This window comes from [Clostridium] fimetarium (genome assembly GCF_900111235.1).
GTDB lineage: Bacteria > Bacillota > Clostridia > Lachnospirales > Lachnospiraceae > Clostridium_N > Clostridium_N fimetarium.
In genome coordinates this window covers 1-57,671 of sequence record NZ_FOJI01000014.1, presented here as the reverse complement: position 1 = coordinate 57,671, position 57,671 = coordinate 1, and the positions used below count along the sequence as shown (strand labels likewise).

At 32.1% G+C, this 57,671-nt stretch carries 50 protein-coding genes and 1 pseudogene (1 of these 51 running past the window's edge); 45 read left to right on the top strand and 6 right to left on the bottom strand.

Going from position 1 to position 57,671, the window contains the following annotated elements; translation table 11 throughout:
• The 4 genes from BMY18_RS16040 to BMY18_RS16025 all read left to right on the top strand — a co-directional run.
• On the top strand, window positions 1–400 hold the 3' portion of the coding sequence (locus BMY18_RS16040) for a hypothetical protein (protein WP_092455903.1). 161 nt of this gene lie to the left of the window's left edge; 400 of the gene's 561 nt are visible here — the last part of the coding sequence; its start codon lies off the left edge, out of view; the stop codon is at window positions 398–400.
• Window positions 401–5,032, top strand: coding sequence for a G protein-coupled receptor family protein (locus BMY18_RS16035; RefSeq protein ID WP_092455901.1), 4,632 nt, complete (start codon window positions 401–403; stop codon window positions 5,030–5,032).
• 375 nt (window positions 5,033–5,407) lie between these two features.
• Entirely contained in the window at window positions 5,408–6,154 is a 747-nt protein-coding gene (locus tag BMY18_RS16030; protein WP_092455899.1) for a hypothetical protein, read from the top strand.
• Between the two features lie 439 nt (window positions 6,155–6,593).
• Window positions 6,594–7,055 (top strand): hypothetical protein, encoded by a 462-nt coding sequence (locus BMY18_RS16025; protein WP_092455897.1) that lies wholly within the window; start codon window positions 6,594–6,596, stop codon window positions 7,053–7,055.
• 86 nt (window positions 7,056–7,141) lie between these two features.
• Here the strand turns inward: BMY18_RS16025 and BMY18_RS16020 are convergent, their stop codons facing one another.
• Complete coding sequence (locus BMY18_RS16020; protein ID WP_092455895.1) at window positions 7,142–7,408, bottom strand: helix-turn-helix domain-containing protein; 267 nt, start codon at window positions 7,406–7,408, stop codon at window positions 7,142–7,144.
• Between the two features lie 244 nt (window positions 7,409–7,652).
• Between BMY18_RS16020 and BMY18_RS16015 the strand changes: the two genes are divergently transcribed.
• The 15 genes from BMY18_RS16015 to BMY18_RS15950 all read left to right on the top strand — a co-directional run bounded on the left by BMY18_RS16015 (window position 7,653) and on the right by BMY18_RS15950 (window position 23,911).
• Window positions 7,653–8,009, top strand: coding sequence for a hypothetical protein (locus BMY18_RS16015; protein ID WP_092455893.1), 357 nt, complete (start codon window positions 7,653–7,655; stop codon window positions 8,007–8,009).
• A gap of 193 nt (window positions 8,010–8,202) precedes the next feature.
• The gene (locus BMY18_RS16010) at window positions 8,203–8,721 is read left to right on the top strand and encodes a MerR family transcriptional regulator (RefSeq protein WP_092455891.1); all 519 of its coding nucleotides are present in this window, start codon (window positions 8,203–8,205) and stop codon (window positions 8,719–8,721) included.
• On the top strand, window positions 8,711–9,985 hold the full coding sequence (locus BMY18_RS16005) for a hypothetical protein (protein ID WP_092455889.1): 1,275 nt from the start codon (window positions 8,711–8,713) through the stop codon (window positions 9,983–9,985). The genes BMY18_RS16010 and BMY18_RS16005 overlap by 11 nt, the downstream gene beginning before the upstream one ends.
• The gene (locus BMY18_RS16000) at window positions 9,972–10,709 is read left to right on the top strand and encodes an SH3 domain-containing protein (RefSeq protein ID WP_092455887.1); all 738 of its coding nucleotides are present in this window, start codon (window positions 9,972–9,974) and stop codon (window positions 10,707–10,709) included. The genes BMY18_RS16005 and BMY18_RS16000 overlap by 14 nt, the downstream gene beginning before the upstream one ends.
• 552 nt (window positions 10,710–11,261) lie before the next feature.
• Complete coding sequence (locus BMY18_RS15995; RefSeq protein ID WP_092455885.1) at window positions 11,262–15,242, top strand: autotransporter outer membrane beta-barrel domain-containing protein; 3,981 nt, start codon at window positions 11,262–11,264, stop codon at window positions 15,240–15,242.
• Window positions 15,243–15,460: 218 nt separating this feature from the next.
• Window positions 15,461–15,976 carry a hypothetical protein gene (locus BMY18_RS15990; protein WP_092455883.1) on the top strand — a complete coding sequence of 172 codons (516 nt, stop codon included), beginning with the start codon at window positions 15,461–15,463 and terminating at the stop codon, window positions 15,974–15,976.
• A gap of 337 nt (window positions 15,977–16,313) precedes the next feature.
• Entirely contained in the window at window positions 16,314–17,468 is a 1,155-nt protein-coding gene (locus BMY18_RS15985; protein ID WP_092455881.1) for a hypothetical protein, read from the top strand.
• Window positions 17,469–17,635: 167 nt separating this feature from the next.
• Window positions 17,636–18,856: a helix-turn-helix domain-containing protein gene (locus tag BMY18_RS15980; protein WP_092455879.1), complete on the top strand. Its 1,221-nt coding sequence runs from the start codon at window positions 17,636–17,638 to the stop codon at window positions 18,854–18,856.
• Window positions 18,857–20,073: 1,217 nt separating this feature from the next.
• Complete coding sequence (locus BMY18_RS15975) at window positions 20,074–20,886, top strand: hypothetical protein (RefSeq protein ID WP_092455876.1); 813 nt, start codon at window positions 20,074–20,076, stop codon at window positions 20,884–20,886.
• A 19-nt stretch (window positions 20,887–20,905) separates the two neighbouring features.
• Window positions 20,906–21,268 (top strand): hypothetical protein, encoded by a 363-nt coding sequence (locus BMY18_RS15970; protein WP_092455874.1) that lies wholly within the window; start codon window positions 20,906–20,908, stop codon window positions 21,266–21,268.
• A 317-nt stretch (window positions 21,269–21,585) separates the two neighbouring features.
• Window positions 21,586–21,738, top strand: coding sequence for a hypothetical protein (locus BMY18_RS21155; protein WP_170841442.1), 153 nt, complete (start codon window positions 21,586–21,588; stop codon window positions 21,736–21,738).
• Window positions 21,739–21,822: 84 nt separating this feature from the next.
• Window positions 21,823–22,440 (top strand): recombinase family protein, encoded by a 618-nt coding sequence (locus BMY18_RS15965; RefSeq protein ID WP_092455872.1) that lies wholly within the window; start codon window positions 21,823–21,825, stop codon window positions 22,438–22,440.
• A gap of 25 nt (window positions 22,441–22,465) precedes the next feature.
• Window positions 22,466–22,702, top strand: coding sequence for a hypothetical protein (locus BMY18_RS15960; protein WP_092455870.1), 237 nt, complete (start codon window positions 22,466–22,468; stop codon window positions 22,700–22,702).
• Between the two features lie 36 nt (window positions 22,703–22,738).
• Window positions 22,739–23,074, top strand: coding sequence for a hypothetical protein (locus BMY18_RS15955; RefSeq protein WP_092455868.1), 336 nt, complete (start codon window positions 22,739–22,741; stop codon window positions 23,072–23,074).
• 51 nt (window positions 23,075–23,125) lie between these two features.
• On the top strand, window positions 23,126–23,911 hold the full coding sequence (locus BMY18_RS15950) for a metallophosphoesterase family protein (RefSeq protein WP_092455866.1): 786 nt from the start codon (window positions 23,126–23,128) through the stop codon (window positions 23,909–23,911).
• A gap of 86 nt (window positions 23,912–23,997) precedes the next feature.
• Here the strand turns inward: BMY18_RS15950 and BMY18_RS15945 are convergent, their stop codons facing one another.
• Together BMY18_RS15945 and BMY18_RS15940 are read right to left on the bottom strand one after the other, a co-directional pair.
• Complete coding sequence (locus BMY18_RS15945; protein WP_092455864.1) at window positions 23,998–24,231, bottom strand: hypothetical protein; 234 nt, start codon at window positions 24,229–24,231, stop codon at window positions 23,998–24,000.
• Between the two features lie 24 nt (window positions 24,232–24,255).
• Window positions 24,256–25,230, bottom strand: coding sequence for an SH3 domain-containing protein (locus tag BMY18_RS15940; RefSeq protein WP_092455862.1), 975 nt, complete (start codon window positions 25,228–25,230; stop codon window positions 24,256–24,258).
• 118 nt (window positions 25,231–25,348) lie between these two features.
• On the opposite strand from BMY18_RS15940, the gene BMY18_RS15935 reads away from it, so the two are divergent.
• The 3 genes from BMY18_RS15935 to BMY18_RS21150 all read left to right on the top strand — a co-directional run bounded on the left by BMY18_RS15935 (window position 25,349) and on the right by BMY18_RS21150 (window position 28,831).
• Window positions 25,349–26,356: a radical SAM/SPASM domain-containing protein gene (locus tag BMY18_RS15935; RefSeq protein ID WP_092455860.1), complete on the top strand. Its 1,008-nt coding sequence runs from the start codon at window positions 25,349–25,351 to the stop codon at window positions 26,354–26,356.
• Between the two features lie 903 nt (window positions 26,357–27,259).
• Window positions 27,260–28,447: a DNA/RNA non-specific endonuclease gene (locus BMY18_RS15930; protein WP_242941061.1), complete on the top strand. Its 1,188-nt coding sequence runs from the start codon at window positions 27,260–27,262 to the stop codon at window positions 28,445–28,447.
• Between the two features lie 216 nt (window positions 28,448–28,663).
• A complete protein-coding gene (locus tag BMY18_RS21150; RefSeq protein WP_170841441.1) occupies window positions 28,664–28,831 on the top strand; it encodes a hypothetical protein in 168 nt (55 codons plus the stop codon).
• Between the two features lie 129 nt (window positions 28,832–28,960).
• Here BMY18_RS21150 and BMY18_RS15925 read toward each other — a convergent pair whose 3' ends face one another.
• Entirely contained in the window at window positions 28,961–29,488 is a 528-nt protein-coding gene (locus BMY18_RS15925; protein ID WP_092455858.1) for a hypothetical protein, read from the bottom strand.
• A 498-nt stretch (window positions 29,489–29,986) separates the two neighbouring features.
• Here BMY18_RS15925 and BMY18_RS15920 point away from each other — a divergent pair, with 498 nt between their 5' ends.
• From BMY18_RS15920 to BMY18_RS15865, 13 genes and pseudogenes are all read left to right on the top strand, one after another.
• Window positions 29,987–30,382, top strand: a complete 396-nt coding sequence (locus BMY18_RS15920; RefSeq protein WP_092455856.1) for a hypothetical protein — start codon at window positions 29,987–29,989, stop codon at window positions 30,380–30,382.
• 440 nt (window positions 30,383–30,822) lie between these two features.
• Complete coding sequence (locus BMY18_RS21145) at window positions 30,823–30,978, top strand: hypothetical protein (RefSeq protein ID WP_170841440.1); 156 nt, start codon at window positions 30,823–30,825, stop codon at window positions 30,976–30,978.
• On the top strand, window positions 30,962–32,845 hold the full coding sequence (locus BMY18_RS15915; RefSeq protein WP_092455854.1) for a recombinase family protein: 1,884 nt from the start codon (window positions 30,962–30,964) through the stop codon (window positions 32,843–32,845). Before BMY18_RS21145 ends, BMY18_RS15915 begins: the two co-directional genes overlap by 17 nt.
• A gap of 63 nt (window positions 32,846–32,908) precedes the next feature.
• Window positions 32,909–33,292, top strand: a pseudogene (locus BMY18_RS15910) (ATPase, T2SS/T4P/T4SS family); the annotation flags it as partial.
• The gene (locus BMY18_RS15905; RefSeq protein WP_242941060.1) at window positions 33,289–34,101 is read left to right on the top strand and encodes a type II secretion system F family protein; all 813 of its coding nucleotides are present in this window, start codon (window positions 33,289–33,291) and stop codon (window positions 34,099–34,101) included. The pseudogene BMY18_RS15910 and the gene BMY18_RS15905, both read left to right, overlap by 4 nt.
• Window positions 34,102–34,103: 2 nt before the next feature.
• Window positions 34,104–35,603, top strand: coding sequence for an immunoglobulin-like domain-containing protein (locus BMY18_RS15900; protein WP_092455849.1), 1,500 nt, complete (start codon window positions 34,104–34,106; stop codon window positions 35,601–35,603).
• An 85-nt stretch (window positions 35,604–35,688) separates the two neighbouring features.
• Window positions 35,689–35,856: a Flp1 family type IVb pilin gene (locus tag BMY18_RS15895; protein WP_092455847.1), complete on the top strand. Its 168-nt coding sequence runs from the start codon at window positions 35,689–35,691 to the stop codon at window positions 35,854–35,856.
• A 278-nt stretch (window positions 35,857–36,134) separates the two neighbouring features.
• Window positions 36,135–38,291, top strand: coding sequence for a DUF5702 domain-containing protein (locus BMY18_RS15890; protein WP_092455845.1), 2,157 nt, complete (start codon window positions 36,135–36,137; stop codon window positions 38,289–38,291).
• Window positions 38,292–38,419: 128 nt separating this feature from the next.
• Window positions 38,420–39,376, top strand: coding sequence for a hypothetical protein (locus tag BMY18_RS15885; protein ID WP_092455843.1), 957 nt, complete (start codon window positions 38,420–38,422; stop codon window positions 39,374–39,376).
• 2 nt (window positions 39,377–39,378) lie between these two features.
• Window positions 39,379–39,798 (top strand): prepilin peptidase, encoded by a 420-nt coding sequence (locus tag BMY18_RS15880; RefSeq protein WP_092455841.1) that lies wholly within the window; start codon window positions 39,379–39,381, stop codon window positions 39,796–39,798.
• A gap of 62 nt (window positions 39,799–39,860) precedes the next feature.
• The gene (locus tag BMY18_RS15875) at window positions 39,861–40,283 is read left to right on the top strand and encodes a hypothetical protein (RefSeq protein ID WP_092455838.1); all 423 of its coding nucleotides are present in this window, start codon (window positions 39,861–39,863) and stop codon (window positions 40,281–40,283) included.
• A gap of 8 nt (window positions 40,284–40,291) precedes the next feature.
• Complete coding sequence (locus BMY18_RS15870) at window positions 40,292–41,791, top strand: DUF6382 domain-containing protein (RefSeq protein WP_092455836.1); 1,500 nt, start codon at window positions 40,292–40,294, stop codon at window positions 41,789–41,791.
• Between the two features lie 90 nt (window positions 41,792–41,881).
• The gene (locus BMY18_RS15865; RefSeq protein WP_092455833.1) at window positions 41,882–42,868 is read left to right on the top strand and encodes an SCP2 sterol-binding domain-containing protein; all 987 of its coding nucleotides are present in this window, start codon (window positions 41,882–41,884) and stop codon (window positions 42,866–42,868) included.
• A 15-nt stretch (window positions 42,869–42,883) separates the two neighbouring features.
• Here the strand turns inward: BMY18_RS15865 and BMY18_RS15860 are convergent, their stop codons facing one another.
• Entirely contained in the window at window positions 42,884–43,615 is a 732-nt protein-coding gene (locus BMY18_RS15860; protein ID WP_092455831.1) for a sensor histidine kinase, read from the bottom strand.
• Window positions 43,616–43,894: 279 nt separating this feature from the next.
• Between BMY18_RS15860 and BMY18_RS15855 the strand changes: the two genes are divergently transcribed.
• The 3 genes from BMY18_RS15855 (at window position 43,895) to BMY18_RS15845 (ending at window position 47,872) form a co-directional block, all read left to right on the top strand.
• Window positions 43,895–44,314 (top strand): HIT family protein, encoded by a 420-nt coding sequence (locus BMY18_RS15855; RefSeq protein WP_092455830.1) that lies wholly within the window; start codon window positions 43,895–43,897, stop codon window positions 44,312–44,314.
• 140 nt (window positions 44,315–44,454) lie between these two features.
• A complete protein-coding gene (locus BMY18_RS15850) occupies window positions 44,455–46,749 on the top strand; it encodes a hydratase (protein WP_092455828.1) in 2,295 nt (764 codons plus the stop codon).
• Between the two features lie 28 nt (window positions 46,750–46,777).
• A complete protein-coding gene (locus tag BMY18_RS15845) occupies window positions 46,778–47,872 on the top strand; it encodes a hypothetical protein (protein WP_092455826.1) in 1,095 nt (364 codons plus the stop codon).
• 71 nt (window positions 47,873–47,943) lie between these two features.
• Here the strand turns inward: BMY18_RS15845 and yyaC are convergent, their stop codons facing one another.
• The gene (gene yyaC / locus BMY18_RS15840; RefSeq protein WP_092455824.1) at window positions 47,944–48,474 is read right to left on the bottom strand and encodes a spore protease YyaC; all 531 of its coding nucleotides are present in this window, start codon (window positions 48,472–48,474) and stop codon (window positions 47,944–47,946) included.
• 295 nt (window positions 48,475–48,769) lie between these two features.
• Here yyaC and BMY18_RS15835 point away from each other — a divergent pair, with 295 nt between their 5' ends.
• The 7 genes from BMY18_RS15835 to nspC all read left to right on the top strand — a co-directional run bounded on the left by BMY18_RS15835 (window position 48,770) and on the right by nspC (window position 57,133).
• Window positions 48,770–49,912, top strand: coding sequence for a LysM peptidoglycan-binding domain-containing protein (locus tag BMY18_RS15835; protein ID WP_092455822.1), 1,143 nt, complete (start codon window positions 48,770–48,772; stop codon window positions 49,910–49,912).
• A 55-nt stretch (window positions 49,913–49,967) separates the two neighbouring features.
• The gene (locus BMY18_RS15830) at window positions 49,968–51,278 is read left to right on the top strand and encodes a DUF5711 family protein (protein ID WP_092455820.1); all 1,311 of its coding nucleotides are present in this window, start codon (window positions 49,968–49,970) and stop codon (window positions 51,276–51,278) included.
• A gap of 22 nt (window positions 51,279–51,300) precedes the next feature.
• Window positions 51,301–52,068, top strand: a complete 768-nt coding sequence (locus BMY18_RS15825) for a CvpA family protein (protein WP_092455819.1) — start codon at window positions 51,301–51,303, stop codon at window positions 52,066–52,068.
• Window positions 52,069–52,123: 55 nt separating this feature from the next.
• Window positions 52,124–53,584, top strand: a complete 1,461-nt coding sequence (locus BMY18_RS15820) for an aminotransferase class I/II-fold pyridoxal phosphate-dependent enzyme (protein ID WP_242941059.1) — start codon at window positions 52,124–52,126, stop codon at window positions 53,582–53,584.
• A gap of 25 nt (window positions 53,585–53,609) precedes the next feature.
• Complete coding sequence (gene speE, locus BMY18_RS15815; protein WP_092455816.1) at window positions 53,610–54,461, top strand: polyamine aminopropyltransferase; 852 nt, start codon at window positions 53,610–53,612, stop codon at window positions 54,459–54,461.
• A gap of 116 nt (window positions 54,462–54,577) precedes the next feature.
• Window positions 54,578–55,777 (top strand): saccharopine dehydrogenase family protein, encoded by a 1,200-nt coding sequence (locus BMY18_RS15810; RefSeq protein ID WP_092455814.1) that lies wholly within the window; start codon window positions 54,578–54,580, stop codon window positions 55,775–55,777.
• Window positions 55,778–55,972: 195 nt separating this feature from the next.
• Window positions 55,973–57,133: a carboxynorspermidine decarboxylase gene (gene nspC / locus BMY18_RS15805; protein ID WP_092455812.1), complete on the top strand. Its 1,161-nt coding sequence runs from the start codon at window positions 55,973–55,975 to the stop codon at window positions 57,131–57,133.
• Window positions 57,134–57,671: the final 538 nt, after the last annotated feature.

Below are 57,671 nucleotides of genomic sequence, written 5' to 3'. Positions count from 1 at the left end.
TAGTTCCAAGAAGATAGTAAATTTTACAGAGGAAGATATTAAACAGATTATACAATGGAAAGACAGTTCTGTTAGTCAGTCAAGATCAGTTGCTGATATATTTCTAACATTAGGTATTGTTATAGTAGGTTGGATTGCTTTTTTTCTAGTATATGCCATTGGTATTTGTATATCATCATATATCAAAGACAGAATAGAGCTAAATGGGGTATCTGATAGACTGGAGCTTTTCACTTTAGGAAGACTTTCATTTGATGAAAATGGAGCGTTGAAGGTATATAGAGATTCAGATGGTACTATAAAAAAGAGATTAATTTATAGTGATTTAATTGTCTTAGTACTCCTAGTTATTTTCCTTATAATGCTGATAGCAGTAGGCATCTTTTGTGAGGTGATATAAATGTCAAAGGCAAATTTTAGAAAGCGAATATTTATAGGTATCTTAAGTATGATGCTGTTATTTTCTACAATTATTAGCAGTTTCAGCATAAAAGTATATGCAGATTCAAAAGATAGACTATCTGATTACATTGGAATGGCAGCAGATAAGCAAACTTCTGATTTCACTGAGGATACTTTATCAGCTGACCAGTTAAGGATAATTGGAGTATTTCTTTCAAATTCTTATATTCCTTGGAATACACAGATTAATACTACTGATAATGATGATGAAACAAAGAAGAGTATGGTATCATTCTTAACTGATTCACTTAATTTTGATGAAACAATAGCGAAAAACTTAGTAGAAACAGTTCAGGGAATATCTCAGTCATCAGCAACAGAGTTAAAATTAGGTTTAGGAAAAGCTGATGGTACTTGGTATGATATTGGTAATTGTAGTTATTTTAGTTTCATAAGTGTACATAAAAATGAAGATCTTGTAAAAGCAGGCTATACAAAATTTAGGTTATATTGGACAAATTCAAATGAAAAAACAAGTACTGTATATGAAGGAAATGTTAATGGAGATTATACAGCAAGTACAACAGTAATGAATATGATATTTGAGTCATTAAAACTAGAAACGGGGTATGGTTCAAATATATTAGGTCTAAGTGCGGAGGAGGATTGTGTTTCTCCAACATCTGATACATTCAGTGAGTTATTAAATAAATACACGACAGATGAATTATATAAGGCATCTTGCTTATCTTGGCAATTATATGTTGATGCTTTTGGAAATATTATTGTAGATTGTGGCACAAGACAGTATATTTTAATGCCTGCTTGTATGAACTCATTTGCATGGACTAAAGATGGTATGAATGCAGGTGATTCAGTAAACTTAGTAAATCTATATTCGTTAACTCTTTCGGAAGAGGGCAGATTGGTTACAAGTGATGCATCAAGCTACAAAGATAAGACTACTGTTAGTATAAAATATAAATCCTCGCCAGATAGTTTGTGGAGATTAGTTAGAGGGGATAAAACAACAGGCTGGAGTGATATAAAGAGTTTTCTATTTGTTGAATGGGCAGAGCAGACAGATGGTACTAAGTTGTTCGATAGCCTGCTTGAAAAATATAATAGTGGCGGTAATTGTGTTTCAGAATTTGATATCTCGACTTATTGGAATACCACAACAGGATTGGATTGGAGTACAATTAAAGGAGCCGATACATCGAATGTAAATGTTATAGATGATTTTATTTTCTTTGACACTGTTCAGGCTTTCTCAGCTGCAAATACGAAGACGATGGCGACATCAAAATATGGAATATTTTCAGATGATAAGGGTAGTTCTTTAACAAGTCATTTAAGTACAACTGGTAATAAATTCAGTAATGTGTTAGCAGCAGGTGATTGTGGCTTAAATATAATTACTGGCGATTCTGCTAAGAAGTATTTAGCAGGTATCTACACAAGTTATTGTTTTGCATATTTTGAAGAAAAAGATGCAGTTGGTGGACATGTTAACTACAGATTCAATAAGGATAGTTTACCAAGTCCAGGCACTGGAACATTAAAGATATCAGAATTAGCAATGTCAGCGGAAAGTATGGATAGAGAGCTTAAGTCTATGGCTTATTACTTCTTACATCCAACAGAAGGTGTCGCCTATGTATCTACGTGGTTTAAAAATAAGGTTTCAGGTATTTTGGTTGGTTGGCATCAAGATATGGTTGGTAATACTTCGGCAAATAGTACAACAGGTATTACAAAGTATCTTGGATTTTCAGGTTATGTAACAGTTCCCAATTTACATGATATGGAGTGGACTAATTATCTTTTAAACGAGTATGATAGTTTCTATGTATATATAATCATTATAATTACTTTAATAATGATGGGTTATGTACTCATAGGAAGCTTAACATTCCAAAAGGCATTTTTAGGTATTTTAGTTTTTTCAATATGTGCTTTCCTACCACCTATTATGATAAATGCTACAATAAATATATCAAACAGCGCATGTGATAATATCTATAGTAGTAAATTTACTTACTGGGCATTAGTGCAACATGAGCAGTACATTACAGATATTCAAAGTGCAATAAAAAATGGAGAGTATTCAGATTATCTGCTCACTTTATTTAATAGTCAAACAGAAAATAATGCTTCAGATTCTTCTATTGTTACCCTTAAATGGATGTGTCCAAAGAAAGATAATTATTTAGCCAATATCGAAGAAGAACTAAATGTTTCTACAAAGAGTAATCAAATGACTTCCCTAATAGGTGGGGTATTGAGCCAAAACCTTAGCGGAGAAGATTACACAGGTAGTGCAAAACAGCTATATCTTTACAGAAGCTACACTGATATTGGTAGTTATGCAACATATAGCTATAAAGCTTTATCCTCTAGCAAATTTAAAAATAAGATGGGAACACCCTACATTGATTATATTACATCAACTAGTGGAAATAATTTGTATAATGTATATAAGACATATACATCGACAAGTAATAATAACTCATTACAGAGTTCAGTGAATTTGGGATTCAGTTACAATACGCTTTCAGGTACAAATGCTTGGGATTTAACTTGTAATAGAAGATTTACTGCGGCACTTACAAGCAATACAGTTTCAGGAGCAATAAAAAATGGTTTGGATAATGCTTCATTGACTGGTTTTCAAGTGGCAGGTATTGAACAGACCAACTTTGACACAACAATAGCAGATTTCAGTAATGCTGATGTAAGTTTATCAGAAAAAGAAATCGCTACATTTGCATATGGCATTTATACAGAATCTCCATTCTATTATTTCAGTTGGAATTTGCAAGACCAGTTAGGCTCTGCAAGTAGTGAGGAAGCAGGTATTGTAGATTCGAATTTCCCATATAAGAATTTATTCTTACTGGGTGATGGTGATTATTTTTATAATAATGTAAAAGAGACTGAAGGTGCTTCGGGATACGGAGAAATGCGTGATTACATGGATATGAAGTCACTCTTTACATTTGTTATTCCTTATTTGAAAGCAGCGAATGATGTAGTAGTTGATTGGGATAATGCGAATGGATTATGGCTATATCCAGATGTTGACTTACAATATGATGGTAGTACATTATTAGTACCTGATGATGTAAAATCGGCAGGAACAGATTCCGAACTTTATTACAAGTATTGGCACAATGCAAATGTAGCTCAATTATTCAATATGTACACTCCTTGGGTAGATACTATGTATGATTGTGACTATGCAAAAGGTCAGAACATTGAAGTCCTAGGAAGCAAGTTTTATGTAGAAGATCCACTTAATCCATCATCTTATTATAAGGCTGATACTTCAGGTGAAATAACTGAGGGAAGATATATGGTTTTCTCTAGAAGTGAAATGGAGTACTGGGGATTAACAGAAGCTGATTTAACAACAGTTGAGCAAAAGATAATAAATGTTAGCAAAGATTCTTATACAGACTTGCTTCAGCTGATGGATTATTATAACTTTTCAGATGATGTATTAAATACATCTGCAGCTATGATGGAAACATTTAATTTTAATAAAGAGTTTAGTCAAACATCGTTTCTTAGTGAGGGTTATAATTTATACCCACAATGTTATGAGTTAAAGAACTTCAGTTATGATGCTTACTTAAGACTGATTCTTTCTGAGGCATCAGGTGAGGATTTGCAGTCAAGCACTGGAGAAAGTATTTATACAAGGATTGTAAATAATTCAAGTATCTTTACAGGTATAATAATGATTGTACTTGATGTATTTGCAGTTTATGCTATACCAGCACTAAAGTTATTTTTCATACTTGCGATATTTTTTATGAGTATACTGGTGATTTTATCGGCATCATTACAGATTGAAATAAATCTTATAAAAGTGCTTAGTAATAGTTTAGTGTACCCATTACTAAAGTTCTTGTGTGTCAGTGTGGGGTTCGCATGGCTTATTTCACTATTTATGTCAAATGGTAATACATCGGTCACAAACAGAGGTGGATATTTAATATCGCTTGGTGACCCAACGATGACACTGCTTGTAATGATTGTAGTAAATGCTGTGATAGTAGTCCTTTACTGGAGAATTGTAAGGAAAGCAGCAAAAGAATGTGTTAAGTATGCAAAGGTGGTAGGTACATCACTTGCAGGTATGGGTGGTGGAGTATTAGCCACAATTACTGGAGGAACTATTGGTAAGGTTGCATCTACCATTAGAGGGAAAAACGATGTTCAAGGCATAAATGGGGTATCTAATCCAACCAATATTAATACCAATCCTAAGTTAAGAAGTGAATCAAATAGACCAGATACTGCTCATAGGCAAAATAAATATGAAAAGAAATACTTACAAGCAGAAAAGAAGACTAATAAATTTGAAAGCAAACAGGCTTCATATGATGAAAAGATTATGAAGGGTAAAGCTAAAATTGAAAAGGGTAATAACAAATACAATAAATTAAAAGAAAATGGGACAGAAAGACAGATTGCTAGAGCTGAAAATCATTCAAGTAAGTCTAACGTCAAATTAACTAGGATGAACAAGAAAAGTACAGGTAATGCTATAAAGCTTAATAAAGCCAGAAGTATATCTAGAGTTAAAAGTATGAGAGCAGGAGGTAAAAAAGGTTGTTAATAGACTGATAAGTGGTAGGGACTAATAAAAAAGTTCCTACCATTTATTTTTCCTTTTTACAATCAGTAAAATTGAGCAGGAAAATTTATGTTTGTTAAGTTCCTTAGTTTTCTGTAATTATACTCCCAGTTTTCAAGAACTTAATAGCGAGTATCTCAAATGGGGTATGTCAATATGTGTTTTTGTTACTTTATCTTCCGAGTTGAAAACCCTATCTTATAATAGGCCAGTTTAATCGGCTATATTACTTTTAATACACTGAGGTTACACTCTTAGCGGTTATATAACGTTTTTCTTCAGTTGTTTGCATGAGATGAAATATGGTTGTTAGTGCTGATTACTAGGCATAAAAAATATTTCAGGAGGCAGTTAAAGATGGAGCTATATAAAGAGCTTGTAAATAACAGTAGAAAAGTCATTTGTGATATGGTTACAAGTAAAGACAGTAATATATTAGAAAACAGATTATCATTTTACGAAGATGGTTATTTAATAATGCAGTTGTTTCCTACAAAAGATTGTATATATTACGATGATGATAGATTTAAAAAGCGAAGGTATACAAATCTAGTTGATATATTTCTCTCTAATGGTATAGACGAATTGGAGCTTGAAGAAATAGTAAGATTAGTAAACCTCAAATCATATTCACATAATACATTGACATGTGATTTTGTATTTTACTTTGGTGATTTATTTGAAGTTACATATTTAAATGATTATAACAATGATAATTTTGTTGTTTGGATGATGGCAAATGAAAAAAGAGTAGTTTTAAGTGGTTATAGTGGTAAAATGAAATATAGATCTTTAACTGAAAAAACAAAAGAGGTTATGTTCGGTGAATTTTACAAATGTAGAATTGATAATGTAGAAGAATATTATGATTCGATTGAATGTGAAAATATGGTTATATTAACAGATTATGGCTGTAAGTTTAAAATGTATGCAGATATTTATCGAAGAATGTGCAAAACAAAGTATCTAAATAGTATAAATTTCTTAGAAACTGGTCATTTCTTCAAACTTCAACCAGAGGATTTAAAAAGAGCTGCAAAGAAGAAGTTGCTTGGTATAGAACTTGAAATTAAGTATATAGATAATGGCAATATAGTGCTTTGATTAGAAACAATTAAAACTATATTAGAAGATAGATATAGGCTCAGGTAAAAAATACTTGAGTCTTTTTCTGTGATATATTCTATGAGAAGTGATTATCTGGTTAGAGTTGTATTAGATAATTACTAAAGAAGTGATAAGGTTTGGCAGGTAAATTTATATTTGTTAAGTCTTGTAGCTTTCTGTAATTATACTCCTAGTTTTCAAGAGCTAAATAGTTAGTTCTTCAAATGGGGTAGCTTAATATGTATTTTTGCTGCATTTTCTGTTATGAAATTTATCTGCAAAGATGCCGTTTTTAGCTAGTATATTCTACTTAATACACGTAGGGTATATTTATAGTGGTTATATAGTGTTTTTCTTCAGTTGTTTGCGTGAGATGTACTATGGTTGTTAGTTCCTTTTAAAAGGAAACTAAATTTGGAAAGTAGAGGATATGCACATGAGCTATAGCATGGAGTGCAGAGACATAAAGTTTCTGATAAAAAGTAAAAACATCGGAAGAGTTACGGATATTTGTAATGAAATTAGAAGAGAGAAAAGCGAATCATCTTTTTATGATGAATATTTTGAATCTGAGGATTCTGAATCCGAAGATTGTGATTCAGAATCCGAAGATTATTTAGATTCTAAAGAGTATTTAGAGTTTAAGGAGTTGGATTTTGAAAAGGCAATTGATGATTGTGGTTGGCGAGCTACGTTGAATAAAAATGGAGATTGCATTAGTATAAGTACTTTTTTTGAATATTCTACTGAATATGTCGATACACTCTCAGAAATCGCACCATATGTAGAAAGTGGTTCCTTTATTGAGATGCAAGGCGAAAACGGTACCATATGGAGATGGATATTTGATGGTGGTAAGCTTAGCCTAAAATATGCAGAAACAAAGGCTATTTGGTAGACTAGATTCAATATTATAAATATCTAGCAGGAGCAATTCAGAGGCTCCTGCTTTTCTTATATTAAAAGTATATCATAGTAAAGTGATTATCTTAATGATTTTAGCATTTCTTTGATTTGATCTAGATTCTCATCTGTAATAACTGGATGTGGAATATCTACTCTCCCTAGTAGGTATTCAGTACTTACGTCAAGGATATCTGCCACAGTACATAATTCTGTTATTGTAAGTTCTCTACTATCTTCAAAAGTTCTGTAGACTTTTATTTCAATATCAAGCGCGATTGCCATATCCTCTTCTGAAATCCCTTTGTATTGTCTTAATTCTTTTATGCGTTCATTAACTATTTTCATTTATAATCATCCTCGTAATTTTAGTTTTATATTGTTATAGCATAGCAGTTGCTTTTGTGGACTAGTTTTATTTAATATTATCTCTTGCCAGTTAGATATTGTAAAGAGTTTTTGATAGTCCTCGTAAAATGGGGCATATATGCATCTGTCTCTTAGTTATTACAAACTATGATATAAATTCTAATATGATTTATGATAATTGAACTTATAAACGAATTATAGGGATTTGAAAGGAGATGTTATTATGTATTTTAGAATTTCACATATTAGTTGTATTGGTCATAACGTTTTTGTTACTGGTTATCTAAGTGCCGAAGGAAATAAACCAGAGCAAAAGGAAGACTTAGAAACAATTGTTAAATGTGTACAGGAAATAAATGTAGGTATTAGTAAGATTGATTCTGTTGAGGTTGAAAATAACAGAGTTATCTATAAGCATGTAGAAGCGAGTAACTTATTTTCATTATTAAGGTTCTTAGATATAACATTAGATTTAGACATTAAATACAGGCTTAGTAAAAATATTAAGTTGACTGGCAAGGATGCACTAGAAGAATTAGATAAAATAGCAAAAAATAAGAAGATTAAAGTGATTAGATAGTAGCAGGTAGGAGTGAAAGATCTCCTACCTTTTTCTTGTGTTTATGATTGAAATACTGATTTGTAGTTCTTTAATTCAAATGGGGTATTTAAAAAGGCTCATCTATCTCTTTCTATCATAATTTTTTCAAAGTAGAGATAATTCCTAAGACAGTTTATAGATAGTAAATAACAAGTATGGAAGGAGATTTACAATGAAATATGTATACGTAGATGATGCAGTTAAGATGTTAAATACCTCAAAGGGTACACTTGATTTTAAGAGATATAAGAAAAGATTTGTTCCTAGTGCAAGAATTGGAAAGAGGGTTTTATATTCAGTAGATCAGATAAATCAGTTTCTTGAGGATGAAGTTTACGACACTTCAAATAATAAAATTATTATGTTTATAGGTGAGGGTTCTCCACTCGCAGAGTTTCCTTATCAAATCAACAAGAGTACTGATGATTGTGAAATAATATTTTTCGACACTAGTTTGCACATTTGTTGTGCCTTAGAAGATGAGATATTCAAGTCTTTAGTAGATGGGATTGTAAGTAGAAGAGTTTATACATTGATTTTGCTCGAAGAAGATTTTGAAGGAAATGAGTTTCTTCTAGAGTTTTTAGAAAATCTTTGTAAGTCAGCAAGAGTTCTTTGCAGTGTTACAGATAGAGTTGAAACTATTGAAATTATTAATTCAGATGGAGAGGTATTACAATATGAAGAGTAAGAGGTTAAAGGCAGTAGTAAGCTGTGCGTTAATGGTATCTACTTTGTTATTGAGCAGTGTTCCTGCTTTTGCAAAGGAAGCAAGTATTACAGTTAATTATGATGCACAAAAGTCATTAGCAAGTATTAAAACAACAGAGACAGGTGGGACATTAGTGTATTCTTATAAAGTCGGCTCAACAGCAGAAAATGTTGCATTCCCAGTATATAAGCAGGATTTAGTTTATACATTTGATGTAAATGGAGCATATGTAAGCACGGCAGCAGGAAATTTAAATCAATCAGTATTTTCAGATGATAAAAGTAATTGGTTAGATTTCTCAAAGACTACTCCAACGGTCACACCAACCTCTGATTATTACGAATATGCAAGAAAGTCTAATGGGGTATGTATCTTACCTAATAGCGTGGAGAACAATGATGGTTCTGTTTACATACCAGTTGAAGATGATAAAAAGTACATTACTATTTTAACTTCCTATAAGTATGCAGATAACACTTATAGCGATACCATAACAAGTAACGTTATTTATACTGGAGTAGTAAAATCTAGTGATTTCTCGATTAATGTATCTTCAGTATCAAAAGATTCAACCACTGAAACAATCAAGGTCAATGCTAGCAGTTCCAAAGGTCTTGATTATGCCACTTGTTCTTCTGATAATAAGATTGTAAGATTAGATGGAGTGTCTACTTCAACAGCTTATGAACTTTCAAAGAATGGTACATATACTATTTTAGTTTATGAAAAAGGTAATTTAATACCAAAGATAACTACTTATGAAGTAAAAGGCTTAAGTGGTACAGTAGATACAAATATCGAAGTAGAAAATACAGATACAGAAGCACCAGTCATTACAGTTGCTAATATTCCTACAGACAGGCAATCTGAGGCATTTGAAATAACAATTCAGACAAATGAAAAATGTAATATTAACTTTAACGGAAATGTATTTAATGGAGTATCAGAATCAAAAGTTAATGTTTCAGCCGATGGTGTTTATAAGGTAACTGCTACTGATGAAGCAGGAAATATTTCAGGGCAGGATGTAACAGTTTCTTGCTTCGGTACAGAAAATTCAGAAGGTTGGAATTTAGATAAGGATAACTACTGGAATGAATCAAAAACATATGGTATACTTCCAGTAACTGGAGATGTAGCGTGGTATGTATTGATAGGTCTTAGTGTTACATGTCTTGTAAGTGGGGTTATTCTATTCATGTCACTCAAAAAGAGGGGAGCGAAAGTAAATGAGAAAAGATAAAGATTATATAGTACTTGTTATAGGTATATCACTGATTATGCTAATGTCTGGATGTGATAATAAAGCTCAGACAGTAGTCCCAACAAATGGGGTAGAAGTAGTTATGCAAACTGAAATATCCACTGAAGGAAATTCAGCTGTTAAGTTAGCTGAGGAAAAAGCAAAAGCTGAACAGGTTGCAAAGGAACTGGATGAGAAAGTTCAGGCTGAGGTAGCTGAGCAGGCTCGTTTGACAGCAGAAGCTGAAGCAAATAAGAGTGCGGCTGAAAAAGCAGGTATTGTTGATTCTAGTAGCACAAAGTATGTATGTGCAACAGTTAATGTCAGAACAGATGCAGCAGTCGATAGTGATAAGCTTGGTTCATTAAGTTTAAATGAAGTAGTAAATGTCACTGGAGAGGTATCAAATGGATGGACACGTATCGATTATAATAATTCAACAGCATATGTAGCATCAGAGTATTTAAGTAATGAAAAAACTGTTGTAAGTCAAAGTGCTAGTCCATCAAATGGTAGTACACCAAGTGTTGCTACTGCTACACCGAGTGCTGATACCTCAACACCGAGTGCCGATACTTCTACTGCTAAGAAGTGGAGTTTCCCAGTAGATACGACAACAAGAGAAGAGAGTCTGGCAAAGCTAACTGCAGAAATGATAGCAATGGGATATAGTGGTATTGAGGATAATGAGTCTGGAACGACTGTATTATCAATGACACAATAGTACATAAGCCTATGGGGTATTTACTTCATAGGCTTTTTCATACCCATTTTTAGTTTTAAATCACTGATATAATTAAAGTAGTTATTATGATAGCAGAAATAGACTCACTTACAACAGATATGTTAGCCGATAGCATACTCAAGTGGTCAGTGAAATCTAAGAATTAAATATAGGTTATAAAAGAGCAGATATTCTATGTTATATAGAGTGTCTGCTTTTTATTGGGGTAGATTCAGTATTAGATAAGGATTCATATAAAGACAGGATAAATTGTTCTATTTATCCCACCAATATTAAGTTAACAGTGCACTTATTCTATTCATATAGCTTGATTTTTCAAAGGTAATTTATTATTGATTAAGTCTTATAGATAACTCTAATATAAAAGGTAAATTTCAAAGTGTATTTAGAGGGTTAAGAAAATCAACTATAAGATATCGTTAATCACCAGTTTATTTGTAAGATGATTTATAAACATTGAATATCAATATAGGAGGAATTTGGTTCTAGTATTTAATGTAACTTTGCAAAAAGGATAATGGAGGAGAAATTATGAAGAGTAAACATTTAAAGAGGGCATTATCAAGTGCCTTAGCTGGAGTATTGATTGCATCCAGTATATTTACTGGAAGCATGACAGTAAAAGCAGTTGATACATCTGTTACAGATGGCTCAATATCAGTAGCAGGAATAGGTTCTACAGAAGCTGCACTAGGTTCATGGGTGACATTGATTGAGAGTCCTACAGTGTATAGGATTTACCCATGCGTAGTTCCAGATCCAGACTCATTAACTGATAATAATACTTTGGGGTATGACAATTTTTATCGCTTTAGAGATATCGCAGTTTATGAGGTTTCAGGTAGTAAAACAGATGCAGCAGAGAGTGCTTATTTCTTTACATCTTCGACATCACAAAGTGCTCAGACACTTGGTGAAACAGGTTTAATACTTGGAGAAAATGAAGGAAATAATTTTGAAGAGTTAGGTTTATCGTTAAATCTACCAACACAAGGTTTTTCGTTAAACAATCCATCATATACAGCATTTAGTGATAATCTTTCATCTCAAATTACTACAGATGAAAATGGAAATGTTCAGGATATTTTAGCAAATTATATTGCTACAGTAGATGCTCGTCAAGGCTCCTTATCTGACGAAGCAAAAGATGATTTGACTGATTTAAAGTCGATATCGGGATATGGCACAGATAACTATTCTCAGCGTGCGAAGAATGTTGGTCTTTGCATTGAGGTATGTTCAGTCGGTCTACAAGTAGATGGTGGACAGGGTTATTTATTTAGTTATGGAGATTTATTAGCAACAGATGTTCGTGGTGATGCATACGGGGTATATGATCCTTTAAATTCGGCAGAAAAACAAGGGAAATTACTTTCGTGGTCAGCAAGCTATAATTTAACTTCTGGTGCAAGCTACAGTGTTAATAGTGAATATAATGGTATGGCTGTTTTTCTGAGTTACAATTTAAAGTCACCAAAAGATATTTATAGCCAATCTGTGAATGGAACATTGATGTATACAGATGATGTGAAAGCAAATGTATCTACAAGTACTGAAAATAGCTTAGGTATTACGACATCTGCTTATGCTTCACAATCAAATAGCTTATCAGATTTAGGAAGTGATTCATATAAGGCAGTAGTCAATAATGCTTTAGCTTCAAATGAAGTGTCCTATGCAGAAAAGGCATTGTACAGTGCAGGAAACACCTATAATAATTCTTTAGTAGGTAGTGCAGGTAGTACAAAATCTAATAATGCATTAGGTATTAGTTCAAGTAGTGATATGAACTATGGATTAAATGGTTTTGGTAATTTAAATGACAGTGCGATTTCAAAGATTAATAATGGTCTTTATCTAATGGGGTATTCAACTGTAGCATTAAATATCGGTGAGGATGCTTTATCATTAGGAGATTTATATAGTGCAAAGGGCAGTCTACAAAAGGTATTATCAAATGCAAAAGCAAAGACTGTAGCAAGTACTGTTGATGGTGCTAATGCTTTCGGAAGTAGTTATCAGATTAAATTTTATGCTGATGATTCAAAGAACAGTGTTGTAAATGCTTATACTGATGCAATTACAAGTAATAGTTCTGGTTTGAGTTATACAAATGCATCTTTACAAGCAAGTCAAAAAGCGAGCTATTCTAATGGAAATGTAGATTCACAGGTTAATTCGAGTGACAGTGCAAATTTATTAGCAAATCTCCAAGCATCTACTTTATTGTCTGGTAGTGTAGAAGGTAATAAGGCTAATGATGTGTATACAGATGCAACTGGAACTATTTATGCGACACTCTCATACATGGTTAAGAAAACTTATGTAAGTAGTAACTTGACTCAGGTGACTATTGATCAGTCAATAAATGATAATGGCGACTTAAATGTCAATGTTAATGATGTCAAAGCTACACAAACTGCAGATTACTTAGTAGAAGCAAATAAAGAGTGGAATGTATCAGATAGTAATCAGGCATATGCAATCATATATAGAACAAGTGATTATAATATGAAAGATGCAAATTCTTTAGTAAGTCAGATGGTAAGTGGTTTGTCTGATAGTATTTTCGATGAAGAAGGAGCAAGTGTCTTAGCTTCAAGATTCCAAAAAGAAACTGGGGCAAATGTTCAAGGTTTCAAATACCTTGGAACTGGTGTCAATACTTCAGTAACTGTAGGAAGTACAACAAAAGAAGGTAGTGATGATTTAACAGGATTAAGTGTATTAGTCGTTTGTGCGAACAGGACAATCATAAATACAGCAGATAGCACAGATAGCCTTGCTAGTAATGAAATCAATTATGTGTATCCAAACTTACTTGGAGAAAAGTCAAATAAAAGTGGTATTACATCATTTACTAATTTGATCAGTGGAATTCAGTATCCAGAAACCGTTAAAGATAATAATAAAGGAGACTTAACCGATTATAAAGGAACTAATGCATTACATTATAGTCCATCTCAAGGATTATTTGGGGTATCGGCTCAGAGTCCAAAAGATTTCGATTCTGCTAGTTTTCCATCATACGCTTATAGTATCAGCAGAGGTTTATGGAATGACAATTTAGTCTTAAGTAACTATCGTGGAGTTACAGCAACTGATAATGGGGTTCAAGAATATGTGAAAAATACTCTTGGTATGAAGATTGGTATCAAAGGTATTCAGACGGGAGTATCAGCAGGAGAAAATGTCGATGCTACGTTATTGGCAAAGAAATTTGATCGTTATATTTTCTCAGGTAGTATGCTTAGAAAAATTACTGATAATAGTACTGAGTCAGTTTCAGTATACGACACATATAAGGTTACTCATTCATGTAATAAATATGATTCTTTAGATTTAGATACAGCAAGTAACAGTAATGATAAATCTGTAGCATTTAGTGTTACAACCTGCAAGTGGACAGACAATGTACTTTCATTTGTAACCCAAAGTGATAAGACACTTGCAATGTATGGCGAAGTCCCATACAAAATGTATTACCCAACATTTAGTTCAACTGGGATACTTGCTTCAGTAGCACCAACAGTGGTTTATGCAATGTCAGAAAAAGTAAGGAGCATGACACCATCAAGTATTCGAGGTTATTCTTTAAACTGTGATAGTGTAGCAGCAACAGGAAAAGCTGATTCAGAGACAACAGCAACAGGAACAGCTGCTAAAAAATTAAGTGATAAATTTGGTGGATTACAGATTGTATATGCAGGTGGTAGTATTCATGCTTCAGCAAAGGATAATATTGAAATTTCATTGATTTCTTATAGCCTAGATTTATCAAGTACAGAGGTAAATGGAAAGTCTCTGAAAGAGTCATTTGCAGCTGAAAATATAAATTATAAACCACAAGAAGAGCATGAAGCTTACGTGGATGCTTTTAAAAGTCAGTTGATTACTTCACCTTCAATGAAGGTCTATGAAAGTGATAATGTTACTGTTAGAAATAATAATCTGTACTATGTACTTACGTATGCTAACGAAACAAAGGTTATTAAAGATACAGTGTCTTCGTCAATTGCGTTAGAGTTTAAAAATGGGGTATTAACAGATGCTTCAAAGAATAACGCTGTTACAGATATTGCAAGTGCCTATGGAATATCTGAAGCTGAAGCTACTCAGATGTTTAACAATTCTGGTATTGAGCAACAAGTCAAAGATACATTTGAAGATTCCTTAGATAGTAATAATTCTTCAAAGAATAAATGGTACACTGAAGACAGTATTACTATAGTCCTTAATAAGTATGTGACAGTAGTACAAGGTGGAGATTTATTGGTAGATGATAAGATAGATATTACAGCAGGACCAAGTCAGAATATATATTCAGCAACGCATAATTTTGAAAATGGTTTTAAATCAGAGTGGTTTATATCATTATCATTACCAGAAGAATTTGTCATTGGTGATAAAAAGTATAACTTAGAAGGTAACAATATCATTATTAAAGATCAGCTTATCGTGGGCAGTGCATTTGTTATCAGCGATGCTACAACAGCAGATATGAAAAAGTAATTAATATAGTTAAAGAAAAAGGGTAAGTTAAATACTTACCTTTTTTTCTTGCCTTGGGTTATTGTGGTCTTTGCGCCCTTGCTTTAAAGCCTTGTACGGCTTGTTTCCTTATATATGGGACAAATACATGGACTGCTTAAAATACTTTTAAATAAATCTTGCATAGTTTTTGGACTAGAGTTATATTACGAACACAAACAAAAAGGAGGTACAATTATATGAAAGTATTGGACTTGTTAGAGGAAAAGGCACTATTGGGAAAACGTTATAACAGTATCTGTATGAACATAGAAATTATAGGTCGTGCACCAATTATCACTGACGAAAAGGCTAGAAAAAACTTTAAGCAGATGCAAGAGGATGTTAAACGATACACAGAAATTTGCGATAAGCTTGCTGAAGTAAATGCGAGGACTTTTATTGAGACAGATGGTAGAAGAATGTCAGTAGCGACAGCATTGGATTCTATTAGACTATCTGCTAATGATGGTATAATGACATATATGCCTGGTATACAGAACAGAGATGAAAAGGATTTGTATTTTGAAGTAAATAGTAGGATTAGTTACAACATTGATACTGCTAAGTGGAATGAAGATGACTTCAATGATGGAAAGCTTGTTGATCCTAATAATCTGATTCAAAAGGAAGATTGGTATAAGGACTTCGCCAAAGTATACACTACCAAGTTAACCTATGCAGTTCAGCGTTCAAATGCAATAACAGAAGTCTAAAACATTAGCTTGGATAAAGAACCCTGCAAGTCAGATATAAAAATCTGATTTGCAGGGTTCTTTTATTTTGCAAGTTAATATTAATAAGCTCAAGAACATTAGGTATACATAAGAATTAAGTCATTTCATATCACTAGATTTAAGAAGGAAATATTAAGTGATGAAAAATACATATCATATTTAATTTCGTTTTGTCAGTTCAATTGTGAAATGTAAATATCAAACTAAAAGTAAAAGTCAGACAGGTATTTATACCTTGATATATGCAGTTGTATATAGTCAGTGCTTTTAAATCAGATATTTTATTTGATATCTATAGAAAACGGAGGAGTTAATTATGGAATTTGTGCCTAGTATATCATTATTAGAAAATAAAGAGGATGTTATGAAGACCTTAAGATTATTCGCAGAGTATATGAAAGTAATTGATATTATGCAGATTAGTGAAAAGTATGTTAATAAAGATGGTAGAGAGTGCTTTGCGTATAATAACAAAGAATTTGTATGTGAGTTAATTAGTAAGGATGCTATGAAGCTGGCATCTTTTTATAATACTCATTTTAGTCAAAAGTATTTTCCAGAGTTGGTAATACAAAATAAGATGTTTTATTTAGGCTCATTTAATGATGACTATTATGAGAGTGAATATAAGTCAAAAGATTTTCATACCAATATGGGGTATTTCCAGAGTGAGCTGTTCACCATAAAAGATGGTAAACAGACAATTGAAGTATGTGAAAATGGTTTAATTTGTAGGGATTTAGAGTTTAATATTAATAAATATTTTAGCCTAGCAGAATTAGATGGTTTATTAAAAAGGGGATATTTCATTACTGGTATAAGTAAGAATGCCAGACAAGATATAACAGAGTGGATAGATGGTTTTAATGATAATATGGTATATGAAAATTTAAGAGTAGCATCTACAAGACAGAAGTTATTAAATAAATATTGCCGAGGTTATAGCTCACATTTAAGTGTAGATCATAAACATGATGTTTTTACAGTGGCGATGTGCTACAAAGAGCGCCTTTACAAAGGAAAGAGATGCGAAACAGAGATAGAAGCAGCATGCGAACGCTTTAGGTTAGAAACTGAATCAGTTCATGAAGACGATTGGAAGTATCTATTTAATATTAAAAATAGCCATTTAAATCAGAGATGGGAACTTGAAAAGTATATCAGGGGCGAAATAACTCAGCTAGGTTTACTAAGAAAGACTTTGGAAATGGTAGCACGTAATCCTTATTTAGTAATTAGATTTAACCTTAGTGATTTATGCAGAAGTATGTGTATAAATATTCAAAGCTTTATGGTTGATGAAAGAGGTTATATTGTAAATCATTATGGGGTTTCATATTCTGCTTTAGCTGATTTTTATGCCAGTGGGTTATTAACCGGAGAAGAGCTTTTCAATCAGTATGCAGTAAGAAGTTTGGAGGACTTGACCAATTACAAAGTCTATGTTGAACAAGATGCTTCAGATGAATAAAATAATGAGTTTAATATTGAGATAGATTATAGATGGTAGTTCCAAATACGTTTTGGGACTACCAAAATTTATGTTTGTTTGTATCAAATTGGTTTTGATAAATGCAAAATGGATTTTTGGAAGATTCCAATTGTATTAGTAAAACGAGTTGAAAGGTGGAGAGCTATATGAAGAATGAAGTTTTAAGATTATCAACAGCACAATTCGCAAAGGAGATTGGAGTGTCAGTTCAGTCTGTTTGTAATTTTGTAGAGCAGGGGAGATTAATCCCTTATGAGCAGACAGTTATTGGTGCTAAGTTATCTTCAAGTGGACAGGAAGTAAATAAAATGAGATATACATTTACTAAAGACCAAGTAGAGGATGCACGTTTCATTTCCAGAAAAGGTAAGGGAAATAATCATGTACTAGCTTTATGTATAGCAGATTCTGATGAAGAACTTGTAAAAGTACAGGATGAAGCAAAAGAGTTATTAGCAGGCAAAAATAGTTTGACTGAGGTTAGTAGCATCGGAGAGTTCTATCAAAATTCACTGGTAGAACATGTTGATAATTGGTTAAACAGTAAGGAGTATTTAAAGGGATTAGAAAAGTATATTGAAGGTGTTAGGGTTAAAGCAGAAAATGCTTTATCTATATCGTTAGAGTCTGAGTACTTAAGAGAAAAATCAATATACGATATAATAAAAAGAATTTGTTTTAATAGTCTGACGGCTAGTATGATATTAAGTAGTAGGGTAGATGGTAAAAATGCTGACCTGACTGATGAAGAAATCTCCCTAAATTATAAGATTTCAGATTTCTTAGAATGGTATGAAAATTCACTCTTACCTATTTATATGAAAAAGAATATTGTAAAAAATAGTGATATTATTGGTCTACCCAATAATAAGGTTTACGAGGATCAGATAGGTCTTCTTAAGTTGGCTATCAATAAATTAGACATACAGTATAATATTACTAAAAAGAAGACAGCTCGTGAGATGCGTAAGTTTTATGAAGATTATGCATATCCTGAAAAGTTAGGTGAATATAAGGTAGAGATAGGTCAGCTTGTTGTTGATACAGATGGTGGTAGAAGTATTAAAAGAGTAATCGGAAAAGAATATCTTAAGTTAAAGGCTAGCTATGAAAGGAATTACATTAATAGAAAGCAGAAGAGTGTTATTTCAGCAAAGACTGATGATAATAAAAAGATTGCTAAAATTTTTACTATCGAAAGTATATTGACAGATGATTTGGAAGGCTTTAAGAAAGTAATGATTCGTGTAGCTTGTCAGGAATTTGGTCAGACTTATATCTTTGGTGCAGATAAGTTAAATGCTCAGGCTAAGGTTGTACTTGATGCAGTATCTACTGCAGGCTTTCTCAAAGTTGAGTATCAATAATAGGGTTTAATTAAAAAAATATCAATTTGAATGAGGTGTTGTGATTAGATATCATAGCACCTTATTTTTGTGAGTTAAATTATAGTAAGTCAAGTCTTGTAGTCTTTGTTAAGTTTAAAGTGAGTCTTAACGGTGGTATTTTAAGCTATAGTTTAGAACACAGATTCAAAATGGGGTACTTGGTCAGGGCAGGTTTCATAGTTGTAATTGCTATAAATAACCGACTGACTTTCTTTAAGAATGACATGTTATATACAAAATAGACTTTTGGATTTATCAAATAGCGATTAAATGATTTAAAACACATTTTGAGATTGAGTAAGTAGTAATTGATATCCATCTACTGGATATGGTTATGTGCAAAGTTGCTTTAGGTAAGCAGTAAACGGATATTTGTTTGTATCAAATAGTGATTTGAGTTAATAAAGTGTGTTTTGTAATCTTTAAACTAGATATTGGTATATTGTAAATGTGTTTTGTAATCTTGTAAGTATCCTTTGGGTTTAATCAAATTATATTCGGAAAGTATCAAGCTGGTTTTGTATCCCATCAAATTGCTATTGGATGCTTGATGGCATTTCTGTAAAGAGATAGAAGGCAGCCAGTATTTAGAAGCAGATTGTAGCCATATTTTTCGATAATAATGCTTAAGCATTATTAAATACTTGTTGTAATATATAAAATAGCACTTTGCTTGTAAATGACATATAATCCTTGACTTCCTATTTACTTGCAGTAGGTATTTATCTATTAAGTAGATATAGGATCATGAGATAATTTATGAAGTAGCATATCGTTTCAAGCCTAAGAGGTGCTTAAATAATTCTGTAGTTCTAGTTTAGATAAGAGTATAAAATAAGTTCTTATCCAAATGGGGTATATAAGTTTACTGATTTTAAATTCATCCCAAAGGACTTTCTTCCAGAGTATCCATTGAGTTTGTACTTTATATGTGATATAAAAAGTAACTGGTCTTGCATACAGTCAAATAAATTGTAAAGATAATTTACGGATATATAAATAAATAGTTAGAAGTGTTTAATTGGATTTGCAGGTCTTATATGGGTGTGCAAAGATTTGTTTAATTAAGTATAACGAAAAATAAACAAAAAGTTTTCTTCTGTTTTATTTTTTCGTTTTTGCCCATGAAATGGCTCTAAATCGTGTTTCCTAAAAAATAGAGCTAAAAAAAAGTGTTTAAGAAAGGAGGTTGTTGTATGGCAAGTAATAGCGTGAGTTTCTTCTATAAGCTTAGTCAGGTTGAGTATGGTTTGCAAAGCGAGTATGACTTAGATGGGAAACCAATTAAGTACTTGCAATTACGAAGAGATGTCTTTAAATCAATTAAGGAGTTTGTAACTAGATGTAGTTGGACTAATAGTGTAAATACAAAGTTTATAGTAGGCAATAGAGATATTAGAAGTTCAAAGGCATTGGTGGAGGCATATGAAAGAAAATTTCCCAATAGTAAAGCTAAGTCAGCTGCTACATTTAGAGTTCAGAGAGCAAGCATTTCAAAGTTACTTTTTAATATGTTTGGTGAAAACTTTGATTATATTATCTTATTTGAAAGTCAGGAAAAGTTATTAGAAATGCAAACCAGAGTGGATATTGTTAAGAGTAGTAATAGAAATCATGACTTTCTAATCGATGGAGTCGGCTCAAAAATTAATTTATTATCTTGTAGTGAATCTGAGGATTTAATAGGTCTTGATGATTGTAAGAATGAATTAGATTTTCTTAGCAGTTATTCAAAAGATTATTTTGAGAGAGCTACTCAAAGCTTAGATATCAATAAATTGAAGTATCTATGCAGTGTATTAGAGATGGATTCAATTCTATATAATGATGGGGAACAGATTGTTAATCAACAAAAAATTGAGATACTTACAGCATTCCACAGCGCAACTAAGAGCAGCGTTGATTCTATGGTAAAAGTTTTTAGTAAGGATACAAAGATTCAGGAGATAGAACCAATCTTTGAAGATACAGAGATTAGCGAAGATGAACTATTTGATAATGCAAATTAAAGAAGGGTGGTAAAATATTATGACAGATTTGGAAGAGGTTGGTTTAAAGGAAAAACAGCGAGTACTAAGAGTTCCAAGCAAGGTAGTAGAATATGAAGACAATGAATTTAATAATCGTTTTCAGATGAAGACAAGTTTTTGGTTAATTAGCCAGTCTAAGACTAAAGATTACAATGCTATTGTTGATTTATATTCAAGGGTAACAGATAAATTTCTGTATGGGATCGACTATAATTTTGATGAAGAGACAACTTTGTTTATTGAGTCAGAAATGCCCTTTGCAGATGAAATAATTCTAGAATATGGTGAATTTGCTGAAAGCCTATTTAGTATTGTATTTAGAACTTCATGTATGATGTCTGGTCTGGATTATCAAGTTTAGTCTATAGTGTAAATGGAATATGTGTTATTGGGGATAGGTCAAAAGCCTATCCCTTTTACTATGGAAGAAACTCGTATAAAGTCTGGTTCTGTGTCCTGCACTGGTAATGGCTTGCAATTGGTTCTCAAAGTGCTTGAAATGAAACACATTGTATCAATAGTACTAACTAATTGCCTTGATGATTGGCTATAGTATCCGTTGAAGTAGCCCTTTTACTATGGTAATCTAACACACAAGTTCGTAAAGGTTTAAAAAAGTTCGTTTGCTCGATATTTGCCCACACAGGCTAATAAGGCTCTGGAGGGTAAATCCTTTGAGTGTGTATAGAAAAATCGAACACAAGCGGACATGCGCATCTGTATTTTCTGGTTATTGAAGAAACGGTAATTTCGTCTGAAGATATTGGTTCAGAAAAGCGTGAATTTACGGACATTGTAAATTGGTTGAAATTATGGTTCGTAAAAGTTTGATTTTGACATTACGGAAGTTTGCGAAGTTTCAATACGTTTACGGACTTTATAATTCAAAGATTTAACGAAAGGAGGAGATCTTCTATGGAATGTAAAGAGTTTGGTTATGCAAGAGTTTCTTCCAAAGGTCAACATGAAGATAGGCAATTAGAAGCTCTAAAGGAGTATGGTATCAATGGTCGAGATATTATAGTTGATAAAGAAAGTGGTAAGGACATCAATCGTTTGGGGTATCTCAGTTTGAAAAATAATATGTTACGAAGTGGTGATACCTTAGTTGTAAAAGAACTGGACAGATTATCAAGAAGTAAGGCTGACATTAAAAATGAACTTGAGTATTTTAAACAGAAAAGTATTAGAGTCAAAATTCTTGATATACCGACTACAATGGCTGATTATCCAAAAGGTCAAGAGTGGGTGCTTGAAATGGTCAATAATATATTGATTGAAGTTTTAGGTTCTATTGCTGAAGAAGAAAGAATTAAAATCATACGCAGACAGCGAGAAGGAATTGAAGCTGCCCATAAAAAAGGTATTGAATTTGGTAGACCTAATATTAAGAAACCTGAAAACTGGGATGAAGTTATGTGTAAAGTTCAATCAGGTGAGATGAAAATAGTTGATGCAATGAAAAAACTTGGGATTAAGAAAACAAGCTTTTACAAGTTAAAGAAAATGTATCTAGTGAAAGTAGCTGACTAGAAATAATTATACGAGGAGAAATCAAATGGAAATAAAACACATCGAAATTACAGAAGAAATGGTTCGTAGATATATGAAAAATGGAACGTTGACTGCTGAAGATTTTTGCGAGTATGCAGATGGTTTAGATAAAGGTATAGCAGAAGGAAAAATACTAGATGATACCGAAGGAGAAATATTAAGAGTAATCAGAGAGATACAAGCAGCAGGAGAATCTATTCCGTATGGTCTGCTATCTTATCAATGGTGGTTATGTGTTTGAAAATCAGTTAGTATAAATTAAACGAGGAGATTTATTATGGTGTATGATAAAAAATTGGTGCTACATATTCCACATTTTGCTTGGATAGATTTAAATTTGATTGAAGTTGATCATATCAGTTTCAAGGAAGATTTATACAAAGTATTTGAACAGATGGGAGTACTCTCTTGGTATAGTACAATGGTAAAAGGTGCTTACAAAGGCAGAGAGTATGAAGAAGAAAACTTAACAATTTATTGTGATAGTATTCTTGTAAATGATATTATTAGTGAGTTTATAGAAATAGTGCGTATGCATCATTATGAACTTAGGCAGGAGCTGTATGCATATGAGCTTGGTAATGAACTTGTAACTGTACAAATTGATTTATGAGAGGCTTAAGATGGAATGATATAATTAACTGCTTATTGAGGAGGTGTTAATATGATTTATATCACAGGAGATACACATGGTAGTTTTAAACGCTTTGCAAAAAGTAAGTTTGGTGGTCAGTTGACAGAAAAAGATACAGTAATCGTATGTGGTGATTTTGGATTGCTTTGGTCTGATGATAAAGAGTACCAATATTGGAGAGAGTTCTTTGGAACTAGAGATTACACAGTTCTTTGGGTAGCAGGCAATCATGAAAATTATAATATGCTTTATGAGTTTCCAGTTGAAGAATGGAATGGTGGAAAGGTAAGAAAGATAGTAGGCGATAAATGTATTCATCTTGAGCGTGGTCAAGTATTTAATATAGAAGGAAAGACTTTTTTTACTTTTGGAGGAGCACAAAGTCATGATATCCAAGGTGGAATACTTGAATTAGATGATCCATCATATGATATGTTACGTCATGAGGCAATGATGAAAAACTTACCATATCGTGTGTTAAATGAGAGTTGGTGGAAACAAGAGTTACCAACAGAAGAAGAAATGCAGGAAGGTTTGGATAACTTAGCAAAAGTGGGTTATAAGGTCGATTACGTTATCACTCACTGTACTTCAACAGAGACTCAGCATCGTCTTGAGGAATATTATGCTAAGACAAGTCTAACTTCTTATCTTTATAGTTATGACATTTTGACTGAGTACTTCAATAAGATCGAGATGCAGCTTGATTTTAAACACTGGTTTTTCGGACACTATCATGATAATATATCAGTAGATAATAGGCATCAATTGATATATGAATGCATGCTACCTTTGAGTTTCTTTGAAAATAAGTAATAGATAGTAGTAAATAAGTTGATATATTGTATTAAAACAAGCAGGTCTGATTTAGATAGACCTGCTTGTTTTAGTATAGGAAGAATTTATTTTATTAGCTCATTTGTTCGTTTCATTGTAAAAGAACTGATTGCATTAGGTAGTTTTTCAAATAACTCTTTCTTTGACTTGCATTCAATATAAAATAACTCTACCTCGTAATTATGAAAAGGTACTACTAACTGACTCGGAAACTCAGTTTTTGTTAGTCTACTCTTTACAATAGTTCTACATAAAGGTAAAGTTAAGTTTCGGTTTATTATAAAACTGTAAAATGCCATGTTTAGTCTCCTAGACAGAAGTTGTTAATAGTGTCCACCTGGATTACCTGTTGGACAATTCTGACTTAGTCCGTCTGGTAAATCTTGTACACAATCTGATGTGCAGTTGCTTGCACAGTTAGATGTGCAATTACTTGGAGTAACAGTGCAGTTAGATGTACAATTTGAAGTGCAATTTGAAGTACAATTGCTAGGTGTAACTGGAGTTGGTGTTGGTGTAGGAGTAGGTGCTTGTGGTACTACCTTTACTGCAGGTTGAGATTCACTAAAGTAATCGTTGATGCAATAACCTTCTGTTCCATCTGCTAGTCGTACCTTTACCCAGTTGGTATCCTTCACTGTTGCGATGACTATAACTGCGTCTCGATAATCATAACTTCCGATTTGATTTGCATTTAGATTATAATCATCACGTACTGGAAGCGTTGTTGAATTTACATACAATATCTTATCGCATAACATAAATATTGATATGACATTTATGCTGATTTTATTTTCAGAAGTATTATTATACTTATCGGTTGCAATAATTTTGACATTCTGTGTACCCTCTGTATCGAAAGTCGTTGATGTTGAACCATCTTCAAAGGTCAATGTTACATTGCTTGTATCTGATACACTTGTATCTATTGATTCGATCTTTAATGTTTCCCCTAAATTTAATGCTATTTCTGATATATTGACTGTAATAACTGGTGCAGTTGTGTCTACTACATTAACTGTAAATTCAAGTGTCTTATCTTTATATGTAACGATAGCTTCATAACTACCAACTGTTGTAGTGTCTACTTTTGACAAATCCAAGGTCGCATTTTTCAATATACTGTCAGATGCCTTTATGTAATCAGATATATTTGTGCTAAGATTATTACCTGATTCAACTTCTATAGTTTTACTAATGATTTCTATTTTCTGAGAATTGAAATAACCTGCAGTGCCTAATGTTCCTGCTAATAATACTACTGCTGTACCAGCTGCGATCTTCTTATTTCTATACATTTTTCTCCCCTTGATATATAAGCATTTCTGTTTTGATTATAAAGGTTGCACTGTTGTTTGTCAAAAAAATATGGTATTATTTGTAATATATAGCAACTTTATACTTGGAGGATAATACATGAATAAGTTCGGAATGAGTCCATGGATATTCACAACAAACAATTGTAATCTTCGATGTCCATATTGTTTCGAGAGGCATTACAATCAGAGTATGAGTCCAGAAGTTTGGGAAGCAACAAATAACCAGTTTCTAAGTTTATTTGAAAAAGGTAAAATAGACTGGCTTACATATCGTTTATCAGGTGGAGAACCATTCTTCAACTTTGATGAGTGGAAGGATTACCCACTGATAATGAAAGAAAAGCTCAAGGAAAAATTTAGATGCTCTATGATTACAAACTTAACGATATATAATGAAGAAATTCGTGATTGGATTCTAAGTAATAACATAGGCACTGCAGTATCGCTTGATGGAGTAATTAATTCAAAGATTGATATAAATGGGGTATCTACAGCAGGAAAAGTAATGGCTAGTATAGAAGATTTACGTAGACATAATCACCCAGTTAACATATTATCTGTAATGAGTGATACAAATTTACCGACTGGAGAGTTAGTTGATTTAGCACAATTTGCATCTAACTGGAACTTACCATGGAAAGTTGATTTTAATCATTTTGGTATCACTCAAGAGGACTCGGATATTATGTATGAAACAGTTGTGAAGATAGCAGAAAAACTTATCAGCAACAGTTACAACATGGGAATGTTTACATTCAATATGATGGACATTGGGGTAGCATGTTCAGGTGGTTGTGGTGCAGGCAAAACAGGAGTTGCAATTGACACAGACGGAAAAGTATATCCTTGTCAGACGGTAGCAGGTAAGGATGTCATTTGTAACATAACAGATGACATAGATTTATTAGATGTATTAAAGAGCCAGACTTCATACGATGTTGGTTTCAGGTACGAGTATCCAGAGGAGTGTAAGTCATGCAAAGCATTTTACCATTGTAGAGGCTCATGCCACTTAAATCACGATGTCAACCGAAACAAGGCTTCATGTGATTTACTCACTAAGGTCTATCAGTTATTTGTAGACAGACAATGTTTTCCAATGTAAAGATGATGTTAAAAAGCAGGTCTGAAATGACCTGTTTTTTGATTCAAAAATAAAAGAGTGAGAATCAATGAAAATTGTTAGGGTAGATTATGATTATGAGTATGATAACTTTATTACAAAAATCGCCCAAATAATTACAAATTTCGCCAAATCCAACAATTAATATTAAAGCTATTGTATATTTATATTAAAAAGGGTAGGTGTAAGATGAAATACTATTTATTTAAAGGGACAGACAAAAATACAGTTTTTATTATACCAACAATTGAGCTTTCAAGAGATCACTATTTTTTAACATTAAGTTTTATGATTTTTTATTTAGGAATAAGATGGGAAAAGTAAATTACAAATTAGTATTGAAATAATAGATTAATTAGGATAAAATAGAAAAGTTCTACTCCCCAGTAGGATTTTATACATGAGTCACTACTCCCCCCAAAAATTGTAGTGGCTCATTTTTGTGTTAATGAAAATAATTTAAAATTAATATGATAAATTATTACTAATATTTGTATTAATTTAACTTGATATAATCACTTAAAAGTAATAAACTTAGTTCATACAAGATGTTGGGGAATATATTGTAAGGGGGATGCTAAAATCAATTGATTTGAATATATACATTTTATTAGTTACAGATTCCCAAGTGGAGCTGTAGCTATTTTTATTTCAAAAGAACAGTGTGCAAAATTGAGTAATGATTTCTTTTGGTAGTTAGTAAAATATTTGTTTATTATAGTGGAGCCAATGATACAAATAATATCATGGTGTATCTAATACACGAGTAATGATAACTAATTAAAAATTAATGATACAACCAAAAACGATTTTGATTTTAAATTATTTATTATACTGATATAATATATTCAATTATATTATATAGTAAAACGAGAGGGAGAACGGATGAAGAAAATAATTTTATGGGTGTTGTCAGTATTTTTTGTTTTAATGTCAATTGGAGGATTTTTAAGTAATTTTATATCAGGTATTTTTATGCTATTAGTTGCAATAGGATGTAATCCTATATTTGTAAATAAGCTAGATAAATTAGGGATTAGACTTAAAAAGCGAATTTATATTCCAATTTTAATAGCCTTGTTTGTTTTTGGAGCAACGTTATCATCAAATAAAAATAGTTTAGAAAATAATAATGAAAATGCTCAAGCGTCTAATATAACAGAAAATGTTGAAAATATAGCATCTTCAGATGCAGAAGTAGAAAATAAAGTTGATGTTGCTGAATCACAGAATGATACACCAAAAGTAGTTCAGCCTAATATAGAAGCACAACAATCAATATTAACAAATAGTAATAATACAATTAATTACAATGGTAGCAATTATAAAATTATTGTTGTCGATGGTGGGAATCTTTCAGGAAATAGACAATCTAACGTTGCAGTAGACGTAGGATTTGGGGATAGAATTTATTGGGGATTAACAAACGAATATAGTCAACTTGTATATGTTATCGCTGATAAAGTCACCTTGCAAGATCCTAATACTGAAAAAGTGTTATCAAGTGGAAGATATTATGCTGATGAGGCAAAAGTTTCTGGAACAGAACGTTCCGATTTAGATGAAGGTCATGTGATAGCAGATTCATTAGGTGGGGTATCGAATGCTTATAATATTACTCCACAAGATAGTGTATTAAATAGATCTGGTAATCAAGCATATATGGAAAAAGTATTGCGTGACGCAGGTGGATGTACGGATTTTGTTGCAACTATAACTTATCCAGATACAGCTACTCAAATACCTTCACATTATCATTATGAATATATTTTAAAAGGAAATAAAGTAATCGATGATTTTGATAATATAAATCCTGATAAAGCAATTGTTACACCTACAGTAGCATCTACTATTGCTACTATACCTACATCTGCACCTATTAGTAATTCTTCGGGTGGAATTGCTACACCAGTAGATGAAAAAATAGAATTAAACAGAGTTGATACTAATAAAAATGGAAAAGTGACAATTGCTGAAGCTAAGGCTGCTGGATATGCGATGCCTATTTATTCAAAAGATTGGTTATATAAATATATGACAGATGCTGATGGAGACGGAGTAGTGGGAGAGTAAAGAAGAAAAGATTAGAGTTTGCAAAACATTTTGAAATTGGGAAAAGAGCATACAACCAAATTTTTGAGTGATTATTCAAAAATGATTATGATGAGAGTATCAATGATACATTAGATTGAAAGTAGAAATAAGCCTATACGAATTTTTAAAACTTATAATTGAAGTAAAAGTAAATTAAAATGTTAAGAAGATTGTAAAAATATAAAGGTGTAAAAAATGAAATATAAAAATAAAAGCTATGATACAGAAGAAAAATTGAATTTTTACAAAAAGAGCATATTAGAAATTAAATCATGTGAATATGATGATCATATTATTGAAATTTATAAAGATAAAGAATGTATTGGTAAAATAATTATTATTCAAGAATATCAAATAATATGAATTAACAATTTCTGATTAGTACTATAACTTTAATTTAGTAGTTTATCTGTATCTTTTAATTCACTAAACTAAAATAATGTACATAATCAAAACGATGTCGGTAGATTATGAAAATGAATATGATAATTATCAAAGATTCTTTTGGAGCATTTCTTGAAGCGTAAACGAAATGGTTTGTAATTCCATATCAGGTGTTTTGTTTTTAGATGAAGGCATACCAACTCCTGCTTTGATGTCAACTGTAAAAGATTCATTATAGGTTCTTGTGGTAGATTTATATTCTATATCGAATTTAACAGGTCTATCTATATATCTTTGTTCAAGTAAGCAAATTCGTGATTGTCCTGGTGCAATAGTACAATTTTTAAGTTTACCTAAAAAATCAATGCCCTTTGTGCAATAGCAATTAGTGAAGTCAAAATCATAATAAAATTTACTAATAGTTGCAGTACTAGTTCCAAAATTTTTTATTACCAAATATAGTGAAGGATTTCCTGTATCAATTGATTCACCGTATATGCTTAATACTGGTCTGGTTGATTCTTCAAGCATTTTTGAATTTTGGCGTAAGGTACGAATAGAAATAATTATAGCTATAATGCTAAAGGCTGTAGTTGTTATTATAGTACCCAATTGAATCTTGTCAGATATTGTCATATTTATGTTTTCTCCTTCAAATTTATTTGGAATATTAAGTATAATGGAAGTATATCACAAATTCTTAGATGAGTTTACTTGGATTAGAGTAGCATATAGGATGGGGAGGCGCAATAAGTTAATTGTTATCGAATAACAATAGAAAGATTCTTGAATTAAAATCTATTATCTGCTTAAGAGAAAGGGTGGTTAGCTGCTGAACTAACCGTTGTCTCAATTGATTGGGTTGTTACTTCGTTGATATTTGTCATATGAACCTCGATTTCTGCATTGAAATTAAATGCACAGGCACAAGTTAATAAAGTTATTATAAATCTTTTGACAGCTAACCAAACCCTTCTGAAGAGAGGCTTTTTAACCACTCTCTTAAACAGATAATAATGTATTATATCATAATAAAATTAGCAAAACAAATAAAAGTTAATACCACATTGACAACTGAATATGATAGTTGGATAATATATGTATATAAATTTTATACAAAATGAGAGGGGAACTATGAGTAAGGAAGAATTGTTAAAGATTGTTAAGGCAGTAACTGCTGAAGGAATGGAACATTTTGATCGTAATAAGACAGTAGGATATGGGTTAGCAAATAGAACTTTAATACCTTTTGCAACTTTAGAAAGCCATAGTCGAGTTGTTAGGAGTGAGGGAACAGATGAAGATCATGATGTAATGATATGCTTTGATGATAGAGGGTGGATACTATATGACTCAACTGTACAGGTAGGTGCAGGAGTGCAAAAAATTATAGAAGATAATACATATGAGTTAACACAAGAATCAGTTGTCAACAAGTATTATGAAATGAGTTTAATTGAAAGAATGCATTTTATTCATAAAGCTTATGATATTCTGTTTTCATCTAGTCACAGGTCTGATTTAAATTAATAAGAACATGTTGATTTTCAGCCAACTATTATATTAGGTAGTTGGTTTTTTTATTCACTAACATATTCTCTGCTTAATTTGCTGATAGTATTGATTTCGAGGCATAGGTTAATATTGAAGAAAAAGAATAATAATTAAAATGGGGTATCTAATAATGAGACAGGGATAGAGATAAAATCTATCTCTGTTTTTATTTGCGACAAAATAGGTGAGAAGTATTGATTGCGTATCAGATGAAGCATATCTACTAAGAAGAAGGTTGATTTTTCGTGAGTAGTAGCTACTTCCAATCGAGGTGTTTCAGAGTTAACATCACAAGGATATGTTACAGCGTATGCATCTAAGGTGTAACAAAATCAAGTCAGTTTAACACAATTTCTAAGGTGAAAGCTTAGGCTATGTATGTCCAACATAAAAATTTATTTGTTGGAGGTAAATTCATGGCTGATATTCAAAAAGAAGTTGAAGATTTAGCAGGAGCATTAGTTCTAGTTGAGGTAGCTTATAGTAAAGGCATTATTAATCAGGCAACTTATGAGGCAGTGATGAACAAATTTCGTAGAGGGGAGACTGAATGTAATGATAACAATAACTAAAGAAAATTTATATATAGCAGACATAAAAGTAGCAGTTTACGGTCGAGTTTCTACTGATAAGGAAGAACAGCAGATTTCGTTTGCGTATCAGGCAGATGATTTGAAGAAGATAGTCGATGAGCATGATAATTGGAAATTTTACAAGGGTTATTTTGATGAAGGTGTTACTGGTACTTTGGCAATAAAGAGGGATGCTTTTCAGACTATGATAGCAGATGCAAAGAAAGACAAATTTGATATGATTGTAATGAGAGATGTATCAAGATTTGCTAGATACACAAAAGAGTTTTTAGAATATCTCGAAGAGATACACAAAAATGGAGTAGTTGTGTATTTTACATCTTACCATTTTCTTAGTAATGACCCAATGGCTAAAATGACACTTCCGATTTTAGCAGTAGTAGCCGAGCAAGAATCCGAAAATAAATCGATATATACCAATAAAGCACATAAGCAAAGACAGGAAAAGCAGTTTCCATTTGGCTCAGATAATCATTTTGGCTATGATTTAATTAAAACAGAAAAAGGGTATCCAAATAAATATAGAAGAAACGAGGAAGAAGCAAAGATTGTTGAAGAGATATATGACATGTCTTTAAATAAAGATTTAGGATGTAGACTTATAGCAAAAGAACTTATGCGATTGGGATATAGAACCAAAACTGGCAACTTAAACTGGTACACTTCTACAGTGTATGGACTTTTAATTAATAAATCATTTTGTGGATATTTAGCATATAATAAATCCCACAAAGATGGTATTCATAGTGAGAGATGTAAAAATAAGAACAAAAATGAACATCTATATGTTAAGAGTGAAAATATGGACACTATTATAGATGAAGATACTTTTAACAAGGTTCAACAGAAATTGCATAGTAAGGCTAAAATATCTAGCCACCCACAATTAGATAAGAACGGAAACCCTTTAAAAGATAAAAATGGTAATAAGATAATGAAGTCTTTAGGATATAAACCTATTATAGATGTATATGCTAAAAAACTTCAATGCCAGTGTGGGAGTTCATTTAAGAAAAATTATATTCGTAGACCAGATGCAAAGGGTAATCGAGCAATTGGTTATACTTGTAATAATTATGACAGCTCATTAGTGAGATTAACTGATGATGGAGAAATAAAGGAAAAATGTAATTTGACTACATTTGATAAAGTGAAACTTGATATGAGTGCATTAAAGATCTTCGATATAATATGGATAGATAGGCGGAAATCAGTGCAGTTAGCCTATAATATGATTATAGACTGCTATAGAACAGAGATGACAAAAAAGGTACATAAAAATCCAGAAAATTTAGAAAAAGATATTATTAATTTAAATATAAAAAAAGAAAATACATTAGATATGTTCTTTTCAGGTAAGCTAACAGACGAGAATTTTCAAAATATTTTAGTTAGAATCGACAAGAAAATTATGGCATTAAAAGAAGAATTAACAAATATACAAGACGATTTTGAAGAGCTATCCTCGTTTGATGAAAAAGACGAAAAAAAGAAAATAATAGATTTTCTCAATATGACTATTGAAGCCAGTATAAATGTTTATGGTTATAAAGAGATCGATCAAGGCTTTGTAGATAGTTTTGTAAGTAAAATAGTAGCTTATGAAGATGGTAGCTTCGATTGGTATATTAATCTGAAGGGTCAATGCAATAAACAAAGTGAATATAAAAACAAATTTGCCAAGAATTATAAGAACCGTTATTTAATTGATGATGAAGCAATACCTATTGCTGATTTTACAATTAACTATGAAGATGCATGCAAATTTGTAAACACATATGGTAGAAAAAGTTTTCAGAAACCTGCATGGAAAGACATTAAAGTAAAAATCTTAGCTACATATTAATACTCCGATAAGTGACCAAACTTTATAGTTTGGTCTTCGTTTTGCCTATCGTTTGATTCTCCGTTGTACCGCGCTATGAATACGGGGCATGATGGGAGTTTATCAACAGGTCATAGTAATAGTCCCAAAGATATGCTCTCCCGTTTAGAGACTATGGTACTTATGGGAATGGACATGCCGGTAACTGCGATAAGGGCGCAGATCGCATCTGCAATTGATATCATTGTTCATTTGGGAAGACTTAGAGATAAGACTAGGAGAGTACTTGAAATAGTGGAAGTACTTGAATACAAAGATGGTACAATCGGAATGAACGTTTTGTATCGGTTCATAGAGTATGGTGAAGACGAGAATAAAAAAATCATAGGGGAACTGGTTAAATGCGGAGATGGACTTGTTAATACGTACAAATTGCAAGGGGCGGGAATCAAAGAGGAGTCAATTTGAAAAATGATAAGTATATGAAAGATAAATTTATTCGCATAAAAGAAATGAATATAAAACACATGTATATAGAAGATATATATAAGAAATATAAAATATCCAAGACCCAATATTTAATGTCACTATTGAAAGGTGTGTTAATTATTTTGATAATATCATATTTGTTTTATGAAAATCTGTTATATGCGATCATATTAATGCCCTATGTACATATTTATATTAAAAATTCGGCGCAGGAGATTCAAAGAAAGAGAAAACAGGGGTTATTAAATCAATTTAAGGATGGCATGCTTGCAGTTTCTTTTTCTCTAAATGTAGGTTACTCGGTAGAAAATTCATTTAAAGAAGCGCTGGGAGAGTTGATTTTGTTATATGGGGATAAAAGCGATATTGTTATCCAGTTTCAAAATATAAATCATAGAATTGATATGAATGAAAACATTGAAGACGTATTAGATGATTTTGCAAGAAAAAGTGAAATTGAAGATATCCTGTATTTTGCTGAAGTGTTTCGATATGCAAAGCGAAGCGGAGGGGATTTGATAACCATTATTAGAAATACAGCAAATACGATTAGCGAAAAAATTGACGCAAAAAACGAAATTGAAACAGTAATTAGTGGCAAGCAGATGGAACAGAAAATAATGAGTATTGTGCCATTTGGAATTATTTTATATTTGAAGCTCTCATCACCAGAATTTATTGAAGGACTTTATGGAAATGTAGTAGGAATAGTGGTGATGACAGTGTGCTTAGTATTATATATATTATCATATTGGTTAGCTCAAAGAATAGTAAGAATTGAGGTATAAAGGTGCTGATAGTAAGCTTAATCATATTAATATTCGTAATTACTGGGCTTATATTTACAAAAAATTATAAGCGAGAAGAAATTGAAACACTGAATAAAAAGCAAAATTCATTTGTTTTGGTGTATTCGCTTTCATTTAAAATATTGGATAAGTTTATAATAATGGATAAGTTAAAAAGTACTGATAAGTTAAAAAGCACTGATAAGTTAAAAAGTATTGAGAAGCTTAAAAGTACAAATAATAAGAAAAGTGACGAATATTTAAATAATGCGAAAAAGATATCAATTGTAATATTCATGTTAAGTATAACTAGCTTTCTGTGTGTTTTGTTGACATTTGCCGATTCGAAAGGAAGTGTTATTAACGATAATGCTGTAAACCGCCCTGCGAATGTGGAAAACTCCGAAAATATAGATATGAATGTGTATAAAGTTGGAGAGGAGACTCCCTATGAAGTTGAATTTAACGTAGAAGCCAGACAGTATAACGCGGAAGAAATTAAACAAAACTTTGTGTTGGCATATGAATATGTGTTGGAAAATATGTTAAAAGAAAATGAATCGCTAGAAAACGTTACAAGTGATTTGAACCTTTCGACGGTTATCTCCCAATATGCAATTAATGTTGATTGGTATTCAAGCGATTATAATATTGTAGATTATGATGGCACTGTATACAATTCTGATTTTGAAACGAATAATGTAGATTGTATTCCAATTCAGCTTACTGCAAATTTAAGTTATCGGGATCAAACTTGTGAATATCCAATTGATATTAAAGTATTTCCACCATACTTAACGGAGGAAGAACATTTTATTAGAGCAATAAAAAAAGCTATTGCACAAGCATCAGGTAATAGTATATATGAGGATAAAATTAATCTGCCAACCGTTGTAAATGGTGTTCAACTAGAATATAAAGAGTCAAGTAAGGATGATACCGCAGGTATAATCGTAGTACTAGGAATCGTAATGACAATCGTTCTTTTAGCGGGGATTGAAGGACAAAACAAGAAAGAAAAAAAGAATAGGGATATGCAATTGAAATATGATTATTCAGAAGTTGTATCAAAACTTACGTTGCTTGCTGGAGCCGGAATGACAATTTCTAGAGCATGGGAAAAAATATCTTTGGATTACAAAAAACAACGAGAAAATAATGAGTCTAAGATGCATTATTCATATGAGGAAATGCTAATAGCATATTACCAAATGAAGTCAGGAATGGCTGAGGGAAAAGCTTATGCTGAGTTTGGAAAACGCTGCAATATAAAAGAGTATTTAAAATTAGGAGCCCTATTGCAACAGAATTTAAAAAAAGGAACAAAAGGCCTTACACAAATGCTTGAAAATGAGTCATTAGAGGCATTTGAAGAGCGCAAGAATATTGCTAAGCGATTAGGTGAAGAGGCGGGGACAAAGTTATTGGCACCAATGGCAATTATGTTAGTCATTGTTATGATTATTGTGATAGTCCCTGCGATGTTATCATTTAGCATGTAGTGAATTATATCTAGTAAATGTATTTAAGAAAATGTATTTAAGAAAATGTATTTAGTAAAAAAATAGCATGAAATGGAGGGAAAACATGAAAAACTTCAAGAATTTTATAGTTGAGGATGATGGAATGGGAGTAGTTGAAATAATATTGATTATAATTGTATTAATCGGGCTTGTAATAATATTTAAAAAACAATTAGTAAGTTTAGTAAATACAATCATGTCAAAAATGACAAGTCAAGCAAATCAGATTTAAGTCAAGCAATTCGATTTAAGGAAAAGCAATACAAAGCAATTCAAAGCAATATAAAGCAATTCAAAGCAATATAAAGCAATACAAAGCAATATAAAGCAATACAAAGCATTACCATTACAAAGCAAGGTTAATCAAAGCAGTTCTAAGAAAATCCAATCAAATCCAATCAATTTGAATCTAATTAATCAGGTCAAATCATAATCAAATCAACAAATATAATACAATCATATTAAATCCGCCTAAGTAATACAAATTATTTTCAGGAAAGCTAAAAGTATATGGATAAAAAAATAAAAGATCAATTAAAGGGACAAATCACCGCTTTTGCAAGTCTAGTTATTGTATTGGTTTTGTCCGTGGTGTGTGCATCTATTCGATCAGTATCAATGTCAGTAGCAAAAACAAATGCGAATATAGCTTGCAATCTTTCGGTGGAGTCTGTATTCGCAGAGTATTCAAAACCGTTACTTGATGAATTTGATATACTATTTTTCAAAAAAACAGATCAATTAGAGTATAAATTAAAAAACTATATAGAAGAAAACACAAAATATAGAACAGGCTTTACATCTGAAAAATTGCAGTCACTTAAAATTAATGAAATGATTATGGCTACTGATAATGGTGGTACAGTAATGAAACAAGAAATTCTCGATTATATGAATTATGGGATTCTATCAGAAGCGGCACAGTTAATTATTGGAAGTGAAGAACAGGTGAAAAAGTCAGAAAAAACAAAGGAAATAGTAGATAAAATAAGTCAGTGTGAAGAGTATACAAGCCAAATTGACAGGATTGTATTGCAGCTTATCACTAAAGTTGAAGGTTTGGATACGAATGATTATGGATTTAAATCCAGGCATAACAAACCAATTGCTGTTGGAGAAAACTTCGTAAAAGCGTTATGTATAGGAGGTGTTACTGCAAATAATGTATCAGTAACTGATACCAAGGTATATGACGTATTATATATAAAATACATAAATGCTTTGGAAATATTAACAAATATGAATTTCCACGCAGAATCTATTATTGAAGATGCTAAAGATGAATTGGATGAATCGGATGAAACGATTCAAACGAATGATAATGATATTAATTCCTATGAGTCAGTATTTCTTAGAAATTATGATGAGTTTAATACGTTGATAAGTTCTGTGCTTGAAAAGACGCAAGAGGCAATTGCAATTGCCGAAAGTTATGATAGTGCAATAAAACAGGTAACTAATTCAGTTGATAGCACAAAAAATGATGTTGAAACGAATCGATCAATCATAGGCGATGAGCTAGCCAATAATTTTGGGGAAGATTTATCTAAACTGGGGGATTTCGAAAATGCGCAGTCACGTTCAATTTGCGATGTTAATAACATATTAGGCGCGCTCAAAAGAGATCAAGAAATATTGAATAATGCGCAGAAAATATTCAATTCGATAAATAAGGAATTAAACCAAGAAAATGCGGAACAAGCAATGGCTTCAATAAATAAATGTGTGGATGCTATTTCAAAATTTGACAATACAAAATTGGTTTTTGATTATTCAGGAGTGGATTTTTCTTCTGATTCAGATGGGCTTGGCGCAATAAAAAAAATAATCAGTACGATTAAGGATGGGATGGTGGGATTGGTAGTAGAAGAACCTTCAAAAATCTCACAAAAAAGTATTCACATCGATGACCTAGCATCTAGTCAACAAAACGGTACTAGCAATTATTGGAGCAATATTACAACTGGAGCAAAGGATAATGTACTTTATAACGAATATTTATTTTCAAGATTTAATTCATATACAGATTCATTTGATTCAAAGAAAGAGCCGATAAAAACCGATGATTTGTTAGATTATAAATTAGAATATATATTGTGTGGAAATGATAGTGACTTGGAAAATATAAAATCCTCTATTTTGCAACTCTCACTTATTCGGGAAGGTGCCAATTTAGAATATCTTTTTACAGATAGTGAAAAGAAATATGAAAGTTATGCATTAGCGTTAAGTTTGCTAGGTTTTACAGGGAACTATGCTGTAATTAAAGCAGGACAATATTTGATTATGTCGGCATGGGCTTATGGAGAATCAGTTATTGATATGAGAAAATTATTCCGAGGAGAAAAAGTGGAAGTTGATAAGAATAAAAGTAATTGGACCTTGAGTCTGACAAATTTATTAGCGATGGATTTTACTTCAAACAGTTCCAATGCCGATAAGGATAAAGGCTTTAACTATGAAGAATATTTGAGAGTACTTATATATATGGAAAATCCTAATAATAAGTATTATAAAACAATGGATGCGATGGAAATGAAAATGATTGAAAAAGGAAACAAAGATTTTAGATTAAAGAATTATATATATTCACTCAATGCAACAGCCGTATTTTCGATTAATGGTAAAACAAATTTTTATAATCAAGAAATACAGTATGAATATTGAGAAATTACATTATAAGTATTGAGTAAATAAACTATGAATAATCAAGAAATACAGTATGAATATTAAAGAAATATAAACAGTTATAGAAATATAGCGATATAAAAAAACATCAAAGGAGGTGGATAAATATGTCCTCTTATTACTACCAAAATAAAAATTTCATTTTCAACGATGAACAGATTTTTCTTAAAAAAGTTAATAATATGCCCAATAATAAGAGGATGTATTTGTCTGCCTCCTCAACAGTGGAAGCTTCAATTGTCCTACCGCTGTTCATTTATGCAATTATGACAGTAACATATCTCATTCAAATCGTAGGTCTTCAGGTGAAGGTTCAGCAAGCCTTATATAATGAGAGCCGAAAAATGGCAAAATATATGTATGCCTATGAAATGGTAAATGGTCAAAACACAAGCGAAAAACAAAAAAATGATTTGATAAAAGCAGATAAGGATAGCGATAAAGAGGAAGGGTACAGGACGATTTTAGATAATGGAATAGGAGTCGGAATTGCACAAACATTATTTATATCAGAGCTTGGAACGGATTATATTAAAAAATCTCATATTGTGGGAGGCGTTGCAGGCTTTAATATGATGAATTCAAAAATCATGTCTAACAATAATATGATTAATATTATTGTTAGTTACACGGTTAGAAATCCATTTGATATATTTGGAATTGGAATTATGACTTTTACGCAAAGCGTAAGTACGAATGCATGGCTAGGAGAAACAGATAATGCAGATAAACCGGTGGAACCATCTAATACAGATGAGACCATTGTATATATTACGCCAAATGGAAGTGTATATCATACAAATAGAAACTGTTCATACTTGATTTTATCGATTCATGAAATTCCAGCAAATGAATTGGGAAATCAAAGAAATGAGAGTGGCGGAAAATATTATGCATGTGAGAGATGTGGCAGCAAAAGCGCCGTTGGAAAATTTTATATTACTGATTATGGTGATAGATATCATACAACAGTTAATTGCAGTGCGCTTATGAGAAATGTTATGGCAGTTCGGCTATCTACGGTATTAGACAGAAAACAATGTAGCAAATGTAAGGGGGATTAGTGATGGAAAGTATCATCAAAGTTTTTATATTGAGCTATTTAGCATACCAGACATACAAAGATATTAGGGAAAAGTCAGTATCACTTAAAAGCATTATCATATTTTCACTTGCAAGTGTGGTCATAAATATCTGCATGAACAAGATATCTTTAATTAGTATGTTTTTAGGAATCACGGTAGGATTATGTGTGATCCTAATGGGGAAACTTATGAATGACGGGATTGGTTCTGGGGATGGGGCAGTTTTAAGTAGTATTGGAATATTAATTGGAGGCAAAATGTGCTTGCTTGTTTTTATATTAGCAATTACAATTTCTGCTGCAGTTGTAATTGTACTGCTAACTTTTAAAAAGGTAAAAATGAAGCAAGAATTGCCATTTATACCATATATATTATGCGCATATATGTGCATTTTGATATAAATCAGGAAAGCCTTAATGCGAAAGAAAGCTGAATCAAGCAGAAAAGATTGATAGGAGCGAATATGAAAAATCAAAGACTGAAAGCATCGTATACTGTGGAAAATTCATTTATTATGCCGTTATTTATAATTATTATAGTACTCCTTTTATATGTATGCTTTTATATTCATGATGCAGTAATATTAAAAAATTCGGCATTAAAATTGGCAATTAGAGCTGAACGCAGCGAAGAAGATTGGCAAAGAGCTGAATTAAGGCAAGAAGGAATTGACTATATCAGGGAAAAGACAATATGTACAAAAAATATTAACGTAATTATTGAAAATAATAAAGGTGATATTAAGGTCACATGTACTGGTTACTTTTCATCAGCATTAAAATGGATGAATCAGACAGGACTTTTAAATCAAAGTGCAACTGTAATAAAAAGCAAACCAGAAGAGTTCATACGCATTATTAATGCAGTAGAGGATGTTATAAGGTAAGGAGGAAAATGATCCAAGAAAAATATTTAAGAGATAATAGCAATAATTATATGATTCTTGAATCACCAGAAAAACCTGGCGAAGAAAGTTATCAGATTAAAATGCTTTTAAAAAACACATTAAGCAAGTTCTTACCAGTCAGTCTAAAAAGTATTAATAATAGCCAAAGTTATTGTTACGACATTTCTTCAAAGCAGCCGCTTTCAAGAATGTACGAAGGAAATAATATTAACAATGATGATGTGATAAATATTGCGATGCATATTTCACAGATTACTTGTGTTGTAAATGAATATCTTTTAGAACTAGATTATGTAGTTTTAAATGCAAGATTAATATATATGAATATCAGTGATAAAGCATTATATTTTACATATTATCCATATTACGAAAAAGATTTTGGTGAGTCATTAAGACAATTATTTGAATTCGTTTTAGAACATTTGGATCATAATGACAAAAAAGCAGTAATGCTAACATATGGTATTTATCAAAAGATTCTTCAAAATGATTACAACATAGATAATTTAATTGATAATATATTGGAAGATAACGAAAAGGAAAATCACGAGGAAAACAGCGATCTTTATGAAAATGGAAAATCTTATGAAAATAAGAATCTCAATAGAAAAGAAAATATAAATAAAAAAGATAATATTAATGAAAAAGAAAATCTTGATAATAGAGAAAGTATCAATATAAAAACCAGTCTTAATGGACAAGATATAGATAGTCATAGCAGAAATTCAACAAAGAAAAGCTTGAAAAATCATCATATAATTGAGAGTGTTATGTCAGAAGTTATTGAGGATGAAAAGGAAGTGAGAAATATTAATTTGTTTAATGTTTTTATGGCAGTAAAAGCATTATTTGTAATTATAATGATATTTACCGCATTTAATGTCATATTGCCTAGATATAGAGTGATTAAAATTGGGTTAGTGCCTGCGGCCATACTGATAGCATTGGTTTTGATAGCCTATAAACTAGTAGATATATTTTATGAAAAAAATAAGTCCTGTTTTACTAAGATTGTTAAAAATAAAGAAGAGGTTGAATATGCTGTCTCAGTAGCAAAAATGGATACTATTTTTTCAAATATATATAAGGGTGTTACTGACAAATTAAACACAAAAGATCAGGCAGAGTACGCTTGTACGCAATTGCTTTCAGATTTTTTGAAAGAGTCAACGTTATCAATAAATTGCAGACTTCTTGCACAAGATGATTCAAGTAATGAAAAAGAAATAGCGATAAGAGAAACCCCTTTTATTATTGGTAGTTATACATCAAAATGTAATTATGTATTAAGTGATAAATTAATTAGTAGAATGCACTTAAGATTCACAAAAGAAAAAAGTAGTGGAGCATATTTTGTGGAAGATCTTAATTCCACGAATGGAACATATATAAATGGTGACAAAATTGAACCAAATCAAAAAGTACAGATAAAAGATTCGGATATATTGAAGATAGCAATTATGCAATATAGATTTACGATAGATTAGATTGTAAATCCTTTTGTAATATGATATTCTTTGAGTAGAAATCGACAAAAATTTGGAATTTCAAATATTTTTAGGAAGGTCAATTACAATATGAATATTAATATTTATTATGGTGGAAGAGGTCTAATTGATGACCCAACAATATTTGTAATTAATAAAATTCAGCAAATACTAGTAGAACTTAATGTAAAAGTTGAAAGATATAATTTACATGACTTGAAAAGTACAATTACTACCCTACCTCAGACATTAAAGGAAGTGGATGCTGTTATATTAGCAACAACGGTTGAATGGTATGGGATAGGCGGATATATGCAGATGTTTCTTGATTATTGTTGGCAATATGGTGATAAAAGTAAGATAGGGGAACTCTATATGTTTCCTGTTGTAATGGCTAAGACTTATGGGGAAAGAGAGGCGTCTCTTACACTTAGTAATTCATGGGAAATGCTTGGGGGAAAGCCAGTGAACGGATTAAGCGCATATGTTGATGAAACGACAGATTTTGAATTCAATGGCGACCATATTTCAATTATAGAAAGGTTTGCAGAGACAATATATAGAACGGTTACCCAGAAGGTTAAGCTATTGCCATCAAGTAACAATACAATTAAGCAGTCGATAATGAAAGACACAATTAATCTTACTCCTCAAGAGAATGAACAGCTTTCTAAGTTTGCATCAGATGAGACATTTGTTCAGACACAAAAAAAGGATATAGAAGATTTATCAAACTTGTTTAAGGAGATGATGAGTGATAAAGAAAATGGTGGGGATGATTATTATTTAGCTTCTCTAAAAAGCAAATTTGCACCAGTATTAGATTTCTCAGGAACTTATATGATTATGATAAGTGATAAGGATAAAAATATTTTGATTACAGTAGATGGCAGTGCAATATCAGTTGCTTTTGGAGATAATGCTGAAGCTGATGTGATTGGAAAAATGAGAAAAGAAATATTTGATAATATTATTGCTGGAAGAATGACATTTCAAAGAGCATTCATGACAGGAGATATGACTGCAAAAGGTAATTTTAAAACGCTTAGAATGCTCGATGAAATATTTAAATTTTAAGTGAATATAAGCGCATTATAATGGTAAAGTAATTGTTACACAAGTATTTTCATCTGAAGCTATGTTTAGGTTGCCACCGTGAGCTTTCACAATCCTATTTGCTGTAGATAGGCCGGTACCAACATGATCGGTTTTGGTTGTGAAAAATGGTTCGGTGACATTATGTATAATAGTACTATCGATTCCGACACCTTCGTCTCTAATTGTAATAGCGACGGAGTTATCTATAATATCAGCAATAATGGTAATTGTATCATTATCAGAGGTTGCCTCGAAAGCATTTTTCATTATTTCAATAAAAGCAAATTTCAGTTTAGAATAGTCTCCATTAATTTCGGGAATATTGCTGGCTATATCATAATTATAATTTCTAATACTATTATTGGTATTTGACTCGTATAGGTCATCCATAAGATCGGGAATGGTCCATAATAGATCCTGTAAATTCATAGGTTTCAATTCAATAATGGCACTATGCCGATATAGGGCTTCTTGGTCCATAAATCGCGCTAGATATGCAACTGAACTTTTAAGCTGCGGCCATAAGTTAAAGTCAGCTGTTTCGGGGTGTTGACTTTCAATAAACTGCGATGAGCTACTTGCTATAGAAATTATATTTTTCATTTTATGTGAAACATTGGACATTGTAGCAGATGCATTTTGTTGTATTCTTTCAATTAAACTGTATATTTCAGGGTCTTCCTTTTGCACCTGTTTTAACAACAGTATGTCTTTTTCACTAATCATAAGTGACTCCTCTCGTATAGACAAGATATCAATATAAGCTAAAAATAGTATTGATATATGCTTGCTTCTAAGCTATTATATATGTTAATGAGTATACGCTTTATGTAAAATTATGTAAATAAAAGGTTTGCGACATATTTTGACATATTATAAAAAAATTAATTGAAAATTGTTGTAAATTGTTATAAATTAATATTTATTGTTTACATTATAAAAGGAGTTTGACACTCAAGTTAATTATTCTATTATAAATAAGTGGATAGGAGAGAAGGATATATAATGAGAAAAGATGATTGTATTTTTTGCAGATTAGCAAATGGAGATATTCCTACAAATGCGCTTTATGAAGATGATATTGTGAAGGCTATTTTTGATTTATCACCCGCATCTATGGGACATATAATTATTTTGCCCAAGGAGCATTTTGATAATTTATATTCGATTGACGAAGAAACTGCAGCACATGTATTTAAAGTGGCAACAAGACTTGCAAAAGCGATTAAAGAGGCGCTAAATTGTGATGGTATGAATATTTTACAAAACAATGGAGAAATAGCAGGGCAGACAGTGTTTCATTTTCATATGCATATTATTCCAAGATATTTAGGGGATAATGTTAAGTTTTCTTGGAATCAAGGAAAGATTTCTGAGGATGAAATAAAAGATTTGAAAAAGAAAATTCAGAATAGGTTCAAGTAAAAATAGTGATGAAAAGTATTTGCAAGAATATAAGCTGGATATTATAATTATATTCAATATTATATTCAATACCAATTTTATTGCGTAATTTTATGGTATTATAAATTGATTCATATATTTATGAAATAGGAGGATTTTAGATGATACAACTTAGTAAAGGCGGAGCGTATCTTATCAATGGAAATGAAGTGATTGAAGATGGTGCAGATATAGCTGCTATATTAAAGAGCAAATTAGGTGAAAATGTACCTTCAAAGAAAGAAGCTGCTAAAAACACATTAGCTTATGAAATTTTAGAAAAGCATAATACGTCAGGAAGTATGGACAAGTTAAAGGTTAAATTTGATAAATTAACCTCTCATGATATTACTTTTGTTGGAATTATTCAAACGGCACGTGCATCAGGGCTCGAAAAATTCCCGATTCCTTATGTACTTACTAACTGCCATAATAGTTTGTGTGCGGTTGGTGGAACGATTAATGAAGATGATCACATGTTTGGACTTACATGCGCTAAAAAATATGGTGGAATATATGTACCACCTCATCAAGCAGTTATTCATCAGTTTGCAAGAGAAATGCTTGCAGGCGGTGGCAAGATGATCCTTGGTTCAGACAGTCACACGCGTTATGGTGCACTGGGTACAATGGCAATGGGTGAAGGTGGACCAGAACTCGTGAAGCAGTTACTTGACAAAACATATGATATTAATATGCCAGGCGTTGTTGGTGTATATATGACTGGTGAACCAATGAAGGGTGTAGGCCCTCAAGATGTTGCACTTGCAATTATTGGAGAAGTATTTGGTAATGGCTATGTTAAGAATAAAGTAATGGAATTTGTTGGACCAGGTATTTCTAATTTAAGTGCCGATTTCCGTATTGGTATTGATGTAATGACAACAGAGACAACATGTCTTTCCTCTATTTGGAAAACGGACGATAAGATTAAGGAATTTTATGACATTCACGGAAGAAGTGCAGACTTCAAAGAACTAAATCCAGGAAATGTAACTTATTATGATGGAATGATTTATGTTAATTTAAGCGAGATAAAACCAATGATCGCAATGCCATTTCATCCAAGTAACACATATACAATTGAAGAGCTTAACGCTAATCTTTTGGATATATTGGATGAATGTGAGAAAAAAGCGCTTGTAAGCTTAGGCGGTCAAGTTGAATACAGCTTAAAAGATAAAGTTAGAAATGGTAAGTTATATGTTGAGCAAGGTATTATCGCTGGATGTGCTGGCGGTGGATTTGAAAATATTTGTGCAGCAGCTGATATTTTAAGAAATAAGAGTATTGGCAATGATGAATTTACGCTTAGCGTATATCCTGCAAGTACACCAATATATATGGAACTCGCTAGAAATGGTGATTTAGCTGATTTACTTGGAACGGGTGCAATTGTTAAAACTGCATTTTGCGGGCCATGTTTTGGAGCCGGAGATACACCTGCTAATAATGCATTTAGTATTAGACATTCTACTAGAAACTTCCCTAACCGTGAAGGGTCTAAGCTACAAAATGGACAAATTTCTTCAGTTGCGCTTATGGATGCGCGTTCAATTGCAGCGACTGCAGCGAACAAAGGGTTCTTGACATCAGCTACAGATATAGATGTTGAATATAAAAATCCAAAGTATTTCTTTGACAAATCAATTTACGAAAATCGTGTTTTTGATAGCAAAGGAATCCCTGATCCAGATGTGGAAATCCAATTTGGACCAAACATTAAGGATTGGCCTGAAATGTCAGCACTTACAGATAATTTAGTATTAAAGGTTGTTGCAGAAATCCATGATCCAGTGACAACAACAGATGAATTGATTCCATCGGGCGAAACTTCATCATATCGTTCAAATCCACTTGGACTTGCGGAATATACTTTATCTAGAAAAGATCCAGGATATGTTGGCCGTGCCAAAGAAGTTCATGTTGCTGAAAAAGCCAGAATCGCAGGAGAAAGCCCTGAAGAAGCATTTCCAGAAATCAAATCGATAATGGATAAAATCAAAGCGAGTTATCCAGATATCAATAATACGAATATTGGAATTGGAAGTGCTATTTTCGCAGTAAAACCAGGCGATGGATCAGCACGTGAACAAGCAGCTTCCTGCCAGAAGGTTCTTGGAGGATGGGCGAATATTGCAAATGATTATGCAACAAAGAGATATCGTTCAAATCTTATTAATTGGGGCATGCTCCCATTCCTTGTAAAAGCGGGCGAACTTCCATTTAAAAAGGGTGATTACTTGTTTGTACCGGGAATCAAAGAAGCGGTTAAGAATAAAAACGATTCAATTAGAGCTTTTGTCGTAGGGGATACACTTAAAGAGTTTGAACTTAAGTTAGGTGAACTTACAGATGATGAACGAAAGATTATTCTTGAGGGATGTCTTATTAATTTCTACAGAGAGAATAATTAATACGTGACGTAATTAGGAGGATGGTTGTATGGAGGAACAAAATATATTGACATGTGATATTATTTGTCTTAACCAGATCAAATCTGATATTAAGGAGCATAATATTGCAAAAGAAAAAATCGAACCTGTTAAAGTAGCAGTCAAAGATCTTGAGAAGAATATTGAATCTTTAGAAAAAGCGGTTAGAGACGAAATTGAATCTACACTTAAGACAAGACGTGAAGCTGTTGCATCAGGGTTTGATAAAGAAATTGAAAGTGACCAAGAAAAGTTAAAGAAGATTCAATCAGACAGGGATAAAGCAAAGTCTAAAGGTGTAAAAGAGAGAATTTCAGTTGAAACTTCATCGCTTAGAGAAGATAACAAGGGTATGAAGGATGAGATTAAGGCGGCTTTTAAAAGCAATAGAATCCCAAGATTTTGTAATAGCCGTCTGTTTTTGGCATTGTTTATGACTAAAGGGTTTAAAGATGCTTTTATATGCATAGTAACATTTCTAATAACATTTTTAGCGGTGCCTTCAGCTATCTATTATTTCGTTCCGAATATGCCGGACTGGAGTTTGATCTTAATATATATTGTGCTTGTAGCGATTGTGTTTACAATATATAAGCTAATTAGCGAGAAAATTAAGTTCCCTCATTTAGAGGTTATTCAAGGGCTAATTAAAACAAAAGATAGAATAACTGAAAACAAGCGAAAAATCCGTAAAATTGTGCATGCTATTAAAAAAGATAAAAATGAAGAAATGTATGGTCTAGATAAGTTTGACGAAAAGATTAATATTATAATAACGGATATAGAAAAGTTTGAAGCAAAGAAATCTTTAGCACTTGAAGACTTTAATAATTTGGTAAAGCCTAATATTATTGCAGAAATCGAAGGTAAAGATAAAGAACGTATAATAGCTTTGAAAGTGGATTTAGAGAAAAAACACTCATTACTTACAGAAATGGAAGATAAAGTTAAGGAGCAAAGAATCTATATTGCATCTAATTATGAAGCCTATCTTGGAAATGAATTTGCTACGCCCGACAAATTGGAGGCACTTGCAGAAATAATGAATACTGGCGGTGCCGAAACAATTGGAAAGGCAATAGCGGTATATAAAACAAAAAAATAATAAAACCCAAAAATGATAAAACAAAAATACAACTCCCAATAATACAACCTAATATAACAAAAGCAATGATGTTAATTTAATGAGTTAATCAATGCTTCAGAAATAACATCAGCCAAAGTCATAATGGTAGAAAGCCTGGTAGTCTGTAAAAGCAATGTATCCATTGCCCCAGAAAGATTAACAATCCCAGTAATATGGATATCTCCGACTTCTGGCAGTTGTTTTTTAACGCCAAGTCCGGGCTTAAGGGCACCAGTACCAAGCGTAATACAGCCAATATGATCCTTCTTACCAAGGGAAGCATCAATGGCAATAACATAAGGGTTATTATACAAATTATAAATCTCGTCAATTGTTGCGTTAAGATTCGTAGCATGGACGGGATTTTTTAATGAACCATATATGGTGACGTTTGTAAGTCCACTTTTAATAAGCTTATAGCCAATTAACGGGCCTAGGCTGTCTCCAGTAGAACGATCGCTTCCTATACATAGAACAATTACCTGTCTATTTCCAATGATTTCAGGGTGAACAAATTTAGAAATTTGAGAACTCATTTCCCTCGGTGTCTCTGATAAGTCTGAATTATAATAAAATAACATAGAGTTTATATCCTCTCCTATAAATTTTATAGTTTTTAAATGATTATTAACATATTTATTGAAAAAATATCATTTCTATGTATATTGTTGTTTACAAAAAAGGATAAAAAAAACTATATTAATCAATAAAAAATGAAAACTTAGCACATCTTTAAACATATCTGATATATTCTGTATATTTAAGTCATAAAATTCTTCTTTTCTACTGACATAAAACGATAATTTTCTAAAAATGCATATGCTAATATTACGGTATTGAAGTGCCCAATATACTTATTCAGGAGGGAAACGTAGTATGATAGAAATAGTTTGCAATGATGGGGAAAAAAAGAGTTTAAATGAACAACAAAATATTAAAAGACCAAAAAACATTAAGCAAATAGGGGATATGCATTCAAATAAAAAAATTTACATTGAGGATTATGTATTTACATATATTAATTCGATCGCATACGAAGATTCGGACAAGCTAAGAGTGGGGGTGCTTTTAGGAGAGTCTAAAAAGTCAGGTGGAGAAAGTTATGTATTTATTAAAGGTGCAGTAAAAATTGAAATAGATGAAGATGAAAATCGAATTACATTTAGTGAAAATGTATGGTCTCTGATATATGAAGACATGGAAAAATATTTTCATAATTTAGAAATTACTGGATGGTTCGTAACAACACCAGATGTAACGTTGGATTTCATGTCAAATCTTGAAAAGATACATTTAGACAACTTTGCAGGAAATATGAAGGCCCTATATTTGGTGAATACGTCGGAAAAAGAAGAGGATTTTTATTTTTATGAAGGAAAATGCTTGAAGAAGCAGAGTGGATATGTATGTTTTTATGAAAGAAATAATGACATGCAAGAATATATGCTGGCTAAGCGCACAGGTAAAAGTGTTGATCCTATGGTTGAAGATGATGTCATTCATAATTTTAGGACAATTATTGCAGAAAAAAAGGAAGTTGCTGAGCAAAAAAAAACAATGTCACTTATGTATGGGATAAGTACGTTTATGATAGTTGTAGTTTTAGTGATTGGAATTAATATGATGAATAGTTACGAGAAAATGCGAGGGCTTGACGTAACATTAAATCAAATAGTGCAGCAAGTTGCTAATATGAACGTAAAATCAACAACTTCGATAGATGATGAGACAACAAGTACCACTGTGAAAAAGATTGTAGGAGGCGTATATCCAACAGAAGCGCAGACGCAGGTATCGGCAACGGTAGCGGCAACTCAGGCGCAGACGCAGGCACCAACAAGCAGTACTCCAGTTGATGTAAAGCCGGTAGCTAGCTATATTGTACAAAAGGGTGATACACTTATGAGCATCTGCAGAAAAATATATGGAGATAGTCTAAGATATAAAGAGATCATGGAGATAAACAAAATTGATGACCCAGACAAAATATTTATTGGCCAAGAGATAAAACTTCCTTGAATAATTTAAATAATACTGTATAATAAAGTCAGTATGTATATAAGAGGAGTGTCTTGTGGCAGATATAAAACATTATCTTCAAATTAAAAAAAATATAGAAAATAAAAAAGCAAAGAATCCTAATCCTAGTAATTCGTCTAATGTGGTTAAAGGAGTTTTTAAGGATTATAATAATAGTTTTAATGGCAGAGATGATGACGATGATGATGATGATGATGATGATGGGTTACATAAAAAGATTCATAACCATAGAATTAAGATAGCGATAATAATTGGAATATGTGTAATTGCGTTTATAGCAATCGCTGTAATCGTGGCGGTTAGCCTTGATAATATCAAATATTCCGGTTATACAATAATCAAATCAATTAGCAAAGATGACACGGAAGCGGCACAATATATTGATTATAATAATGGATATATTAGGTATAGCAATGATGGTATCTCATGTTATACAAATAAAGGTGAAGCAATTTGGAATCAGACGTATCAGATGAAAGCGCCACAAGTCAAAATATGTGGTAAATCATTAGCGATAGGTGATCTTAATGGTAGCAGCATATATATCTTTAATGATAAAGGTTTTCTATACAATGTAGATACTTCATTGCCGATATCACAAATCGAGGTATCGATTCAAGGCCTTGCAGCAGCGGTACTCGAGGATACCAATGTGAATTACATTAGGTTGTATAATACAGATGGTTCAATATTGTATACCGTAAAGACAGAACTAGCCCAGAATGGATATCCACTTGATATAAGCATGTCGGATGATGCGACGAAACTAGTGGCATCATATGTGTTGGTGAATGGAGATTCAATTAAAACCAATGTAGTTTTTTATAGCTTTTCGGATGTAGGGGAGAACGAGACGGAAAAGGTTGTTGGCGGATTTAACCAGTATGATAGCACATTAGTTCCCAAGGTGAAATTTATAAATGACACATGTGCAGTAGCTATTGGTGAGAATGTTTTGAGTATTTATAAGATCAAGGAATATCCAACTCTTTTAAAAGATATTAAGGTAGACAGCGAAATTGAAAGAGTCTTTATGAGCGATGTTTATATAGGCCTAGTCTTAAAAAATAGTGATGCTGGTGATGTATATAAGATGCTAGTTTATAATATAAATGGAACTCAAGCATTTGAGACAACATTTAATACTGAATATAATATAATTAAGTTTGATGGAAAAAGTATAATAATGTATAATGATACAACGTTTACATTAATGAATATAAACGGGAAAATACAATTCGAACAGTCTTTTGATTTACCTATAAAGTCCATTCTTTCACTTGGATCAAAGGGTGATTATATGCTTATAAATTCAAAATATATACAAGAGATAAAACTAAAATAAACTTATAAACGGAGGAAATAGTATGAACTGGGTTTTAGTTGGCGTAATAGTAGTACTTGGATTGAATGCATATTTTGGATTAAAAAAGGGAATGGTTAGGATTATTCTTTCTTTAGCAGCGATGATAGCTACCATTTTGATTACAATGGCATTGACACCAATCGCTAGCAGTTTTATTAAGGATAATACGAACTGGTATACAAATATTAAAAATGCTACATATCAGACGATGCAACGAAATAATACCGTTGATGATGCTTTTCAAGAAATGGGTAAAACACAAGATATAACAAAAATCACTGATATTAATCAATCTAGTACAAGTATGCAAAATGTTTCAAGTCAAGTGATAGACAAACTTAAGGTTCCTGAAAGTTTGAAAAATCAGATACAGTCTAAAATAAATATTGAGAAGTATGTAGGACAAGGAATCACAACAGTCGAAGATATGGTGGCGAATGCTTTAGCGGAACAAGTATCTTTGATTATTTTCAATATATTAGTATTTGCTGGTATATTTATAGTAGTGTATATTATTATGCAGGTAATTATTAGAGTGGTTGATATAGTAAGTAGGCTTCCAGTTCTTAAACAGATTAACAAAACAGGAGGCTTGGTTTTAGGCTTAGCAAAAGGACTAATTGTTGTTTGGGTATTTTTTATTGCAATAACAATATTCTGTGATACAGAATTTGCACATACAGTATTTGCATATGTTAATAGTAATTCATTTTTAGCATTCCTTTATAACAACAACCTTATCTTGAAGCTTATATTTGCTATTATTTAATCTCTGCAAATAATATATTGCTGATACGATTATGATAAAGGAGTGTAAAACAAAAGTGAAAACAGAATTGACACAATATGATACACCGATACACAGAGCTTTAGAAGAGCAACGCTTAAATAGGCTTGCTCATTTTGACGTGCCTGGCCACAAAGGCGGAAGAGGAAACAAAGAACTCCGCGAATTTCTTGGTGCAGAATGTATGAAACTTGATATGAATTCAATGAAACCGCTTGACAACCTGTGTCATCCTGTTTCGGTTATTAAAGATGCGCAAGAGTTAGCGGCACAAGCATTTGGCGCAGACGAAGCTTTTTTCATCGTAAATGGAACAACAGCAGCAGTACAAGCCATGATAATGTCAACAACAGAAGCTGGTGACAAGATAATTATGCCACGCAATGTTCATAGAAGCGCAATTAATGCATTGGTTGTAAATGGAGCAATTCCAGTATATATTAATCCAGGCGTGAATAAGAAACTGGGTATTCCGCTAGGAATGTCAGTTGAAAGTGTGAAACAGTCAATTAGAGAGAATCCAGATGCAAGGGCAATTCTTGTGAATAATCCAACCTATTATGGAATCTGTTCTGATTTAAAAGCGATAGTAGAGCTAGCACATGAGAGTGGAATGCTTGTTTTAGTAGATGAAGCACACGGTACGCATTTCTATTTTAATGACAGAATGCCTATTTCTGCAATGGCAGCAGGTGCAGATATGTCTGCAGTCAGTATGCATAAAACAGGAGGATCACTTACGCAGAGTTCGATTTTACTTACTAAGAATACTGTAAATGCTGATTATGTTCGTCAGGTAATCAATCTTACGCAAACCACAAGTGGATCATATCTTTTGTTATCATCACTTGATATAGCAAGGAAGAATATGAGTCTTAATGGGCAAGTACTGATTGATAAAGCCATTGAATTTGCTACTTATGCAAGAGAAGAAATAAACAAACTTGGTGGATATTATGCATTTGGTGAAGAATTAATTGATGGCGATATGATTTATGACTTTGATACAACGAAACTTTCGGTTCATACACGCGATATTGGTCTTGCAGGGATTGAGGTTTATGATTTCTTAAGAGATGAATTTGGAATTCAAATTGAATTCGGTGATATCGGAAATATACTTGCAATAATTTCTGGTGGTGATAGAAATCTAGAAATAGAACGTCTTATATCAGCACTTTCGGAGGTTAAAAGACTTCATGAAAAGGATAAATCCGGTATGTTTGATCATGAATATATCACTCCAGTAGTAGTTATGGGACCACAAAAAGCATTTTATAGTTATAAAGTTTCTTTGCCAATTCAAGAAAGTGACGGAAAGATCTGTGGAGAATTTGTTATGTGTTATCCACCTGGAATTCCAATTCTTGCACCTGGCGAGATGATAACGAAAGAAATTATTAAATATATCGAATATGCAAGAGAAAAAGGTTGTATTTTGACTGGTACTCAAGATATGAATGTTGAAAATATTAACGTGGTAGATACGGCAATATAGCATGAAAGGAAAATAGGTGAAGAATATGGAACTTTGGTATACAGACCAACATACAAAGGATGTCCGCTTTTCTATGAAAATCGAAGAACAGATTGCAAGTTGCGAAAGTGAATTTCAAAGAATCGATATATTAAAATCATGTGAGTTTGGTAAAGTTCTTGTTCTAGATGGAGAACTTATGATTACTCAAAAGGATGAATTTATATACCATGAAATGATATCTCATGTGCCAATGGCAGTTCATCCCAATGTTAAAAATGTACTTGTAATTGGCGCTGGTGATGGCGGAACGATTAGAGAGTTAACAAAATACGATACAATAGAACGTATCGATATGGTAGAGATTGATAAGATGGTTACGGATATGTGCTTAGAACATTTTCAGGAAACCTCATGCAAGTTAAATGATAAAAGAGTTCATATGTATTTTGAGGAAAGCTTAAGATATGTAAGAATGAAAAATGATGAGTATGATTTAATAATAGTAGATTGTGCGGATCCATACGGGCCAGCAGAAGGCTTGTTTACTAGAGAATTCTATGGTAATTGTTTCAAGGCACTTCATGATGATGGTATACTGATTAACCAACATGAGAGCCCATATTACAGTGAGCATTCTAGGACTGTACAAAAAGCACATAATCATATAAAATTAGTGTTTCCTTTCAGTACGGTATATCAATGTCATATTCCATCATATCCATCGGGACATTGGCTGTTTGGATTTGCATCAAAAAAATATGACCCAATTAATGATTTAAATGAAGAAGCATGGAATAAATTAGGAATAAAAACCAGATATTATAATACGGATTTACATAAAGGCAGTTTCTATTTGCCAACATATGTGAAAGAACTACTTGGAACGAATGAATAATAAAAAGAATGAATAATAAAAAGAATGAATAATAAAAAGAATGAATAATGGAACGAATGAGTAATGAAAAGAATGAATAATAAAATAAAAGAACATTAAGAAACGGAGGAAATTAAGTGGGAAGAGCTTTAATAATAGGCGCTGGCGGAGTTGCTGGTGTAGTGGTTCATAAATGTTGTCAAAATTCAGAGGTATTTGAAGAAATATGTATAGCAAGCCGCACCAAATCAAAATGTGATGCTTTAAAGGAAAAACTTGATGGTGGAAAAACACAAATCACAACGGCACAAGTAGATGCAGATAATGTTTCAGAACTTGTTCAATTAATTAATAGTTACAAACCAGATATCGTAATGAATATTGCGCTTCCATATCAAGATCTTACAATTATGGACGCTTGTCTTGAAACAAAGACCAACTATATGGATACGGCTAATTATGAGCCACTTGATACTGCAAAATTCGAGTACAAATGGCAGTGGGTATATAAGGAAAAGTTTGAAAAAGCTGGAATCACAGCACTTCTTGGATCAGGATTTGACCCAGGTGTAACTGGTGTATTTTCAGCGTATGCTGCAAAACATTATTTCGACGAGATAAGTGAAATAGATATTTTGGACTGTAATGGTGGCGAACATGGCTATCCATTTGCAACTAATTTTAATCCAGAAATAAACATTCGTGAAGTTTCTGCAAAAGGTAGCTACTGGGAATATGGTAAATGGATTGAAACAGAACCAATGGAGATTAAAAGAACATATAACTTTGATGAAGTTGGCGAAAAAGACATGTATCTTCTTCACCATGAAGAATTAGAATCGCTTGCCATTAATATTAAGGGTATTAAGAGAATCCGTTTCTTTATGACATTTGGACAAAGCTATCTTACACATTTAAAATGTCTTGAAAATGTAGGAATGACATCAATCATACCAATTGAATATGAGGGAAAACAGATAGTTCCGCTTCAATTTTTAAAGGCAGTTCTTCCAGATCCAGCGTCACTTGGTCCAAGAACGAAAGGCAAAACCAATATCGGATGTATTTTCACAGGAAAGAAAGATGGTAAGGAAAAGACATATTATGTATACAATGTATGTGATCACCAGGAATGCTATAAAGAAGTCGGCTCACAGGCGATTTCATATACAACAGGCGTGCCAGCAATGATTGGTGCTATGATGGTGATGACTGGAAAATGGGATGCACCAGGTGTATATAACATTGAAGAATTTGATCCAGATCCATTTATGGAGGCACTCAATAAATGGGGACTTCCATGGAAAGAGAACTTTAGACCGGTATTAGTCGATTAAATATAGGTGCTCCCCTTGTGGTAGACAGTTAAAACAATAAAACTGTCAACCATAAGGAGGAGCATTTTTAAACAAAATATACTATAAATAATGTTCCTTGACAAACAATTAAGTTTATTGGAAAATTATTATAAGTAATACTGAATCTAATTATTGGTTTAGATTAATAAATAAAATGCTAAGGAGAAGAATACAATGCCTAATCAAATAGATTTTTCACAAATTAAAACACCTGCATATATTGTAGATGAGAGATTGCTTGAAAGAAATTTGCAATTACTTAAAAATATAATGGATAGAACTGATTGCAAAATATTGTTGGCTCAAAAAGGATTTTCAATGTTTTCTTTATATCCTATGATAGGAAAATACTTAATTGGAACAACAGCAAGCTCGTTATATGAAGCAAAGCTTGGAAAAGAAGAGATGGGTGGAGAGACTCATATATTTGCACCTGCATATAGAGAAGAAGAATTTTCTGAGATTTTATCATTATGCGACCACATCGTTTTCAATTCTCTTAAACAGTGGATTTATTTTCGAGAAAAAGTGCAACAAGCGGATCAAAATGGCAAAAAGCATACGTGTGGAATCCGAATCAACCCGGAATATGCAGAAGTTGAACATGAGATATATAATCCATGTTGCGAAGGTTCCAGACTTGGAACAACACTTCTAGATTTTCAAGAGGCACTAGAGGAAAATCCAGACGCATTAAATGGAATAGATGGTTTGCATTTTCACGTAATGTGTGAACAGAATTCGGATACATTAGAAAGAGTGTTAGATCATGTAGAAGAAAAATTCGGTAAATACATGTATCAGATGAAATGGATTAATTTTGGCGGAGGACATCATATTACAAGAGCGGATTACGACATAGAACTACTTGTAAAATGTATTAATAGAGTACAGAATAAATATGATGTTGCAGTATATCTAGAGCCAGGGGAAGCGGTAGCGCTAAACACCGGATATTTAATAGCATCAGTAATGGATATAAAAGGGAACGCTGCAATAATAGATGCGTCTGCAGCATGCCATATGCCAGATGTGCTTGAAATGCCATATCGTCCGGAAATAATTGATGCAGGCAAGCCAAACGAAAAGAAGTACACTTATAAGCTTGGTGGAAATACTTGCCTTGCAGGAGATATAGTAGGCGAATACTCATTTGACAAGCCATTAATGCCGGGTGATAAGCTCGTATTTTGTGATATGGCACATTATAGCATGGTAAAAAACAATACATTTAATGGGATTAGATTACCGTCAATTCTTTCTTATAATGATATAGAAGGAATTAAGATTATAAAGGAATTTGGTTATGAAGATTTTAAGGAAAGACTGTCATAAATTATGAGATAATTGTTAAACTATAATGCTGGTAGAAATGAAAATGCAGTTTTCAGAAACCGATCACTTGGGGGAGTCTGTATAAACTGGCGATTAATATGAATTTGGATGAGTGGAAAATTGTGGAATAAGATATACAGACTTAAGTTTATAGCATTCAATAAATAGACCATTTTGAAAGGTGTTATGAAGTCAGGTAATATACTGTTTACCCAATAAACATCTACCTTATAAGAAATTTTGGATACAAATTATTACTCTTTTTTTAAATCTAAAATATGTAAAATGCAGCTGACAAATCAAAGAAAAAATAAAAAGAATAAAAAAGGCGAAAAATAGTGTTGACAAAGTGGGCTCAGAATGATAAGATAACCAAGTCGCTGTAACACATGGCAACACACAAACAATACTCGAAGGCGCATAAATACTGGATTATTCGGTATACGAACCCAAGAAAAAGTTTGAATTGAACATTGATAACTAAATAGTAAAACAACCTTGAAAATTCTATAAAAGAATTTCAAAATAAACGAACGGT

What these genes read in the sequence shown, in the direction of transcription:
- BMY18_RS16000 (WP_092455887.1), top strand. Translation starts at nt 9,972, where the DNA reads ATGAGAAAAGATAAAGATTATATAGTACTTGTTATAGGTATATCACTG.
- BMY18_RS16020 (WP_092455895.1), bottom strand. Translation starts at nt 7,408, where the DNA reads ATGAAAATAGTTAATGAACGCATAAAAGAATTAAGACAATACAAAGGG.
- BMY18_RS15865 (WP_092455833.1), top strand. Translation starts at nt 41,882, where the DNA reads ATGAATATTAATATTTATTATGGTGGAAGAGGTCTAATTGATGACCCA.
- yyaC (WP_092455824.1), bottom strand. Translation starts at nt 48,474, where the DNA reads ATGTTATTTTATTATAATTCAGACTTATCAGAGACACCGAGGGAAATG.
- BMY18_RS15885 (WP_092455843.1), top strand. Translation starts at nt 38,420, where the DNA reads ATGTCCTCTTATTACTACCAAAATAAAAATTTCATTTTCAACGATGAA.
- BMY18_RS15930 (WP_242941061.1), top strand. Translation starts at nt 27,260, where the DNA reads ATGAAGAAAATAATTTTATGGGTGTTGTCAGTATTTTTTGTTTTAATG.
- BMY18_RS15955 (WP_092455868.1), top strand. Translation starts at nt 22,739, where the DNA reads ATGGTGTATGATAAAAAATTGGTGCTACATATTCCACATTTTGCTTGG.
- BMY18_RS15980 (WP_092455879.1), top strand. Translation starts at nt 17,636, where the DNA reads ATGAAGAATGAAGTTTTAAGATTATCAACAGCACAATTCGCAAAGGAG.
- BMY18_RS15920 (WP_092455856.1), top strand. Translation starts at nt 29,987, where the DNA reads ATGAGTAAGGAAGAATTGTTAAAGATTGTTAAGGCAGTAACTGCTGAA.
- BMY18_RS15890 (WP_092455845.1), top strand. Translation starts at nt 36,135, where the DNA reads ATGGATAAAAAAATAAAAGATCAATTAAAGGGACAAATCACCGCTTTT.
- BMY18_RS16015 (WP_092455893.1), top strand. Translation starts at nt 7,653, where the DNA reads ATGTATTTTAGAATTTCACATATTAGTTGTATTGGTCATAACGTTTTT.
- BMY18_RS15835 (WP_092455822.1), top strand. Translation starts at nt 48,770, where the DNA reads ATGATAGAAATAGTTTGCAATGATGGGGAAAAAAAGAGTTTAAATGAA.
- BMY18_RS15875 (WP_092455838.1), top strand. Translation starts at nt 39,861, where the DNA reads ATGAAAAATCAAAGACTGAAAGCATCGTATACTGTGGAAAATTCATTT.
- BMY18_RS15945 (WP_092455864.1), bottom strand. Translation starts at nt 24,231, where the DNA reads ATGGCATTTTACAGTTTTATAATAAACCGAAACTTAACTTTACCTTTA.
- BMY18_RS15925 (WP_092455858.1), bottom strand. Translation starts at nt 29,488, where the DNA reads ATGACAATATCTGACAAGATTCAATTGGGTACTATAATAACAACTACA.
- BMY18_RS15965 (WP_092455872.1), top strand. Translation starts at nt 21,823, where the DNA reads ATGGAATGTAAAGAGTTTGGTTATGCAAGAGTTTCTTCCAAAGGTCAA.
- BMY18_RS16010 (WP_092455891.1), top strand. Translation starts at nt 8,203, where the DNA reads ATGAAATATGTATACGTAGATGATGCAGTTAAGATGTTAAATACCTCA.
- BMY18_RS15985 (WP_092455881.1), top strand. Translation starts at nt 16,314, where the DNA reads ATGGAATTTGTGCCTAGTATATCATTATTAGAAAATAAAGAGGATGTT.
- BMY18_RS15940 (WP_092455862.1), bottom strand. Translation starts at nt 25,230, where the DNA reads ATGTATAGAAATAAGAAGATCGCAGCTGGTACAGCAGTAGTATTATTA.
- speE (WP_092455816.1), top strand. Translation starts at nt 53,610, where the DNA reads ATGGAACTTTGGTATACAGACCAACATACAAAGGATGTCCGCTTTTCT.
- BMY18_RS16005 (WP_092455889.1), top strand. Translation starts at nt 8,711, where the DNA reads ATGAAGAGTAAGAGGTTAAAGGCAGTAGTAAGCTGTGCGTTAATGGTA.
- BMY18_RS21150 (WP_170841441.1), top strand. Translation starts at nt 28,664, where the DNA reads ATGAAATATAAAAATAAAAGCTATGATACAGAAGAAAAATTGAATTTT.
- BMY18_RS15950 (WP_092455866.1), top strand. Translation starts at nt 23,126, where the DNA reads ATGATTTATATCACAGGAGATACACATGGTAGTTTTAAACGCTTTGCA.
- BMY18_RS15970 (WP_092455874.1), top strand. Translation starts at nt 20,906, where the DNA reads ATGACAGATTTGGAAGAGGTTGGTTTAAAGGAAAAACAGCGAGTACTA.
- BMY18_RS15960 (WP_092455870.1), top strand. Translation starts at nt 22,466, where the DNA reads ATGGAAATAAAACACATCGAAATTACAGAAGAAATGGTTCGTAGATAT.
- BMY18_RS16035 (WP_092455901.1), top strand. Translation starts at nt 401, where the DNA reads ATGTCAAAGGCAAATTTTAGAAAGCGAATATTTATAGGTATCTTAAGT.
- BMY18_RS15995 (WP_092455885.1), top strand. Translation starts at nt 11,262, where the DNA reads ATGAAGAGTAAACATTTAAAGAGGGCATTATCAAGTGCCTTAGCTGGA.
- BMY18_RS15850 (WP_092455828.1), top strand. Translation starts at nt 44,455, where the DNA reads ATGATACAACTTAGTAAAGGCGGAGCGTATCTTATCAATGGAAATGAA.
- BMY18_RS16030 (WP_092455899.1), top strand. Translation starts at nt 5,408, where the DNA reads ATGGAGCTATATAAAGAGCTTGTAAATAACAGTAGAAAAGTCATTTGT.
- BMY18_RS15895 (WP_092455847.1), top strand. Translation starts at nt 35,689, where the DNA reads ATGAAAAACTTCAAGAATTTTATAGTTGAGGATGATGGAATGGGAGTA.
- BMY18_RS15825 (WP_092455819.1), top strand. Translation starts at nt 51,301, where the DNA reads ATGAACTGGGTTTTAGTTGGCGTAATAGTAGTACTTGGATTGAATGCA.
- BMY18_RS15990 (WP_092455883.1), top strand. Translation starts at nt 15,461, where the DNA reads ATGAAAGTATTGGACTTGTTAGAGGAAAAGGCACTATTGGGAAAACGT.
- BMY18_RS15935 (WP_092455860.1), top strand. Translation starts at nt 25,349, where the DNA reads ATGAATAAGTTCGGAATGAGTCCATGGATATTCACAACAAACAATTGT.
- BMY18_RS16025 (WP_092455897.1), top strand. Translation starts at nt 6,594, where the DNA reads ATGAGCTATAGCATGGAGTGCAGAGACATAAAGTTTCTGATAAAAAGT.
- BMY18_RS15975 (WP_092455876.1), top strand. Translation starts at nt 20,074, where the DNA reads ATGGCAAGTAATAGCGTGAGTTTCTTCTATAAGCTTAGTCAGGTTGAG.
- BMY18_RS21145 (WP_170841440.1), top strand. Translation starts at nt 30,823, where the DNA reads ATGGCTGATATTCAAAAAGAAGTTGAAGATTTAGCAGGAGCATTAGTT.
- nspC (WP_092455812.1), top strand. Translation starts at nt 55,973, where the DNA reads ATGCCTAATCAAATAGATTTTTCACAAATTAAAACACCTGCATATATT.
- BMY18_RS15855 (WP_092455830.1), top strand. Translation starts at nt 43,895, where the DNA reads ATGAGAAAAGATGATTGTATTTTTTGCAGATTAGCAAATGGAGATATT.
- BMY18_RS15915 (WP_092455854.1), top strand. Translation starts at nt 30,962, where the DNA reads ATGATAACAATAACTAAAGAAAATTTATATATAGCAGACATAAAAGTA.
- BMY18_RS15845 (WP_092455826.1), top strand. Translation starts at nt 46,778, where the DNA reads ATGGAGGAACAAAATATATTGACATGTGATATTATTTGTCTTAACCAG.
- BMY18_RS15860 (WP_092455831.1), bottom strand. Translation starts at nt 43,615, where the DNA reads ATGATTAGTGAAAAAGACATACTGTTGTTAAAACAGGTGCAAAAGGAA.
- BMY18_RS15880 (WP_092455841.1), top strand. Translation starts at nt 39,379, where the DNA reads ATGGAAAGTATCATCAAAGTTTTTATATTGAGCTATTTAGCATACCAG.
- BMY18_RS15870 (WP_092455836.1), top strand. Translation starts at nt 40,292, where the DNA reads ATGATCCAAGAAAAATATTTAAGAGATAATAGCAATAATTATATGATT.